This is a genomic window from Streptomyces sp. WAC05292, assembly GCF_003949955.1.
GTDB classification, from domain to species: domain Bacteria; phylum Actinomycetota; class Actinomycetes; order Streptomycetales; family Streptomycetaceae; genus Streptomyces; species Streptomyces globosus.
The window spans coordinates 1-46936 of record NZ_RPSE01000013.1; the positions used below are offsets into that span (position 1 = coordinate 1).

Genomic DNA, 46936 nt, shown 5'->3' on the forward strand with positions numbered 1-46936 from the left:
TCATCGCCCTGGTGGCGCTCGCCCATGCCCTGCCGCCGCCCCGCCTGCTGCCCGGCACCTTCCACCACAGCAGCCAGGCGCCGACGCTGATGACCAGCATGTTGACGCCGACGTGCCAGGGCAGCGTGCCGAACCCGGTCTGCCGCCAGCCGAGGACCAGCCGCAGTGCGTGGAACAGCGCGACGTCCGCCGCGAAGAGGACCGGCAGGACCACGGCCGGGCGCAGGCGGGGCCGCGGCAGGGCATGGGCGAGCGCCACCAGGGCGATGACGGCCAGCCCGGTGGGGCCCAGCCCGTGCGGGAGGGCCGCCAGGTGGTTCCACGGCAGCAGCGTGCCCGCCAGCAGGATCAGGGCGAAACACCCGGCGAAGCGGACGAGACGGGCCCGCGCCGCGGCGCCCGGGCCCCGTACGGCCGCCGTCGCGCCCGGCACCGGCGCCTGCACCGGCACCGGCGCCTGCACCGGCACGGGCGCCGCATCGCCGGGCCGTGGCACCGGTACGGCCGAGGGCACTGCCGCCCGGGCCGCCGGGCCGGGGCCCGCCCCCGAGGGGTCGCCGCCGCGGGCCGCGGCCTCCAGCGCCGCCAGCGCCTCCTCCGCGGTCGCCCGCCGCTCCGGGTCCTTCGTCAGCAGCGACACGAGCAATGGCGCCAGCGCGCCGGCGCGGGCCGGTGGACGCGGCTCCTGCGTCGCCACCGCGATGCAGAGCGCGCTGAACGTCTCGGCGGTGAAAGGCGCTTGGCCCTCGACGGCCGTGTACAGCGTCGCCCCGAGGGCCCACAGGTCGTTCGCCGGGTCGGCCGGCCGCCCGAGCAGCTGCTCGGGCGCCATGTAGGCGGGCGTCCCGAGCACGGCTCCGGTTCGGGTCAGCGCGGTGGTGGCGTCGGCCGTGTGCGCGATGCCGAAGTCGGTGATGACGACCCGGTCTTCCGTGAGCAGCACGTTGTCGGGCTTCAGGTCGCGGTGCACGATGCCGGTGTCGTGGGCGCGGCGCAGCGCCCGGAGGACCGCCTCGCCGATGGCGGCCGCCCGGGCGACCGGCAGCGGACCGTCCGCCTTCAGGACCGCTCCGAGTGAGCGGCCGCGCACGTACTCCATCACGATCACCGGCGCCCCCGCGTGTTCGACGACGTCGTGCACGGTGACGATGCCGGGGTGGTCGAGGCGGGCGCCGGCCCGGGCCTCGCGCAGGACGCGCCGCACGAGCAGCTCCCGCTCGGCCCCGTCCACGCCGGGAGGGAGCAGCAGCTCCTTCACCGCGACCTCGCGGCCCAGAGTCTCGTCCCGACCCCGCCACACGCGGCCCATGCCGCCCTGGCCGATCACGTCGAGGAGCCGGTACCGGCCCCCGATCAGCACCCCGCCCCCCACTGTCACGGGACCACCTTAGTGGAGCCGTTCGAACCGGCGGGGCCAGGCGAAGACGGGGCCGGGCTCGGCATCACCGGCTGTTGGCGAGCCTCACGACGGCGCTTCGACCCCGGTAGAACTCGTGGATCTGTACGCGCTCCCCGTATCCGCAGGCCCGTACCTCGTCCGGGTGGTTCTGCCTCTCCGGGGTGATGCGGACGACCGCGCACAGGGCGTCGCGCCGGGTGTCCTCCACCCATCCGTCGATGTAGAGGGCGGGCTGGCCTTCGACGTTGCGACAGGTCAGGGTCCAGTCGGCCTTCGCGCCGGGGATCTTCGGCGAGTCGCGGTGGGGGCAGGTGGCCGCGCCGGCGGGCGTCGCGGTGGCCATGACCGTACCGCCGACCAGGGCGGCGGTGGCCAGCAGGGTCCGGAGAGTGGAAACCGGTCGCACGGGATTCCTTTCGCTGAGCTTGTGGCGACCGTAGAAGACCCCGGAAGGAGAAGGATCACCCTTGCCACCCACGGATGACACGGTGCACCCGTGTGGGTTATCGATCCGGTCCTCCGGCCGGATGAACGCCGCCGATCCCCGCGGCGTGGACCCGCCCCGACTCCTCGGCCGGCGCGGGTTCCGGCATGAACGGCCGCCCTCGCGCAGGTGCCCAGCCCCACTGCCCCCGGCGTCAGTCCATGGGCAGCTGGTCGGCCCAGGCCGCGAACGCGGCCCGGGTACCGGATCCGGCTATGCCGTCGATTGCTCCCGAGTAGAACCCGTCGCTCTTCAGGTACTGCTGAAGAGCCTTGATCGTTCCGGTCCCCACGATGCCGTCGATGGCCCCGGTGTAGCCGTAGGAGCGCAGGACCCGCTGCATGCCCTTCCAGCTCTCCGTACCGAGGAGGCCGTCGATCGCGCCCGTGTAGACCCCGGCGTAGTAGCGGAGGTAGAACTGGACGCGCTTCGCCTGCGAGGAGCTCAGCCCGAGGTTGACGACCTCGGTGGCCGAGGCGGGCCCGGCGACCGCGCCCTGCGACCTCTCCGGCGTTGCGGCGAAGGCGGTGCCGGAAGCCGCCAGGCTCCCCGCGGTGACCGCAGCCAGTGCCGTGGCGGTGACGAGTCCCCTCACCAGCCTGTTCGATCGCATGTGGTGCCCCCTCCATGACAACCCGCATCGCGGATGACCCTCCTGGACGGGGACGACTCTGGCACGGGCTCCCGGCCCGCGGGCCCGGATCGGGAAGGATGGCCGGTAGTGCTCCACACCCGTACCGAGCCGGGGGAGACCAGGGGCGGCCGCCCGCCCGAGAACGCCCGGATGTCCAACCCGGCGCACCCGCGCGCCGGTCGGGCATGCCGCCGGGGAGCCGTGCACGGCGGAAGGCCCGCCCGGTGGGGTCGTCCGTCTTCGGCTGTGCGGGGCATGCGCCGGATTCTCCGCCGTCGGCGTGCGGGCAGCCGGCACGACGGACACGAGTCCGGCACGCTCTCCGGCAGGCCTTCACGCGCAGAGTGCGCCCGACCCGCCTCTCCCCGGGCGGCAACCGCTGCTCACCGGGGGCGGCGGCTGACACCTCCCGCCGCCGACCCGCCCGCCGGACCGCCCGCGCCGGGGCGGTACCGGCGGGTCCGAGCGGCGTGCCGAAGGCCGTGCGCGGGCGATCCGAGAGCCGATCGCGGAGCCGGAGGCGGCACCGGGCTCACGGGGTGTCCGGGGTCCTCACCACGCACAGGGCCCAGATGACGGCGCAGTACATGGCGATGGCCACGAGCGACCACAGCGGGTAGTACGGCAGGGAGAGGAAGTTGACGATGACCAGGATGCCCGCGAGGACGACCCCGCCGATCCGCGCCCACCGCGACGGCTTCATCAGGCCGAGGCCGATGGCGATCGCGAGGAGCCCGAAGATCAGGTGCAGCCATCCCCAGGCCGTCAGGTCGAACTTGAACATGTAGTTGGGCGTGCTGACGAAGACCTCGTTCCGGGCGATGGCCATCAGGCCGCGGAAGAAGTCGAGGATGCCGAAGACGATCAGCATCACGGACGCGAAGACGACCAGACCGCTCGCGAAGGGGTGGTAGCCCTCCCGGCCCGTCTGCGTGGTTGTCATGGCTTCGACTCCGATCGTGGACGTTCCCTGAGTCCCGGCACCCACCGGGGGTGCCGGATCCGACTGTGCGCCACGGACGGCCCGCGCGGATCACCCGCGGGAGGTGAGGCGGGCGTACCAGGCGGACGCAGCCGCCCACTGCCCGAGGGCCAGCCCGGCGACGGCCACCACGAATGCCGCGATGAGCCAGGTCAGCAGGGTGAAGACCGGGCCGAGCATGCCGAACTCCTCGTACCCGCGCTTCATGGCGACCGGCATCAGGAGCCCCGACGCGTACGCGAAGAGGACCATTCCCGTCCCGGTGAGCAGTGCGCCCGGCAGCAGCGGGAGCCAGCCGATCCGCGCGCACAGCATGAGGTGCTGCGTCCACCACCACAGCAGGACGGACACCGCCAGCGACAGCAGGAAGCCGGGCGCCGGCCCCAACCCGAAGCCGCGGCGCAGCGGCGCCTGCACGAACAGCACCACCAGCCACACCACAAGCCAGGCGACCCAGCGCCACGCCACGCTGCGGATGCTCGCCTTCGGCAGGCGCCAGCACCGTTCGCACACGGCCTGCAGGGCCCGGCTCACCGCGGTCGCCGACAGCACAGCCACGACGACCCCCACGGCTCCCGACGCGTCGCGCACCGCGCCGCTCGCGCCGTACGCGGTACGCACCTCCTGGAGGGTGTCGCCGGTGATGCCGAGGACCGCGCTCAGCGAGTCCGACATCAGCTCCTTCATCGGCGGCGGCGCGAACGCCGCCACCACCAGGAGGAGGGGGATCGCCGCCAGGAAGGTCTGGGCGGCCAGCCGGAACGCGCTGTCCAGCGGGTTCACCTCCATGAGGCGGCCGGTGAACCGCCGCAGCCGCGCCCGCGCCGCGGGCAGCCTCATCCCGGGCGCAGGCCGGACCCGTGCCCCGTCCCGCCCCCGCCCGTACCGCGGCGGGAGTCACCCGTGGCCGCGGCGAGGATGCCCAGGACGACGAGGAGGAGGACGACGATGCCGAACACGAGGGCCACCACGCCCGGCGTCGGGTAGTTCCACAACAGCAGCGCGAGCGCACCGCCGGCGATGACCAGCCCGGTCGTCCACGCCCGGTGCTCCTGCAGCCAGTGGCCTGTGGAGCCGGTGCGCATGCCCAGGCGTTCGAGGGCCCGGCCGGCCGCGCCGGTGGACCGGACCCCGGCCCGGCGGACGAGCCGGGCGCCCCGCCCGGGCCCGTAGAGGTAGGCGGCCAGCGCGGTGACCACGGACAGGACGAGCAGGGTGCGCGTGCTCAGCCGCAGGAAGCGTACGAACGTGTCGTACACGGCGGCCGCGGCATCCGGCGGGAGCGTCGCCGGGGGAACCGAGTCGAGGTAGATCCGCCGGGCCACGGCCAGGCCGACGAGCAGCAGGAGCATCATCACGAACAACCCGATGGCGGTGGCCATCAGCCACACCCGGTGCGCGGGAGCGGCCCACACGCCCAGGGAGGCCAGCACGAGCACGGCGATGGGCAGCCACACGCCGAGGGTGTTCAGCAGCCGCATCGCGTCCTGGGCCTCGTTGAGCTTGTCGACCTGGAGCAGCGGCACCTGCTTGTTCACCTCGGGGATGGCGGAGGCCTTCTCGAAGCCGGACTCGACGAGGCGCTGCTTGAGCTCGTCGGTCAGCGTGCCGATGTCCAGCACGATGGTGTCCCCGCTGGCCTGGACGGCACTCGACCCCTCACCGGTCAGCACCTTCTCCACCGCGGCCTGGGCCCGCCGGTTGGCCTCCGTCCACACCGTCTCGAACTGGTCGCTGGTGACGACCTTGGACACCACGGTGCGGACCGCCGAGGTCAGGGCGCTCTTCAGCGGAGCCTCCAGCGCCTCGGACTTCTCCACCACCAGCGGCGGGGCGTCCGCCTGCTGCAGCGCCCGCTGGAGGGCGTCGGTGACGGCCTTCACGTCGACGTTCGCGACGACCGCGTTCGTCAGCTTGTCGGTGACCGCGTTCTGCACGGCCGGCTCCTGCGCGAGCGGGGCGACCGTCTGCACGTACCGGTCCTGGTCGGAGATGGTGTTGTGCAGCCAGGCCGCGATGACGCCGACCGGCGACAGCAGCAGCGCCAGCAGGAGCAGGACCGTCGCGCCGGTGTAGCGCAGCCGCCGGTGGCGCACCGCTGCGGACTTCCGCAGCCGTTCGTACTCCGCGCGTTCCTGCGGGGTCAGCGGGCGTTCCGCGGCGGGGGTCCCGCGCTCTTCGGGGCCCGGTGCGGTGGGGTCCATGCTTCCTCCTCACTGCCGCCCGGCGCGCCGGCGTCCGCAGGCGGGGAGCCCCTACGGCGGCCCGGTCGGACCTCCACCGTGCCCACCGCGCACGGCCGCCTGCCTCACCTGGGACGGGTGAGGCAGGCGGCCGGGTGGGGTGCGGCGCGGGCGGGGCCGGGTCAGGGCGAGGCGGGCGCCTCCGCCGTGCTGCCGGGCCGCTCCGCGGGCAGCCGGCGGCTGAAGGGCAGGCAGGCCAGGGTGATGCCCCCGACGGCGAGGATCGCCGTCTTCAGGCCCTGGAGCTGGGCCTGCGCGTACTCGTCGACGAACGCGTCCGCCTCCGCAGGGGGCACTCCTGCGTCCTCCACCGCCGCGCGCACCTGGTCGGTCGACAGGAAGCTGATGCCCTGGTCGATCGCGACGCCGGTCTGCTCGCGCACCGCATCGGAGATGTTCGGGTTGTCGTCGATCTGCCGGACGAAGACGGCGGAGAGCGCGACGACGAGCACCGATCCGATGAGGGCGGTGCCGAGCGAGGACCCCAGGTTCTGCGCCGTGTACTGCAGCCCCCCGGCCTCGCTGCGCCGGTCCTCCGCGACGCTCGACTGCACGACGTTGCCCAGCTGCGAGGCCAGCAGGCCCATGCCGAGGCCCAGCACCGCCATCGCGCCGGCGAAGGAGGCGTCGTCCAGGTCCGGCCGGATCGCGGAGAGAAGCCAGAGGACGGCGGCGAGCAGGACGAGCATGGCGACCCTCACCACGGTCCGCGGGGAGGCCACCCGGCCCAGCAGCGGGCCGCTCATCGCGGAGAGGAACATCATGACGGACACCGGCAGCAGCCGCAGGCCCGTCTCGAAGGCGTTGAGCCCCTGCACGATCTGCAGGTACAGCGGGATGACGAAGAACAGCCCCAGCAGGATCAGGTTCTGACCCAGCAGCATCGTCAGCCCCGCCCGCAGCGGCGGGACGCCGAACAGGGAGAAGTCGACGAGGGCGTCCCGGCCGCCGGCCTCGCGCCGCCGCTCCCACACCCGGAACAGCCAGAGCAGGACGCCGCCGGCGGCGACGACGAAGAGGGTGGGGGAGAAGCCGAAGACGGTGAACGGCGCGTCGCGCGGCTCCAGCCACCCCCACGTCCCGCTCTGCAGGATGCCCAGCACCACCCCGCCCAGCCCGAGCGCGGACAGGACCGCGCCCACGCCGTCCAGGCGGGGCGGCCGGGCGGGCCGTGGCGGCTCCGCCACCCATCGCACCACGCACAGCATCGCGACCACGAGCACGACCTCGCCCGCGAAGACGACGCGCCACGTCAGGTACGTCGTCACCCAGCCGCCCAGCAGCGGCCCGATCGCGATGCCCGCCCCGGCCAGCCCGCCGATCACCCCGTACGCCACGGCCCGGTCGCGGCCCTGGTAGGCGCCCGCCACGAGGGCCGCCAGGGCGGGGAGGACCAGGGCGGCGCCCAGGCCCTCGATCACCGACCAGCCGATCGTGAGGACCCACAGCTCGGGCGAGACGGCCGTGATGGCCGAACCCACCGCGTAGATGCACAGCCCCACGGTGAAGGCGCGGCGGCGGCCCACCATGTCGCCGATCTTCCCACCCGTGATCATCCACGCGGCCATCACCAGCGTGTACAGGGTGATCACGGCCTGGATGGCCGTGACGTCGGTGTCGAAGTCCTCCACCAGCGCACTGATGGAGACGTTCATGACGGATGTGTCCAGCACCATCAGGAACTGCGCGGTGCCCAGCACCAGCAGAGCCCGCCATCGCCGCACTGCGCACCTCCTGGCCCGGGACCGCTCCCGGAGCGTGACGGTCACCGCCTGCCCACACGGTACGGACCCCCCGGGCGCGGGCCGCGCATTTGCCGACGCATGTCACCTGGCCGGGCCTCCCGCCGCCGGACGGGAGCACGCGGGCGAACGGTCCGCCGGGGCGGATCCCGCGTACGGGCCGCCGCGGGCCGGGCCGGGCGATACCGTAAGGGGGCCAGCCAGTTGAACTCCCAGGAGCTCCCGATGAGCGAACAGCCGGCCCCCGCCGCCCGGCAGCAGCTGGATCCCGCGGCCGCCGACGCGGTGCGCGCGTACGCCGCCCGCACCCGGGCCGGCGCCGACCGGTTCGCCGCCGCCCTGGAGGACATCGCCGCCAACGGGCTCCCCGCGCCGGAGGACTGCACGCCTTGGGAGGACCTCCGCGAGGCCCACCTGGCCCGCCTGGCCGCCCAGCGGCCGGCCGTCGCCTGACCCGGCGGCGCCGCTCACCGCTTCAGATAGGCCAGCACCGCCAGCACCCGGCGGTTGTCGTCCGCCGACGGCCCGATGCCCAGCTTCGCGAAGATCCCCGCGGTGTGCTTGGCGACCGCGCTCTCGCTGATGTGCAGTCCGCTCGCTATCGCCGCGTTCGACCTGCCCGCCGCCATCAGCTCCAGGACGTCCCGCTCACGCCCCGTCAGGCCGTCGGTCGTCCCGCGGGCCTCCCCGCGGGACAGCAGCCGCGAGATCACCTGCGGGTCCATCACCGTGCCGCCCGCGGCGACACGGCGCACCGCGTCGACGAACTGCGCGGTGTCGGTGACACGGTCCTTCAGCAGGTACCCGACGGCACCCTCGCCGCCGGCCAGCAGCTCGTGCGCGTACAACTGCTCCACGTACTGGGAGAGGACCAGGACGGGCAGGCCCGGCCGCCGGCGGCGCGCTTCGAGGGCCGCCTGGAGGCCCTCGTCGGTGAACGTCGGCGGCAGCCGCACGTCCACCACCGCCACGTCCGGGGCGGGGACCGTCTCGTCGAGCAGGACCTGCCGCAGGGCCGGGCCGTTGTCGACGGCGACGACCTCGCACCCGTGCTCCCGGAGGGTCCGGGTCAGCCCGTCCCTCAGGAGGAAGAGGTCTTCGGCGAGGACAACGCGCACGGTATCTCCAGCGTCACGGTGGTCGGTCCGCCCGGCGGGCTGTGCAGGGCGAGGGTTCCGTCGAAGGTATCCAACCGCCGCCGCAGCCCGGCCAGTCCGGTGCCCCGCGACGGGTCGGCGCCGCCGCGGCCGTCGTCGGCCACGGCGATCCGGAGCAGGCCCGCCCCGTATGCGAGGGACACGCGCACCTCGCGGGCGCGGGCGTGCTTCGCCGCGTTCGCCAGGGCCTCGCTCACCGCGAAATAGGCGGCGGACTCGACGGGGGCGGGGAGCCGTCCCGGCAGCCCGCCCTCGACGCGGACGTCGAGGAAGCTGTCCAGGGCGAGCGACCGGACGGCGTCGCCGAGGCCGCGGTCGGCGAGCACCGGCGGGTGGATGCCGTGCACCAGGTCCCGCAACTCCTGCAGGGCCCGCTCGGAGCTGCTCCGCACCTCCCGCAGCAGTGCGCGCGCCGCCGGCGGATCCGCCTCCAGCAGCCGGCCGGCCCGGTCCAGCGTCATGCCGAGCGCCACCAGCCGCGCCTGCGGTCCGTCGTGCAGATCGCGCTCGATGCGCCGCAGTTCGGCGGCGAGCGCGTCGTGGGCCCGGCCGCGGCTGTCGGTGAGCTGCTCGATCCGCCGGGTGAGCCGGGTGCTGCGCGGCGCCGCGAGCAGCCTGCGGCCCAGCCGGGCATGCAGGCGGAGGACGGGGGGCGCGGCGAGCAGCCCCGCCGCCGCGAACGCCAGCCCGAGCAGCAGGGCGGCGCCGGCGCCGGCGGTGCTGTGGACCGGTACGAACGCGTACCAGTTGCCCTCGCCCAGGCGCCGCCACACGAAGGGCTGGACCAGCGCGCCGAACGCCCCGTACTCCACGAGCGCGAGCGGTACGGCGACCAGGAGCCCGCCCGTCACCGGCTCCAGCCAGGCCCACGCCAGGTCGCGCCAGAACCCCTCGTCCGCGAGGACGGCCCGCGCCGCCCGCCCGGGCGCTCCCGGCCCGCGCGAGGCGGGCGGCGGGGCGGGCAGCGGGTCAGGCGGGACGATCGCGGTGCCGGTCCAGGCGGCGGCCCGGGCGCGGGAGCGGTCGGACAGCCTCCGCAGGAGCCGTGCGGCCGGCGGCAGCAGCCGGAAGCCGACACCCACCGGCAGCAGGAGCACGCCGAGCACGACCAGCGAGCCGGCCGCGGACGCGGCGATGGCGTGCAGGCTCGCCAACTGGCAGCGGCCGAGGGCGCGGCAGGCGCGGGCGAGGGCGGTGCGGGGTCGTCTATCGGACATCATGCGTGATCACGGGGAGCGTAGCGGCTCCGGGCCCGGAGCCGGCGGCCGGGGTGGCGGCCGGCGGCCCGCCCCGCCGGCCGGCGCAGCAGGCGGTCCACACGACCGCGGCGGCCAGGCAGGACGCCCCGAACAACGCCATGGGCAGGACCGCTCCGTCCTCCTCGTCCATGAGGAGCAGCATCCCCAGGTTGACGAGGGCGTGGAACCCGCCCGCGAGCAGCAGCCGCGGGGCGCCGCCGGATCCCTCGAGGGCCCACCCCATCACCGCGGACATGGCGACCGCCGCCAGCAGGAACGCCCCCGCGTACACGGGATGCCGGGCGAAGACCTGGACGTGCCAGACGCCCCAGACGGCGCCCACCAGCACCGACGCCGTGAGCGTGCCGAACCGGCCGCGCAGCAGCGGCTGGAGCAGGCACCGCCACCCGATCTCCTCACCGCACGCACCGACCAGTTGGGCGGCGGCGATCAGCGCGAACGCGGACCCGGGCCGTACGGGGCCCGCCTCCCCGCCGAGGACCGCGTACGCCCCGGCACTCGCAGCGACGACCAGCGGCGCGGTGCACAGCAGCAGCATCCCGTCCCGCCGGGCGCGTCCGCCGCCCGGCAGGCGGTCCCGGCTGCCGCCCGCGAGCAGCGACCGCACCCGCCGCGGCCACAGCAGTGCGGCGACCGCGACGCCCAGCGCCGGGCCGAACTGGGTCAGCTGCACCACCTCGGACGGCACCCCGGTCGCGGGCTGCACCGCGCCCAGCAGCCCGGCCGCACCGAAGGCGACAAGAAGAAAACATGCGCCGATCCCGGCGTCCACACGTGTCATTCGCATGCCGTCGACGATCCCGTGCCGGGAGCGCGACGGCACTGGTCCGGGATGCCGAACCGGGGTGTACCCAGATACATGCCGGGCCGGCCGGCGGGCGCCCGCCCGCCGGCGCTCAGCCGCCGTCCGAGGGCAGCCAGCAGCCGTGCAGGCCCAGCGGGACCCGTACGGGGATCCGGGCGCGGGCCACCGGCCCGGACTCGGGGTCCTCGGCCGCGAAGACGAGGAACCAGCTCGTGCCGTCGGTGCGGTCGGTGGCGAAGCACAGCCAGTACCCGCGCTCCTCGGATCCGCTGCCCGGTTCGGGCGCGAAGACCGGCTCGCCGACCGCGAGGTCGCCCGCCGCCCACACCCGCGAGGCGCCGGTGGCGGTGTCGTACCAGCGCACGGCGTCGTACTCGCCCGGCAGCAGGTCCGCCCGGCCCGTCCCGGTGGCGAACGCGGCGCGGCGGTGGGGCCGGCCGAGGAGCCGGTCGTCGATGCGCGGGAACTCCACCCGGCAGTCGTCCAGCAGCGTGCGGGACAGGGTGCCGGAGGCCGGGTCGATGCGGGCGCGGGCCGGCCCGCCGCTCACCTCCGCCGCGCCGTCGCCGCCGGCCCTGCCGTCGCCGCTGCCCAGCGTCAGCCGGCTCCACTCCACGTAGTCCAGGACGACCGCGGCGTCCGCCCCGTCGCCGTCGTCGTACGCGTTGACGGTGTGCCACAGCCAGAAGGCCTCGCCCTGAGCCCACCGCACCGGCCCGCCGTCCCGCGGCACCAGCGCCACGCGTGTGCCCCGCTCCGGCCGCCAGGCGAGGAAGGAGCCCCCGGCTGCGGCGGCCCGCAGGTCGAAGAACGCGGGCGCGAGGACCAGGACCACATACCGGCCGGTCAGCGCCATGTCATGGATCATCACCGGCTCGTCCGCTCCGTCGACGGGCGTCGGCCCGCGGGTGACGGCGCCGTCGCGGCCGATGACCGACCAGGTCAGGTACGGGGGCTCCAGGGCGTAGCAGAAGACGACCATCTCGCCCGTCACGGGATCGATCTTGGGGTGGGCGGTGATCCCCGCCGGCAGGGCGCCGCCGAAGTCCTCGCGGCCCAGTGTCGCCAGCTCCGCGTCTATCCGGTACGGGCACGCCGACTCGGCGAGGGCCAGCATCCGGCCCGCGTGCCGGACGACGTTGATGTCCGGCAGGTCCTTGAAGGTGCCGGAGAGCAGCGGCCCGACCTGGTCCGCGTCCGGCGTGACCATCGATTCGAGCCCGCCCCACAGGGCCCGCCCGGCCTTCTCCTCGGCCGCCATCGCCGGGGTGCGGACGAAGCGGTTGCGGTAGCGGGCTCGGCCGCCGGAGAGCCGGACGCCGTGCAGCATGCCGTCGCCGTCGATCGGATACAGGTACGAGCCGATCGGCGTGAAGCGCGGATTGGGCCCGTTGCGCAGGTACAGGCCGTCGAGGCCGTCCGGGATCCGGCCGGCCACCTCCAGCTCTTCGACGTCGACCTCCTCGCTGACCGGGGCGAAGGGGCCCAGCAGGTGCGGGACGCGGGTGGGGTCGAAGCGGGGCGGCGACTGCGTGTTCACGGGGTACCTCCGGCCTCGCCCACGGGACCGGCGCGGTCGGGGGAGGGAATCCCGCCGGCCCGCGGACGCGTCTGTCGCCTTCCAGTCAAACGCGGACCGCCCGGGCGTGCCAGGCGCACACGGCGGCGGGCCGCGGTACCGGCCGGCCCGATAACGGAGTGCGGAAGCACCGCCCCCTCGGTGATCATCAAGTCCGCGCGGCCGCCGACCGGCCGCGGCACCACCGTCCGCACACCGCGCGCTGACCGGCGCACCCAGGAGACCGCATGACCTTCCGCTCCGCCACCGAAGCCGACCTCGACCGCGTCGCCGCGGTGGCCGTCGGGGACCCCGTCGGCTCGATATCCGCGGACCGCTACCGCGACGAGCTCGCACAGCGCATGTACCGGCCCGAATGGTCCTGGATCGCCGAGGACGGCGACCGCATCGTCGGCCGGGCCCTGTGGTGGGGGCGGCCCGACAGCGAACACCCCGTCGCCCTGGACTGCCTGCACGTGGAATCCGGTGTACCGGACCGGGCGGCCCTCGCGACCGGACTGCTCAAGGCCGGCCTGGACGCCTTCGCGGCCCAGGGCGCACCGGCGCCCCCGCTGTACAACCTGGCGCTGCCCTCCGACTGGCGCGACCGGCCGGACGTCACCGCCGCCGTCTCCTGGCGGACCGCCGCCGCGCGCGCGGCCGGCCTCACCGACGAGGTGGAGCGGCTGCACCTGGAATGGACCCCGCGGAGCGGGACGCCGACGCCCGCGGGGCGCCTCGTCTTCCACGAGGGGTCGGACGAGGAGTTCCTGGACGCCTTCCGGCGCGTCGCGGAGGGCAGCCTGGACGACGAGACCCGCCGCAGCCTCGCCCGCGACGGAGCCGAGGCGACCGCACGCGACGACATGGAGTTCTACCTGTCCTGCCCGGGGGAGCGCTCGTGGTGGCGCCTGGCCCGCACCCCCGGTGGCGAGCTCGTCGGGCTCGCCCTGCCGTCCGCGACCCCCTACCACCGCAACGTCGGCTACCTCGGCGTGGTGCCCGAGATGCGCGGCCGGGGCCACGTCGACGAGATCCTCGCCTGGATCACCCGATTCCAGGCCGAGGCCGGCGCGGAGCGCATCACGGCCACCACGGACACGGGCAACGCGCCGATGGCGGCCGCCTTCGCCCGCGCCCGATACCGGACCGCGGAGATCCGCCTGATCCACTCGGCGCCGGGCCGCTGACGGCGGCGCCCGGGCACAGGCCCGCCCCTTGAGCTCCAATTGCCGCTCGGCCGCATCCACATCTGCATCCGCATCCCCGTCCCCGAAGGCTTCGAGGACGCGGACAGCGGGCCCGTCCGCCGTGCCCGGGACGCGCCCGGCGGCCACCGGCGCCGAAGCGGTGTTCGTTAGGGCGGGGGAGGGCCGGCCGGAGCCGTTCTCCACGAGGGCGAGGCCCCCGCCGGCCGCCGCCCCGGAGCGCCCCGCGCGCGGTGGAGACCTCCACCCCGCCCTTCACGGCGAGGTCCGGCGTCCGGGCCGGCTCAGCCGGCCCCGCCGCCGTCGGCGCCGCCGGCGATCTGCTCCCGGGTGATCACCTGGATCTCGCCGGTCGCGTCGTTCCGTATCCGGTACACGGCGTGCGGGCCCTCGTCCCGCACCTCCTGGATCCGCCCCCGCTGCGGCTCCTCGCGGCCGTCGCGGTAGACGACCCGGTCGTTCGGGGTGTACGGCATGGCTTCCTCCGTCAGTGCAGTGCGGGAGACCTCGGCCACCGCTGCGGCGTCTACCCGGCCGGCTCCGGGGCACGCGCCGCCAGGGCCGCCGCCCGGGCCGCCCCGTTTCGTCCGGAAGGAGCGGGCAAGACGCGGGAGGAGCCCGCCCGGGGCGCCGCCGCCCGGAGAGCGGCCCCCGCGCCCACGACCACGGGAGGAACCATGGACCATTCGCGTGCTCCGGTACTGGAGGCCCTGGAGGAGTTCAGGCGGCGCGGCGACGTCGTGTACGGACCGCCCGGCCACAAGCAGGGCCGGGGGACCGACCCGCGGGTCGCGGAGCTGCTCGGCCTCGGCCTGTTCCGCTCCGACGTCCTCCTGCTCAACGGACTCGACGACCGGCGCGAGTCCCGCGGCGTCCTCGACCGGGCGCAGGAGCTGATGGCCGACGCCGTCGGCGCCGAGCACGCCTTCTTCTCCACCTGCGGCAGCTCCCTGTCCGTGAAGACGGCCATGCTGGCCGCCGCCGGACCCGGCGAGAAGCTCCTCGTCTCCCGGAACGCCCACAAGTCGGTGATCTCGGCCGTCATCATCAACGGCGTCGAGCCCGTCTGGGTCCACCCGAAGTTCGACGCCGAACGCCACCTCGCCCACCCCCCGGAGGCGGACGACGTCCGCCGCCGCCTCAAGGAGCACCCCGACGCAAAGGGCATGCTCCTCATCACCCCCACCGACTGGGGCACCTGCGCCGACATCGACGCGGTCGCCCGCGCCTGCCACGACGCCGACGTCCCGCTCATCGTCGACGAGGCCTGGGGCGCCCACCTGCCCTTCCACCCCGACCTGCCGCCCTGGGGCATGCACCACGGAGCGGACCTGGTCGTCACCAGCGTCCACAAGATGGGCGGCGCCATCGAACAGAGCTCCGTCTTCCACCTCCAGTACGACCGGATCTCACCCGAGGTCCTCGCCCAGCGGGAGGACCTGCTGGCGACCACCAGCGCCTCCACCCTCGTCTACGCCACCCTGGACGGCTGGCGGCGCCAGATGGCCGAGCAGGGGCACGACCTGCTCGAAGCGGCCCTGCGCCGGGTGCGGCGGATCCGCGCCGCCGTCCGCGAGATCCCCGGGCTGCGGCTGATGGACCGCGAGGTCGTCGACGAGGGGCTCGCCGCCGGCTTCGACCCGCTCAAGCTCGTCATCGACGTCCGCGCCCTGGGCATCACCGGCATGCAGGCCGCCGAATGGGCGCGCACCCACCGGCACGTCGACCTGGGCGGCTCCGACACCTGCCGGATCAGCGCGTCCATCACCCACGCCGACGACGACGCCACCGAGGAGACGCTGCTCTCCGCACTCCGGGCGCTCTCCGACCGGGCGGACTCCCTGGACCGGCAGCCGCCCGTCCACCTGCCCGACCCCGCCGACCTGGAGCCGGAACAGGCCATGCTCCCGCGGGACGCGTTCTTCGCCCCGGCCGAGCACGTCCCCGCGGAACGGGCGGCGGGGCGGATCGCGGCCGAACTGCTCAGCCCCTACCCGCCGGGCGTCCCGGCCGTCGCCCCCGGCGAAGTGATCACCGAGGAGGTCGTCGACTACCTGCGCAGCGGCGTCGCCCACGGCGTGATCGTCCCCGACGCCGCCGACTCCTCCCTGCGCACGCTGCGTGTCGTCGCCCACACCCGGGCGGCCGGATAGAGCGCCCCGAAGAGGCCTCCTGCACCCCCGCAGGCGCGGACGTGGCGAGATCCGACCCCTTCCGCAAGGAAATCCGGAGCCGGACCGCTTAGGCGCGCGTATGCGGGGCAGTGGCGCGGAAAGCGTCCGCCGTCAGCAGAAAGGGCCTCACCATGCTTCGCTCCGCAGCAGTTGCCGAGTCCGTCCGCCCGGCCGACCTCGACGAGGCGGGACGGGGAGCGGACCCGGGAGCCGGTGGAGCCGCCGGCTCCCTGGACCTGCTGCCGCCCCACACCCCCGCCCGCGAGATGGCGCCGGCCGACGCGCGCGAACTGTCGAAGCTGTTCCTCGTCCGGCTCCGCTCGCTGGAGGAGGGCACCAGCGAGTACCAGTACGTGCGCGGCACCCTCATCGAGATGAACATCTCGCTGGTCCACTACGCCGCGCGCAGGTTCCGGGGCCGCACCGGCCAGGGCCGGGTGGAACTGGACGACATCGTGCAGGTCGGCACCATCGGGCTCATCAAGGCGATCGACCGGTTCGACCCCGACCGCGGGGTCGAGTTCACCACGCTCGCGCTGCCGTTCATCGTGGGCGAGATCAAGCGCTACTTCCGCGACGCCACCTGGGCCGTGCACGTGCCGCGGCGGCTCCAGGAGCTGCGCACCGAGATCGCCAAGAGCCAGGAAGCGCTCTCCGACCTCCTCGGCCGCTCCCCGACGGTCGCCGAGATCGCCGGCGACCTCGGCATCGGCGAGGAAGAGGTGATCGAGGGCATGGTCGCCGCCAACGGCTACAGCTCGGAGTCCCTCGACGCCGCCGCGGACTCCGAGGCGCAGCCCGGCTCCGCCCGCCCGGGCCGGCGCACCCTCGCCGACACGCTGGGCGAGACGGACCCCGCCATGGAGCTCTTCGAGGACTTCACCACCCTCGCCCCGCTCCTCGCCGACCTGGACGACCGGGACCGCCGCATCCTGGCCATGCGCTTCGGCAGCGAGATGACCCAGGCCGCGATCGGCGCCGAGCTCGGCATATCGCAGATGCAGGTCTCCCGCCTGCTCTCGCGGATCCTCACCCGCCTGCGGGAGGGCATGCTCGCCTCCTGAGGGCCCTGCGGTCACCTTCCGGCGCACCGGCGCGGTACACGGCGTACCGCGCCGGTGCGCCGGCCTGTGTCCGGACGGCGGCGCGGCGGGCCGGCCGGAGGAGTCTCCCGGCAGCCGAAGCCGGCAGCAAAGCCGACAACGAAGCCGGCAGCCGGCAGCCGACATGGAAAAGGGCCGACGGGCGGAGTGCGCCCACCGGCCCGCCGCTTCCGCGGCAGCGTGCTCGTACGGTCTGGCTGCCAGCCGCGCCGGCCGGCTGTCCTACACGGCTCAGCGGCGGCCGGGCACCAGCCGGGCGACGTCGAACTCCGCCCAGATCGCCTTGCCCATGCCGTGCCGTTCGGCGCCCCAGCGGTCGGAGGTCCGCTGGACTATGAACAGGCCGTGTCCGCCGGGCAGGGCCGGCTGGTGCGGGCGCCGCGGGGCCGGCAGCGTCGGATCGCCGTCGCTGACCTCGACCCGCAGCCTCGACGGCGTGGCGTGCAGGACGAGTTCCAGCGGCCCGCCGGCGTGCAGCATGGCGTTGGCGACGAGTTCGGCCACGACGAGGACGATGTCCTCCACGACTCCCTCGTCCACCCCGTACGAGGTGGCGGACCACGACCAGTCGTCGAGTGCCTGCGAGGTGAATCCGCGGGCGCGCGCCACCGGCTTGGGAAGTCCGGCCAGCGGCATGCGGCGCCGCTGGCCGCCCGGCGGGAGCATGCTCTCCTCGGGCCGGCCGTCGTCCAGGGTGCCCGGGCTGGTCGTCATGTGCGGGTACCCCTCCGAATCAGGCGTGCCGTGGTGGCCGTGTTTGCGGTTCGTCCGGTCGGATGCCCCGGCGCGCTCGGATTATGCCTGCGGGGTGCGCGTACGAATGGGCCGGTCATACCGCGAGGGCCGTGTCGACCGAGTCGTGGATGGAGAAGACGGCTCGCGCGCCGGTCAGTTCGAGGACGCGCATGACCGTCGGCGCGACCGCGGCGAGGCGGAAGTCGATGCCCGCCTCCAGCGCCGCCGAGCGCGTCCTGAGCAGCAGGTTCAGGCCGGACGAGTCGCAGAACCCGACCTCTTCGAGGTCGACCACGAGCACGGGCGGCCCCTGCCCCAGCAGCCGCGACAGCGACTCCTGTGCGGGTGCGAGCGTCTCGATGTCGAGGTCCCCCGCGACACGGCAGACCGCTTCGCGGCCCTGCGTGTGGCGGACCTGCACCGTCAGCGGTGCCTCCTGCGGGTGTCCGGTCGTCATACCGGCTCCCTGCTCGTTATCGGCTGGCATGGGTGTCGTTCCTCCCGAGAGTGCCCCTCGACTTTACGCAAGCCGCCCCCGCACGGCCAAGCCCCGGCCGCAGCAGGCGGACGGCAGGGGGCGTCACGAGGCGCGGCCATTCGGGTTCCTCCGGCGGGACGGTGGGCGGTCCGCCCCCGGATACCCCCGAACGGGCGAACGATGCGCGTCCGCGGCGGGAAATTCGGCGAAGCGGCGAACATCACGGGGCGTCCGGCCGTCCGCCGTCCTCCCGCTCCCGGACGAACACCCCGACGAGGCACGTGTCGTCGTCGGTGTCCGCACGGCTGTACCGCAGCAGGTGGTCCAGGTGCTCCTCCAGGTCGGTGGGGCCGCCTTCCCCGCCGACGGCCTTCTCCGACAGCGAGATCAGACTGGTCAGCGACGCCTGGAGCGACTGGTCGCGGCGCTCGATCAGCCCGTCCGTGTAGAGGACGAGCAGGTCGCCGGGGCGCAGGTGCACCTCGGTCTCCTCGTAGTCGGCCTGGTCCAGAACGCCCAGGAGGATCCCGCCGAGTTGGGGCAGCGTCTCCGCCCGGCCGCCGCGCAGCAGGACGGGCGGCAGATGGCCGGCGCGCGCCCACCGCAGCCGCCTCGTGGCCGGGTCGTACAGCCCGCACACCGCCGTGGCCGTGAGGTTCTCGGTCAACTGGTGGGTGATGCTGTTGAGCCACGTCAGCAGCTGCGCGGGGCCGGCCCCCGTGGCGGCGAGCCCGCGCAGCGCGTTGCGCAGGGCCACCATGCCCGTCGCTGCCTCGATGCCGTGCCCGGCGACGTCCCCCACGCACAGCAGGATCTCCCCTGACGGCAGGGTGAGGGTGTCGTACCAGTCGCCGCCGACGAGGTGGTCCTTCTCGGCGGGCCGGTAGCGGACGGCGACGTGCAGGTCGTCCAGGTGCACCGGGCCGCGGACCGGCGGCATGATGGCGTGCTGCAGCTGGAGGGCGAGGCGGCTGCGCTCGGCGGCCTCCTGCTCGGTCTGCGCGAGCTGGTCGCGGGTGGCCGCCAGGGCCACCTCGGTCCAGTGCTGGGCGGAGATGTCCTGGTAGGCGCCGCGGACGACGCTGAGCCGGCTGCCGGGGTCGTGGACGGGCTCGGCCACCACCCGGATGTGGCGGGCGACGCCGTCGGGGCGCTGGAGGCGGAACGCCGTCGAGGCCGGACGCCGGTGGTGCAGCAGGGTGCGCAGGAAGCGCCCGATGGTGTGCCGGTCGTCGGGGTGGGCGTGGTCGGGAAGCTGTTCCAGGGGGATGGGCAGCGCGGTGGGCGGCAGGCCGTGCAGCTCGTACACCGCCTCGTTCCAGGCGATCTGCCGGGTGTGCAGGTTCTCCTCGAAGCCGCCGATGCGGCCGAGCCGCTGGGCGTGCTGGAGCAGCCGGGCGACGCGCGGCGTGCCGTCGTCGAGGCGCCACACCACCAGGAGGTGGCTGCCGTGCCGGCTGATGCTGACCTTGGCGCGCGTGCTCAGCGGCACCCCGTCGACCATCGCGGAGAGCGTCATGCCCCCGGTGCGGAAGGGCTCCCCGGTGACGAAGACGTGCTCGGCGGCCTCCAGCAGCCCCCCGGCCTCCGCGGCGAGCGGATACGCCTCCAGCAGCCGCGAACCGACGATGGCGCTGGTGGGCCGCCCGGCGAAGTCCACGAACGCCGGATTGGCGTGCCGGATGGTGAACTGCAGCGGCACCTCCCCGCCTTCGGGCGACATCTGCAGGACCAGGCACGGGTCCAGCAGGCCGTCCGCGAGGGCCCGTACCCCGTCGAGCTGCGCGTCGTGGTGCTCGGGGCCCGTCGGCCGGCCGCTGTCCGCCCAGGTCTCCAGGGTCGCCGCGCACAGCTCGGCGAGCGCCTCGAACTGCCGCTGGAGGGGCTGGGACTGCTCGGGCAGCCGGTCGTTCCAGCACACCTCCAGCACGCCCGTGAGCCGCCCGCCGATGCCCGCCGGGACGGCGAGGCGGCCGCCGCCGATCGCGTGCTGGCCGATCGAGGGGAGCCCGGCGTCCGCGAGCGCCGGATACGCCACGGCGGCCCGCTGGTCCAGGGCGCGGCGGGCCGGGGTCGGCACCCCCGGAGGCACATGCCTCCAGCGGTGGGCCTCCTCGGCGCCGAACCCGGCGCTGCCGGCGAGCGAGAGCGACTGGTCGGGGTGGGCGGCCCACACGGCGACCGCGACCGCGCCCAGCGGCCGCAGGGCGTGCTCCAGCATCGAGCGGGCGACCGCCTCGGTGTCCCGCTCCGCGAGGGCGTGCGCCTCGGCGCTGCGCAGGCGGACGCCGACGGAGTCCGCCGCCGACGCCGTCGCCGAAGCCGCGACGAAGTCCCGGGCGATCGCCGAGATCCGGTCCGAGGCCGCCTGGTTGACCAGGTCCGCGGCGAGGACGAGCGGCGTGACCCCGGCCTTCTCGGCGAGGTCCGCCAGCTGCGCCGACGCCTCGGTGGGCCCGCAGTGCAGCCGCTCCACCAGCACGCCGACGGCCATCTCGACGAGGGCCCGCCCGGCGGCGTCCGCGTGCGCCTGCTCCAGCTCCCGCCGCAGCAGCTCGACGGTCGTCGCCAGGCGGCCGACGGCACCGCCGTCGGCGTGCTCCCCGGCCTCGACCTCTGCGGGGGCCGGGGCGGAGACGGCGGCCGCGCCGCTGTCGCGCTGCGCCCCGATCCGGAGCGGGCCGGGGCTGGGGGAGACCCCTGCGCGGCCGCTGCCGTCCAGCGGATCCTGGGGGTGGTGCACTGCTCGTCTCCTCGCGGTCCTTCGGTTGCTGTCGGCCGGCCCGGCGTCAGGAGGCCAGGTGCCGCTTGATCCGGCTGATCAGTTCGCCGGCGTCGACCGGCTTGGTGACGTAGTCGCTGGCGCCCGAGGCGAGGCTCTTCTCCCGGTCGCCGATCATGGCCTTGGCGGTCACGGCGATGATGGGCAGCCCGCTGTGCTCGGGCATGGCGCGGATCGCGGAGGTGGCGGCGTACCCGTCCATCTCCGGCATCATCACGTCCATCAGGATGACGTCGATGCCCGGGTGCGTGGCGAGCGCGTCGAGCGCCGCCCGGCCGTTCTCCGCCTGGAGCACCCGCATGCCGTGCAGTTCCAGGATCCCGGTGATCGCGAACAGGTTGCGGTCGTCGTCGTCGACGACGAGCGCGGTGCGGCCGGCCAGCGAGGGGTCGACCTCGGGGTCCCAGGGCGAGCCGGTGTCCGTGCGGTGGGCGAGCGGCAGGACGTCGCCGGGCCGGTCCGCGCCCATGTGCAGGGCGATGCGCTCGCGCAGCTCGTCCAGCCCCGTGATCAGCTCCAGCAGGCCGGAGCCGCCCCGCTCGCGCAGCAGCCGGGCGTCGTGCGCGGCGGTGCCCCGGCTGCTGTGGGCCAGCACCGGGACGCCCTGCAGCGCCGGATCCCGCTCCATCTCCTCCAGCAGGCCGACGGCCGCCCCGTCGGGCAGGTCCAGTTCGAGGACGACGCAGTGGCAGGGGCTGGTGGCGAGGGTGGCCGCGGCCTCCTGCGCGCCGACCGTGGTGATGATCTCCACCTCCCGGCGGCCCGCCGCGTCCGCGTGGTGCGGCAGGTCCCCGACGGCGTTCTCCGCGACCAGCGACAGCAGACCCTTGGGGCGCGCCTCGACCACGAGAAGGCGGCGCGGCTGCAGCGGCGCCGGCGCGGACGCCGGGTCGGCCGCGGCCCGGGCCGCCTCCAGGACGTCCTGCTCCGGGCCGCCCTCCAGCTCCCGCAGCGCACCCGCGTCCACCGCGGCGACCTCCGCGAACTCGGGCTGCGCGACCGGCAGGTAGAGGGTGAAGGTGCTGCCCTTGCCCAGGGTGCTCTCGGCGGTGATGGCCCCGCCGAGGAGGTAGGCGATCTCGCGGCTGATGGACAGCCCGAGGCCCGTCCCGCCGTACTTGCGGCTCGTGGTCCCGTCGGCCTGCTGGAAGGCGCCGAAGACGGACTCCAGGTGCTGCGGGGCGATCCCGATGCCGGTGTCCGTCACGTGGAACGCGAGGACGGGGCCGCCGCCGCGGCGCACGATCTCCGGGATGCGCGCCTCGTCCGCCGGCTCGATGTGCAGGCCCACGCTGCCCTGCTCGGTGAACTTCACCGCGTTCGACAGCAGGTTGCGCAGGATCTGGCGGAGCCGGTAGTCGTCGGTGACCAGCTCGGACGGCACCTCGGGGGAGGTGTGCACGGTGAAGGACAGGCTCTTCTGGCCGGTCATCGGCCGGAAGGTCGCCTCGACGTAGTCGAGCAGCCTGGCGAGGGAGACCGTCTCGGGGGTGAGGTCCATCTTCCCCGCCTCCACCTTGGACAGGTCGAGGATGTCGTTGATCAGCTGGAGCAGGTCGGAGCCCGCGGAGTGGATGATGCCGGCGTACTCCACCTGCTTGGCCGTCAGGTTCCGTGTCGGGTTCTGGGCCAGCAGCTGCGCCAGGATCAGCAGGCTGTTCAGCGGAGTGCGCAGCTCGTGGCTCATGTTCGCCAGGAACTCCGACTTGTACGTCGAGGCCAGCGACAGCTGGTGCGCCCGCTCCTCCAGCTCCTGGCGGGCCTGCTCGATCTCCAGGTTCTTCGTCTCGATGTCGCGGTTCTGCGCCGCGAGCAGCTCCGCCTTCTCCTCCAGCTCGGCGTTGGACGCCTGGAGTTCCTCCTGCCGGGCCTGGAGCTCCTGCGAGCGGGCCTGCAGTTCGGCGGTCAGCCGCTGGGACTCGCCGAGCAGCTCGTCCGTCCGGGCGTTCGCGATGATCGTGTTGACGTTCACCCCGATCGCCTCCATCAGCTGGTTCAGGAAGTCGCGGTGGACCTGCGTGAACGGCCGCACCGAGGCGAGCTCGATCACGCCGAGCACCTGCCCCTCGACCACGATCGGCAGCACGACCAGCGACAGGGCCTCCGTCTGGCCGAGCCCGGAGGACACGGCGAGGTAGCCGGCCGGGAGGGCGTCGACCGCGATGGGGCGCTTGCTGCGGGCGGCCTGGCCGACGAAGGACTCGCCGAGGCGGAACCGCGTCGGCCGGGAGCCGTCGGGGAAGGCGTACGAGCCGACGAGCTGCAGGATCGTGCCCTCGCGGCCCTCCTCCGCCAGGTAGAAGGCGCCGCACTGCGCCGACACGAGCGGCGTCAGCTCATCCATGATCGACTCGGCGACGAGCTTCAGGTCGCGCTGCCCCTGGAGGAGGGCGGAGATGCGGGCCAGGTTGGTCTTCAGCCAGTCCTGCTCCTCGTTGGCGCGGGTGGTCTCGCGCAGGGACTCCACCATGAAGTTGATGTTGTCCTTGAGGTCGGCGACCTCACCCGAGGCGTCGACGGTGATGGAGCGGGTCAGGTCGCCCGCCGCGACGGCGCTCGTGACCTCGGCGATGGCGCGGACCTGGCGGGTCAGGTTCCCTGCCAGCTCGTTCACGTTCTCGGTGAGCCGCTTCCACGTGCCGGAGACGCCCTCCACCTCGGCCTGGCCGCCGAGCCGCCCCTCGCTGCCGACCTCGCGCGCGACGCGCGTCACCTCGGCGGCGAACGAGCTGAGCTGGTCCACCATCGTGTTGATGGTGGTCTTGAGCTCCAGGATCTCCCCGCGCGCGTCGACGTCGATCTTGCGGGTGAGGTCGCCGTTCGCGACGGCCGTCGTGACCTGGGCGATGTTGCGCACCTGGCTGGTCAGGTTGTGCGCCATGAAGTTGACGTTGTCGGTGAGGTCCTTCCAGGTCCCCGCCACGTTCGGCACCCGGGCCTGGCCGCCGAGGATGCCCTCGGTGCCGACCTCGCGTGCGACGCGGGTCACCTCGTCGGCGAACGCGGACAGGGTGTCGACCATGGTGTTGATGACGCCCGCGAGGGCCGCCACCTCGCCCTTGGCCTCCACGGTGATCTTCTGGGACAGGTCGCCCTTGGCGACCGCGGTCGCCACCTGCGCGATCGAGCGGACCTGCCCGGTCAGGTTGGAGGCCATCACGTTGACGTTGTCCGTGAGGTCCTTCCACGTCCCCGACACCCCGCGGACGGTGGCCTGCCCGCCCAGGTTCCCGGCGGTGCCGACCTCGCGTGCGACGCGCGTCACCTCGTCGGCGAACGCCGACAGCTGGTCCACCATCGTGTTGATGGTGTCCTTCAGCTCCAGGATCTCGCCGCGCGCCGTCACCGTGATCTTCTGGGACAGGTCTCCCTCGGCGACGGCCGTCGCCACCTGGGCGATGGCCCGGACCTGGCTGGTCAGGTTGCCGGCCATGAAGTTCACCGAGTCGGTGAGGTCACGCCAGGTGCCCGAGACGCCCTGGACGTCGGCCTGGCCGCCGAGGATGCCCTCGGTGCCGACCTCGCGTGCGACGCGCGTCACCTCGCCGGCGAACGAACTGAGCTGGTCCACCATCGTGTTGACGGTGTCCTTCAGCTCCAGGATCTCGCCGCGCGCGTCCACGGTGATCTTCTGGGAGAGGTCGCCCTTCGCGACGGCGGTCGCGACCTGCGCGATGTCGCGGACCTGCGTGGTGAGGTTTCCGGCCATCGCATTGACGGAATCGGTGAGGTCCTCCCACGTGCCCGACACGCCCGGCACCTGCGCCTGGCCGCCGAGCCGCCCCTCGGTGCCGACCTCGCGTGCGACGCGCGTCACTTCGGAGGTGAAGAGGGAGAGTTGGTCCACCATGCCGTTGAAGACCGTGGAGATCTCGCCGAGGAGGCCGTCGGCCTCGGCGGGCAGGCGGATGCCGAAGTCGCCGTCGCGTACGGCGGTGAGCCCCGCGAGGAGCAGCCGCAGCTCGGGCTCGCCCACCTGAGCCGGCCCGGTGCCGGATCCCTGGGGCAGTTCCACACCCTCGTCGGGCGGTGTCGCGCCAGCCATCAGAACGTCGCCTCCGTAGAACGCCGGGCCGGTGGCCGGCTGTCGATCCTTCGCGTCCCGCCCGCGTGCCGGACACCGCCGGCCGGGCGCGGTCAGGGCGCGGGCCCGTACCGACCCGGAGGCTACCCCACCCTTCAGGGGATGGGAAAAGCCCCGGATCACGCCGTAATTCGCAGGTGCGGCCGTGCATGGATCCGCGGGATCGGGTGATACGCGCAACATCGGGCGGCCATCGCGGCTGCCCTCCACCGGAAGGAGCCGCCCCGTGGCCGAGATCGCATCCCTGCCCGTGTCCGGATCGTTCGAGCAGCGGCGCGACCGGCCGCTGGACGGGGCGTGCCGGGGCGCGGAGGGCGGCGTCTTCGCCCGGGCCGCCCATGAGCCGGCCGCGGTGGCACGAGCCCGCGAGGAGGCCGCGAAGGCCGTGTGCGGGGGCTGCCCCGTCCGCATCCCGTGCCGCCGCCACGCCCTCGCCGCGCGCATACCGTACGGGGTGCGGGGCGGGCTCACGGCGGACGAGCGGCACGTGCTGCTGGCAGCCGCCCCGCACGTGCCGGCCTGATCGGCGCGGGCGGGCGCCTGCGCGGGGCGGGCGGACGGGCCGGGGCTTCCGGCCCCGGTTGCAGGCCGCTCCCGGCGGCGTGACCATGAACGCGGCGGCCTCCGGCCGCAGAGCGGGGGAGCCCCTGTCCGACGCGGCCACCGCGCAAAAGGGGGAGTGCCGCATGCCCCGACGTTCGCCATTCCGCAGCCTGCTCGCCCTGTGCACCGCCGCCGCACTGTCCGCCGGGGGCTCACTCCCGGCGGCCGCGGCGGCTCCGCCGGCTTCCGCAGCGGCCAGGGCCGCCCCGGCCGCCCCGACACCGAGCGCGGACTGGGTCAGGACGGAGGACGCCCCGAGCCGCATCTCCGCGGAACTTCCCGGCCGCGCCAAGCCCCAGGAGACGTCCGTCCCCGTGGAGGAGGGCGAGGCCGTCGCGGCCCGGACGTACCGCGTGGACCTCCCCGGCGGCGGAGCCGGCTTCACCGTCCATGACGTCCCGGGCTGGCGGAGCACCCTCCGCGAGTTCCTCGACGGCTTCCTCGACTCGTACAACGCCCTCGCGGACGAGCCTCTGAACGGCAGGGACGTCAAGGAGACCACCGTGGAGGGCCGCCAGGTCCTCGATGCCCGCCTGGTCTCCGAGGTCCCCGGCCCGGACGGCGTCGCCGGCTTCATCCGCCTCGTGGCCGACGGCGACCACCTGGTCCAGATCGTCACCTTCGGCCCCGCCGCGGAAGCCAACCCCCTGGGCCAGACCCAGGCCCGCATCGTCGCGAGCCTGCGCTTCCCCGCCACCCCGCCGCCCGCCCCGGACTGACCGGACCCGACCCGCCGCCCGCGTCAGGAGACGAGGCTCTGCTCGTCCAGTTCCGTCAGCCTGACCGTGCACAGGCCGCCGCGTTCCGCCGTGACGGACGTCACCCTCAGCTGGGTCCCCGGGGCGAGGATGTACTCCTCCTCGCCGGTGAACGCCGAGAAGTTGCGGATGCCCACCGCCCGGGCCGGGGTCACCTCGAACAGCGTGCGCTTGCCGCGGCTGCCGAGGAACGCCCGCGCCACGCCCGGCTCCGACGTGCACGAGGACACGCCCCACCAGGTCACCGTCCGGCCCGGCGGGTACTGCCCGCGCAGGTCCAGCGGCACACCCCGCCACAGCGGCTCCGTACGGGCCGGCAGACCGGACACCGCCGAGAACAGCAGCCGCAGGTACGGCATGTACGGCGCCACCCTGGCGCGGTCGGGGGAGCGCAGCGCGGCGTTGATCTCGCGGTAGAAGGCCGACGGGCACGTGTACAGGTACAGGGCGGCTATCGCGTCGGCGCCCAGCCCGCCGGCCGCCTCGTCGACCCGCCGCTTGCCGAACTCGTACGACTCCTTCACGTGCCGGTCGAGGTTCGGCAGCAGGGAGGCGAGGGAGCCCACGGCGTCCTGGAACCCCATGAGCGGCGTGTCGAACACGCCCGTGACCGGCGGGAGGACGAGCCCCTCGTCCTTGACGCTCGCGAGCCGCTCCAGGTACAGCTGGTGCAGCTCCATCGTGGAGGCGATGAACGCCCCCATCCGCGCGGCGGTGCCGTCGTCCTTCCCGCCGCCCGGCACGCCCTCGTTCCACCCCTTGCTCGGCAGCCAGTCGACCGGCTCGGCGCCCAGCGACGCCAGCGCCTCGTTCACCACGGCGAAGTGGTCGCCCTCGCAGAAGACGTCGCCCTGTGCGGCCGGGTTGGGGTGGTCGATGTGCCGGACGTCGACCCCCGGGTACTTCTTCTCCAGCCTCGTGACGACCCGCTTCAGCGCCCGCGCATGGGCGCCCCACCACGCGAACACGACGCCGCGGTCCTCCTCGGCGGCGTCCTGCTTGGCCCTGAGGATCTCCTCGACGATCCGCTCGGCGACCGGACGCCAGAACGCGGTGTGCCGGTCGGTCGCGCTCGCCCCGTCGCTGCCGGCGGTCAACGACGCGTTCAGCAGCAGCACGCCCTGCGTCAGCATCGCCTGGAACCACTCCGGCGGCTGGACGGTGTCCTTCTCCTTCAGCAGCGCCCGCACGTCGGCGATCGGCGTCTTCTTCGGGATCCCGTACTTCCACATCGCCGCCGCCTTGATGATGCAGCGGATGCTGACGACCCTGCCGAACTGGCTGTCCTTCCAGTCGTGGAAGGTGTTGTCGAACATGGCGATGCCGGTGGCGCTCTCCGGCCGCGGGTACGGGTTCTGCCCGAAGACGACCACCTTCCACTTGTGCGGCGGATGCGGCTTGAGCGCCTGGAACGTCAGCTCCCGGACGGGCACGATCTCCTGGCTGCGGCCCTTCCCGATGTACGACGCGGCCTCGGGCTGTGCCTCGATGACGGGCTTCAGCAGCGGAAGCCACGGCTCACCGCCGCCCTCGAACAGCTCGGTGAGGCCCAGCGGGTCGTTCGGGTCGGCCGGGGCCGGGATGTTGGCTTCGCTCATGGGGGAGGGGCTCCCAGGGTTGGTACCGGACGGGGAAACGGCGGGGGTGGCGGTGTCAGTGGCGAAATCCAGGCCGCGCCGGCGGCACGATCCGCACCCGCGTGCCTGCGGGGGCGCTGTCGATGTCGGTGAGCTGCCCGACGACGGTGCTGCGGAGGTCGTCGTAGGAGTCGAAGCAGTGGTCGTTGAAGAGCGTGTAGCCGGTCCACATCAGGTTGGCGCACACCTGCGCCGGGACCCGGCCCGTCTGCGCGCCCATCCCGACGAGCGCCACCGACCGGATGCTGCCCGGAGCGACCCGGTTCTGCCGGTGGACCGCCTGGAACGCGGCCGCGCACGCGAGGGCGACGTTCAGCGTGTGGCCGACGTCCTGAGAGGACTGCTCCATCGTGGGCGTGGAGATCAGGAACCGCGGCTTCTGCGCCCCCGACGGCACGCAGACCGCGCTTCCGACGGGCAGGCCGCCCGCGAAGCCGTCACGGATGGCGCGCTGCACGCGCAGCTGGATCCCGGCGCCGAGGTGCCGCTTGATGACGGCGTCGACCCCGCCGTCCATCCTGCCCCGGGAGTTGGTCGGGGTGACCCATGCGTCGACGTCCTCGTCGAGGATCGAGCCGCGGCGGATCTCGATCTCCGGCGTGTCGGCGAACGCCGCCCGCCACGCCTGGACCACCTGCGCGTTGAGATCGGTCAGCACCACCCGCAGCCGGGGCTGCACACGGTTGTCGGTCATGATCGCTCCTTCGGGAGGACGGCCCTTCGAACTCCCTCGAAACTACCTTCGACCACTGACAACGGACCTTCGGCGCAGCCCCCCTGACCAGCCGTCACACCGCCGCGGCGGCGCTCCGTCCGCGCACCCGCGTGTGCATCCGCGCGCCGCGGGCACACGCGGGCCATGACCGTGCAGAAGACACCCGTACTCGCCCTGGACTGCGCCGAACCCGAGGGCCTGGCACGCTTCTACGCCGGCCTGCTGGGCGGCGAGGTCCGGCCCGGCCCCGGCCCCGACGAAGTGGAGGTGGCGGGCCCGGACGGCGTCACGGTGGCCTGCCGCCGCGACCTCGGCTTCGCCCCGCCGAGCTGGCCCCGGCCGGAGGGCTCGCTTCAGGCGCACCTGCGCATCCGCGTCGCGGCCGCCGACCTCGACGAGGCCGAGCGGGAAGCGGTCTCCCTGGGGGCCCGCCCGGTCGCCACCGGCACGGAGGACGGCTTCCGCCCGGTCCGCCTCTTCAGCGACCCGGCGGGCCACTCGTTCGCCCTCATGGCGGCGGACCCGCCGACCGGGGACCGCTAGGACCTGTCCCGCCGCGGCCGGATCAGCGCGGCGGCCGGATCAGCGCCCGGCCGGGGCCAGCACCACGAAGTCCGCCCCCGCCGGGTCGAGGCAGACGGCCAAACGGCCGACACCCTCGGCGTCCTCGGGCCCCATCTGCAGGCTGCCGCCGTTCGCGGTGACCGCCGCCACCGCCGCGTCGCAGTCCGCGACGGCGAACACCGGGTGCCAGTACGGCCGCCCGCCGGCGGTGGAGAGCTGCTCCGCGGGCAGCTCCATCATCCCGCCGTGCATCCGCTCGTCGGGCTGCCCCGCCGGGGTGACCAGCCAGTACGAGCCCCCGCCGCCCGGCATCTCCATCGCCCCGAACCGCCAGCCCAGCACCTCGCCGTAGAACTCCTTCGCGGCCTCGACGTCGCTGGTGTACAGCTCGGTCCACGACAGCGAGCCGGGCTCGTCCACCAGCTCCACACCCGCGTTGGTCCCCGGCTGCCAGACCGCGAACTCGCCGCCCAGCGGGTCGCTGAACTGCGCCATCCGCCCCCACTCGGCCAGATCGCGCGGCGGCACCCGTACGGTCCCCCCGGCCTGCCGGACGGCCTCGGCGGCGGCGTCCGCGTCGGCCACGCAGTAGTAGACCATCCAGGCCGACCGGGCGCCCTCCTCCGTCAGCCTGCCCAGGCCGGCCACGATCCGGCCGTCCTTGCGCAGCACCCCGCCCTCCATGTCCTCGCCCTCGCCCATGGACTCGTACTCCCACCCCAGCACGGCGCCGTAGAACGCCGCGGCGGCGCGGACGTCCGGGCTGCCCAGGTCGATCCAGCAGGGGGAGCCGGGGACGAAGTCGGTGGTGATCATGGCGTGCCCTTCCTCAGGTCGCTGACGAGCCCAGCCTGACACCCGCCGCCCGGCCCCGCCCCCCGACGGCATGGACCCGGACCCGCCCGGGTAGCCGCCGGAGGTGGGACGCGAACGGCTGGTGTTCGACGGATGGATCGCCGCCCTCGGGACGGCGTCCGGCACCCGCGTGGTCCTCGGCCACTGGCCCGCCTCCCCCTTCGGGCCGTTCAGCGACGTGATGCTGGAGGACGCCGGCGGCCGGCGGACCCTGCTCGCGCCCACCGCCCGCACCGCGGCCTGCATCGCGGGCGTCTACCGTTTCGACGAGGTCCGCACCGCCCCCGTCGCCGTGCACGTGGACGGCCCGCGCTGGGAGGTCGCCGCCGGCCCCCTGGCCCTGTGGTTCTCCGTCGGCCGGCGCGGCCCGCTCGGCCTGGCGCTGCGCGCCGTCCCCCGACCGCTCGCCCGCCGTCCCGCCTGGGCCGCGCTGACCGCAGCTCCGGCCCGCCTGCTGCCCGGCGTCCGCACCCGCGGCAGCGCGCGCCCCGGCCACCGCCAGTGGTACGCGGCCCGCGATCTGCGCCGCATCACCGGCGCCGGCGCGGCCCTCGACGGCGCGGACCTCGGGCCGCTGCGTCCCGTCCTGCCCCCCGTGCGCTTCGGCTTCGGCTCGGCTCCCGCCACACCGGCGCTCGTACGCGTCGTCACGACCATCGAAACGCCGGCGGACGGATAGGGCCCGTGCAGACATTCCTCCCGTACCCCGGATTCGCCGAGTCCGCCGCGGCCCTGGACCCCAGGCGCCTCGGCAAGCAGCGGGTGGAGGCCCTCCAGGTCCTCCGCGGCCTCACCCTGCCCGGCTACGGCTGGCGCCGGCATCCCGCGGTCCGCATGTGGGCCGGCTACGAGGAGGCCCTCGTCCGGTACGGGCTGGACGTGTGCGGGGTGTGGACCGCCGAGGGGCGCGCCGACACCTGCGCGGCCACGATGCTGGCCGACTTCCGGAACCTGCGCCCCGGCAGCCGGGTGCGCGAGCAGCGGCGGCTCGCGGCGGCCGGGGAGCTGCCGCCCTGGCTCGGCGACCCGGCGTTCCACCGCAGCCACCAGTCCGCGCTGGTGCGCAAGGCCCCCGAGTTCTACCGCGAGCGCTTCCCGGGGGTACCGGACGACCTGCCCTACGTATGGCCCGCGTCGGACCGCGCCGCCGACCCCGGCGACGGGCCCTGAGCGGCCCTGGACCCCGCCGTGAGGCGCGCCCTTCCGGCGCGCAGGGGTGAAGACGATCCCATCATGACAGGTCAGAGGCGGTTTTCGTAGGACGGAAGGCACAGTCGTTTGCCCTTGTTGGGGCCCCTGTGCGGCTTTCAGAATCACCGTCATGAATCACACGGCGAACACCAACCACGACGCAGTGCTGCGAGCCCGGGTGGCCCTCCTGGGGTCGGGGACCCTGCCGCTCCGTCAGCAGGTCGCGGCCTACCGGCTCCTCGCCGAGGTCACCCCGCTCGCGTACCTGCCCCGACTGTCGATCGCGCTGTACGACTACAGCCGCCAGGAGTTCGCGCACGACCCCCGCATCGCGCTCGCCCTGCGGGCCGAGTCCCTGGACGCGGCCCGGCGCATGCACGCGCTCGAACCGGAGCGCCTGGAACTGCTCGTGGCGGCCCTCGACGCGTACCGGGAACTCCTCGACAGCACCGGCGACACGGAGGCGGCCGAGGCCGCGACCGGGGAACTCGCGAGTCTGGGGCACCGCCCCGGCCTCCCGGACCAGCGCTTCCACCACCTCGCGTACCACTAGGGCCCGTCCGTCCGGCCCCGGGCTTCCCGCAGACGGGTGTTGAGGCGGGCGGCCCGGCGGGTCAGGTGGTCGCGCTCGGCCACGTTGGGGGCCCTGCGGGCCGCCTCCGCGTACAGGCGGGCCGCGCCCGCCAGGTCGCCGTCGCGCTCGTGCAGGTACGCCGCCACCGCCGTGTGGCGGGGGAGCGAGTCGTCCACCGCGGAGAGGGCGGCCAGGCCGGCGCGGGGCCCGTCCGCCTCCCCGACGGCGACCGCCCGGTTGAGCAGGACGACCGGGCTGCCGGTCAGCCGGGCCAGCTCGTCGTACCACTCCACGATCTGCACCCAGTCGGTCTCCGCGGCGGTGCGCGCGTCGGCGTGGAGCGCCGCGACGGCGGCCTGTGCCTGGTACTCGCCGAGCCGGTCCCGGGCGAGGGCCGCCTGGAGGATCCCGGTGCCCTCGGCGATCAGCACCGTGTCCCACAGGCCGCGGTCCTGCTCGGCGAGCGGAACCAGGCTGCCGTCGGAGGCGGTCCGGGCGGCGCGCCGGGCGTGGTGGAGCAGCATGAGGGCGAGCAGCCCGGCCGCCTCCGGGTGGTCGGTGCGGGCCGCGAGCTGCCGGGTGAGCCGGATGGCCTCGGCCGCGAGGTCGACGTCCCCGGAGTAGCCCTCGTTGAAGACGAGGTAGAGGACGCGCAGCACGGTGGCGACGTCTCCGGGCCGGTCGAAGCGCACCCCGGAGACGGTGCGCTTGGCCCGGCTGATGCGCTGCGCCATGGTCGCCTCGGGCACCAGGTAGGCGCGGGCGATCTGCCGGGTGGTCAGCCCGCCGACGGCCCGCAGCGTGAGCGCGACGGCCGACGACGGCGTCAGCGAGGGGTGCGCGCACAGGAAGTACAGCCGCAGCGTGTCGTCCGCGGCCGGCGCCGGGCCGGGCGCCGGCTCCTCGCCTGCGCGGTCCTCGCGCCGTCGCCGGGCGGCGTCCGAGCGGGCCGCGTCGAGGAACTTGCGCCAGGCCGCGGTGAGCAGCCAGCCCTTCGCGTCCCGCGGGGGGTCGGCGGGCCAGACGCGCAGCGCCTCGACGAGCGCGTCCTGTACGGCGTCCTCGGCCGCCGCGAAGTCGGCTCCGCGGCGGACGAGGGCCGTGAGCACGCCGGGGGTGAGGCTCCGCAGCAGGGCTTCGTCCATCGGAGGGGTCACTCCGTGGCGGTGGGCTTCGCGGTCAGGAACGGGCGGACCTCCAGCCACTCGTGGATCGGCCTGCCGCCCGCCCCGGGGGCGGCCGACAGCTCGCCGGCCAGTTCGACGGCGCGGTCGTAGCCGTCCACATCGATGATCATCCAGCCTGCGATGAGGTCCTTGGTCTCGGCGAACGGCCCGTCGGTGACGGGCGGGCGGCCCTCGCCGCCGTAGCGGACCCAGGCCCCCTCGGGGGCGAGGGCCTGGCCGTCGACGAACTCGCCGGTCTCCTCCAGCCGGGCCGCGAAGTCGTTCATGTACCGGATGTGCGCCGAGACCTCCTCGGGGGTCCACTGGTCCATCGGCACGTCGTTGACGGCGGCGGGTGCGCCTCGGTAGTGCTTCAGCAGCAGGTACTTGGCCATCGTGTTCTCCTGGGTGCTCGTGCGGCCCATTGTGGCCGCGTTCGTACCGGGGACGGAGCAGGACGCGGTTTCTCGACATCTCCGCCGGATCTTCTTTCCGGGTGCGCCGGCTGCCGCCGTCACGGGGGAGCGGCGGAGTCCCGGCGGAGCCGGTCCAGGCGGCGGATGACGGGCGTGGCGGCCGCGCCGTGCAGGAGGACGGACAGCAGCACGGTGAAGGCGACCACGGACCACAGCTGCGGAGCCAGCGCGTCGAAGCGCGTGGTCTGCCCCAGGGCGTAGGCGAGGTAGAACAGCGAGCCGATGCCGCGGATGCCGAAGAACGACGCCGTGAGGCGCTCCCGCGGCCCGGCCCCGTGCCCCCACAGGCTCGCCCAGCCGGCGAGGGGCCGGACGGCCAGGACGAGCAGCCCGGCGACGAGGGCACCCTGCCAGGTCAGGTCGGGCAGGCCCGAGGCCGCCAGGTAGCCGCCGAGGAGGAACAGCAGGAAGACGGTCAGCAGCCGCTCGACCTGCTCGGTGAACTCGTGCAGCACCTTGTGGTAGCCGTGGCTGCGCTCCGCGGCCCGGATCGTGCAGGCGGTGACGAAGACGGCGAGGAAGCCGTAGCCGTGGAGCAGCTCGGCCGCCCCGTACGCCACGAAGGTGGCCCCGAGCGCGACGAAGCCCTCCATGTGCTCGGAGAGCCGCAGCGCCGACGGCCGCGCCCGGAAGAACATCAACCCCAGCAGCCGCCCCGTCACCGCGCCGACCGCCGTGCCGACGGCGGTCATGGCGAGCACGTCGACGAGGACCCACCGCCCGATCCAGCCGGCGCCGCCGCCGGCGGAGGCGAGCGCCAGAGCGGCGAGGACGAAGGGGAAGGCGAGCCCGTCGTTCAGTCCGGCCTCCCCGGTCAGCGAGAACCGCACCTCGTCCTCGTCGTCCTCCTCGTCGGTCGGCTCCCCGACGCGCACCTCCGCGGCGAGCACCGGGTCGGTCGGCGCGAGGACCGCGGCCAGGAGCAGTGCCGCGGCGAGCGGCCACCCGAGCAGGGGGGCGGCGACCGCGCAGACCGCGGCGACGGTCAGCGGCAGGGCGATCCCGACGAGCCGCCACGGCCCCGCCCAGCGCCGCAGCCCGACCGGCCGGTTCAGGGCGAGGCCCGCACCCATGAGGGAGACGATGACGCACAGCTCGGTCGCGTGCTCCACCCACAGCCGGTCCCGGACGGGGTCCACCACGGGCACGGGCAGCGGCAGCAGTCCCACCAGCAGGCCCGCCGCCATGAACACCATCGGCATGGACAGCGGCCGCCGGAAGACGAGCCGCGGCACCACGGCCGCGCCGAGCGCGCCGACCCCCATGGCCAGGTACACGGCGTCGGAGATCGTCATCCCTGCGGACCCCCCACCGGATTGCACATATATTGCAACTGCGAGATACATGCAGAAAGGGGCCCGTGGTGGGCGGACCGGTGGTACTGGGGATCGAGTCGTCGTGCGACGAGACCGGCGCGGGCATCGTGCGCGACGGCGAGCTGCTGGCGCACGTCGTCGCGTCCAGCATGGACGAGCACGCGCGGTTCGGCGGCGTCGTACCCGAGATCGCCGCGCGCGCCCACCTCCAGGCCTTCAACCCCGTGGTGCGCGAGGCCCTCGACCGGGCCGGGCTGCGCCTCGGGCAGATCGACGCCGTGGCCGTCACCACCGGCCCCGGCCTGTCCGGCGCCCTCCAGGTGGGCCTCGCCGGAGCCAAGACCCTGGCGTACGCGGCCGGCGTCCCCCTCTACGGCGTCCACCACCTCGCCGGGCACGTCGCCGCCGACACCCTCGTCCACGGACCGCTGCCCCGCCCGTCCGTCGTACTGATCGTCTCGGGCGGCCACACCACGCTGCTCCTCGTGCGCGACCTCGTCCGCGAGCCGATCCTGCACCTCGGCGACACCCTCGACGACGCGGCCGGGGAGTGCTTCGACAAGGTCGCCCGCATCCTCGGCCTCCCCTACCCGGGCGGCCCCGCCGTCGACCGGGCCGCCCGGGACGGCGATCCGCGGGCCGTGGCCTTCCCGCGGCCGCTGACCCGCCCCGGCGACGACCCGTACGCCTTCTCGTTCTCCGGGCTGAAGACGGCCGCCGCCCGCTGGGTCGAGGACCACCGCGCCCGCGGCGTGCGGGTGCCCGTCGCCGACGGGGCGGCCGCCCTCCAGGAGGCCGTCGCCGACGTGCTCACCCGCAAGGCCCTGGCCGCCTGCGCGGCGCACGGCGTCCGCACGCTGGTCGTGGTCGGCGGCGTCGCCGCCAACTCCCGGGTGCGCGCCCTGGCCGAGCGGCGGTGCGCCTCGGCCGGCGTCGAACTGCGCGTCCCCCCGATGACGCTGTGCACCGACAACGGCGCGATGATCGCCGCCGTCGGCGGCCTGCTGGTGCGCTCCGGGGCCGAACCGGCCCCGCTCGACGTCTCGATCGACCCCTCCGCCCCCCTCGAGTACGCCGCCCTCACCCCGCTCGCCCGCACCCCCGCCCGGGCGGCCGGCTGACCCCGCCGCCCTCAGCCGTGGTGGCACTGGCCGCCCCGGACCATGTCGAGGTGCGCGGACACCACCGGGCGGGCCTCGCGCGCCGCGGCCTGCACGTCCGGGTCCTGGCCGCGCCGGATCTCCGCATCGATGACGAGGAGCGTCTTCTTGTGGGCGTTCTCCTGCGCCGCCAGCCAGGCCTTGTCATAGCCGCCGCCCGCCTTCGACTGCAGGCTCTTCAGCTCGGCCTCCTGCTCAGGCGTGACGCCGGCCGCCAGGGTGACGCCCTCCTTCTCCGCCAGGTCGGACAGCGCCGCGTCCAGCTTCTCGTGGTCGCGCACGAGCATCGCGCCGACCTCCTTCACGCAGGACGAGCCCCCGTGCCGCTGCGCGTCCGCGCCCGCCGCGATCTCCGCCATGTTGCCCTGGTGGGCGCTGTTCATGAACGTCACGTCCTGGCCGCTGACCGCCGCGGACGACGTGCCCGGGACCGCGCCGAGCCCGACCACGGCGATCGTGCAGGCGCATGCCGCGAAAATGCTTCTCCGCATGGCTCCTCCTCAGTCGCAACCGGCCTCCGCCGGGCGTGTCTCCCCCGCCTACCCGCAGGCAGGGCGGCAAACGGGCCCGGGCGGCGGCGTCTGCGCCGAGGGGGAGGAGGAGCTTTCGGGGCCGGAGCGCACCGGCCGGGAGTCACGGGCGGGGCTGCCACTCCTCGGGGCCGCCGCCGCGCCACTCCACGAACGCGGGGTCGGTGAGGTCGGCGTCGTCGGCGTTCTCCAGGCCGGCCGCGGCGAGGAAGACGCGGATGTCGGCCGGGCGGTGGGCCACCCCGATGGCGACGCCGTCGTACCGCACCCGGCGCCAGCCGTTCTCGTCGGGCGGGTAGACGACCAGTCTGGCGGGCATGGCCCCAGCCTGGTCCCGTCCGGGCCGGGCGGCACCCCGCAACACCCGAACGGGTGGCTCCGCCGCCGGGCGGCCGCTCACCCGCTCCCGGCGGGCGCCGGCCCTGCCCGCAGCGCCGCGGCCGCGTAGACGGCGGCGCCGGCGGCGAGGGCGTCCTCGTCGAACACGGCGAGGTTGGAGTGCAGGTCCGCGGCCTCCTCCGGCGGGACCCCGGGCGGGCGGGCCCCCAGGAACGCCATCGAACCGGGCACCTCCCGCAGGATGTAGCTGAAGTCCTCGGCGCCCATGAACGGCGCGGGCAGCCGCCCGACCCGGTCCTCGCCGAGCAGCGCGACCGCCGTGTCGTACAGGGCGGCCGTGCGCTCGGCGTCGTTCACGACGGGCGGGTAGCCCTCCTCCAGATCCACGTCGGCCTCGGCCCCGTGGGCGGCGGCCACATGCCGCGCGACCCTCCGGATGCCCTCGCGGACCCGCTGCCGGGCGGCGGGGGAGAGCGTCCGGAACGTGCCGCGGATCTCGGCCGTCTCGGGGATGACGTTCGACGTCGTGCCGGCGTGGATGGAGGCGACCGTGACCACCGCAGGATCGAAGACGTCGACGGTCCGGGTCACCATCGACTGGAGCGCCTGCACGATCTCGCAGGCGACCGGCACCGGATCGAGCGCCCGGTGGGGGGACGAGGCGTGCCCGCCGCGCCCGCGGACGGTCACGTGCAGCCGGTCGGAGGCGGCGAAGGTGGGGCCGGACCGCAGGTGCAGGGTGCCGCTGTCGAAGCGGGTCGTGACGTGCAGTGCGAACGCGGCCGCCACCCCCGCCCCGCCGGCGGTCTCCAGCACCCCCTCGTCGATCATGTGGCGGGCGCCGCCGCCGGACTCCTCGCCCGGCTGGAACATGAAGACGACCCGGCCGGCCAGCAGTCCGCGGCGGGCGGCGAGCAGCCGGGCGGCGCCGACGAGCATCGCGGTGTGCGTGTCGTGCCCGCAGGCGTGCATGGCGCCCGGCACCCGGGAGGCGAACTCCAGGCCGGTGCCCTCCTCCAGCGGCAGGGCGTCCATGTCGGCGCGCAGCAGCACCGCCGGGCCGGGCAGAGCGCCCTCCAGGGTGGCGGTGACGGAGCTCAGCCGGGTGCCGGTCGCCGCCTCCAGCCCGAGCCCTTCCAGCGCCTCCAGGACGGCCCGCTGCGTACGCGGCAGATGGGTGCCCAGCTCGGGGAAGCGGTGGATGCGCCTGCGCAGGGCGACGATGTCGGGCAGCGCGGCGTGCGCGTCGGCGAGGAGGCCCTCCAGGGCGGCCCCTCCGGACGCGGGCGCGGGGGCGGGGACGCTCAACGGAATCTCCTCACGGAACGTGCCGGGCACACGGATACGGGTCGCCTGCCATCCCTGCCCCGCATCCCGCCCCGCCACGCCGCCCGCGGGCGGCGCCTCACGCCCCGCCGGGCCGTCCGGCGCGGAGCCGTTCGGCGAAGGCCCGCGCCGCCGCCAGGTCGTCCGGGCCCGGCCGGTTCCGCCGGATGCCGCCCACCAGCCGGAACGGCCCCCAGGTGTCGAACGCCCGGCAGGAGAAGGCCCCCTCCACCTCGAAGCCCTTCCCTTCGAGGAGCCGCACCAGCGGACGGGTGAACGGGGCCGGCGGGAACCCGGGGAGCCCGCTGGTCGCGAACACGAACGCCCGGCCCCGGCAGGCGACGGGCAGCCGGCCCGCGAACCCGGTCAGACGGCGGTGCATCCTGCCGTGGAAGACGCCGGAGCCGAACCCGACGAGGTCGGCGGCGGCCAGTTCGGCCGGGTCTGCGTCCTCGGGGGACACGACCCGTGCGCCGAGCACCCCGGCGATGGTGTCGGCGACCCGGCGGGTGTTGCCGTGCGACACGGAGACGCACACGATCACGGTCTTCATCCGGCGATCCCTTCCTTTCCGCTCCTGCCGGTACGGACCGTGCAGCAGCGCGAAACGTGACACCGCAGGAGCGGCGGGATCAGGACAGGGGGCGCACGTACGCCAGGCCGGGGCGGTCGGCGAGGAGGATCTCCCCGGCGGGGACGAACCCCGTACGGGCCAGCACGGCCCGGGACGCCGCGTTGTCGAGGGTCGTGGCGGCCCGCAGGGCCGTCAGCCCGTACCTGCCGGCCGCCAGGCCGCACAGTTCGCGGACGGCGGCGGTGGCGAGCCCGTGGCCCGCGGCGCGCTCCGCGACCCGGTAGCCGAGCTCGGCCGTGCCGTCGGCCACGTCGACCAGGTTGAAACGGCCCAGCACCTCGCCTCCCGCGTCGACGAGGACGTGGAACAGGCAGGTCCCGGCGGCCTGTTCGGCGAGCAGGCCGCGGTGCCGCTCGTCGAACCGGGCGAAGTAGCCGTCACCCCGGTCCGGGACGCAGGCGGCGAAGTACGACCGGTTCTCCCGCTCGAAGGCCAGGAGCGCGGGGGCGTGGTCCGCGCGGAGCAGTTCCAGTTCGGGCACGGGCAGGACTGTACGCGGCCCCGCCCCGCGGGGGCACCGCACCCCCATGCCGTCACGTCAGGGGGGCGCGGCCCTTCGGCTGGGACGGCTCGACCGCGTCGGGTGCGGGCGGTACGGGGAGTTCCGCCGGGGTCTCCGGGTCCAGGACCGTGGTCGTGCCGTGGTGCAGCACCGGCAGCGGCGCCCCCTCCAGCAGCGTGTACCGTGCCGCGTCGCGGCGGATCTCGACGCGCAGCCGCCGGTCCCTGACGCGGACGTTGAAGGCGAGCCGGGTCAGCGTCGACGGCAGGCGCGGCGCGAACCGCACGGGCGCCTCCGCCTCCGCCGCGTCACCGGGCCCGCCCCCGCCCCGCGGCGGGACGGCGGGGGCGGCGCCGTAGCGCCGCCGCAGTCCGCCCAGGCCCTGCACAAGAGCGATCCACGTCCCGGCCAGCGACGCCATGTGGAGGCCGTCGCGGGTGTTGTGCTCCAGGTCGTTCAGGTCCATCAGCGCCGCCTCCCGGGTGTACGCCCAGGCCAGGTCCAGGTGGCCGGTCTCGGCGGCGAGGGCTGCCTGGCAGCAGGCGGACAGCGAGGAGTCCCGGACGGTCAGCGCCTCGTAGTAGGCGAAGTTGCGCGCCTTCTCCCCGTCGGTGAACTCGTCCGGGCAGGCCAGCATCGCCAGCACCAGGTCGGCCTGCTTGACGACCTGCTTGCGGTACAGGTCGAAGTAGGGGAAGTGCAGCAGCAGCGGGTACTGCTCCTGCGCGGTGCCCTCGAAGTCCCACGGCTGCTGGTCGGTGAAACCGGCGGCCTGCTCGTGCACTCCCAGGCGGCTGTTGTACGGGATCGCGATCCGGGCGGCGGTGTCCCGCCAGTCCGCGGCCTCGGCGGCGCCGACGGCCAGCTCGGCGGCGCGGTCCGGGTGCAGGGCGACCGCGTCCGCCGCGGCCAGCAGGTTCCGCCGGGCCATCACGTTCGTGTAGAGGTTGTCGCGGGCCACGGCGCTGTACTCGTCCGGGCCGGTGACGCCGTCGATGTGGAAGGCGCCGTCGGCGTCGCAGTGGCCCAGGGAGCGCCACAGCCGCGCCGTGTGCACCAGGAGGTCGAGGCCGGGGCCGCGGTGGAAGCCGTGGTCGCCCGTGGCGAACACGTACCGTTCGGCGGCCGCCGCGATGGCGGCGTTCACGTGGAAGGCGACCGTGCCGGCGGGCCAGTACGCGGAGCACTCGGCGCCGTTGATGGTCCGCCAGGGGAACGCAGCCCCTGCAAGGCCCAGTTGGCGGGCCCGCTGAAGCGCACTCGGCAGCGTGGTGTGCCGCCACCGCAGGACGGGCGCCACGGTGTCCGGAGCGGTGTGCGTGAGCACCGGCAGCACGAACGACTCGGTGTCCCAGAAGGCGTGCCCGTCGTAGCCCGTCCCGGTGAGCCCCTTCGCCGGAATGGCCCGCTCCTCGGCACGGGCGGCGGCCTGGAAGAGGTGGAACAGGGCGAACCGCACCGCCTGCTGGACCTGCGCGTCCCCCTCCACCTCGACGTCTCCGTCGGCCCAGAACTCGTCCAGGCAGGCCCGCTGCCCTTCCAGCAGGCCCTGCCAGCCGGTGCTGCGGGCCGCCGCGAGGCCGCCCTCCACCTGGTCGCGCAGCGCGGGCAGCGACCGCTGCGCGGACCACCCGTACGAGACGAACTTGACCAGCGACAGCCGCTCGCCCGGCGCCAGGTTCGCGGTGACGGTCAGCCGGGCCACGTCCGGTTCGCTCTCCGCCGCCCAACTCGTCCCCGCGGGACCCTCCACCAGGTGGTCGGCGGCGACCGCCACCCGCTGGCGGCTGCTGCCGGTGCAGTGCACCAGGCGCAGCCGCGTGCCGTGCGCGTGGTGCTCCTCGGGAACGAGCGGCGAGTCGATGACCGCCGCCACCCGCGGGTCCCCCGAGGCGGCGGGCAGCTGCTCGTTGGCGACGAGCTCGGACTGCACGGCGATGCCGGCCGGCCCGTCGACGGCCTCGACGGTGTAGGAGATCGCGGCGACGGCGCGCTGCGCCAGGGAGACCAGCCGGTGGGAGGTCAGGCGCACGGTCCGGCCCGAGGGCGTGGTCCATTCCGCGGTGCGGCTGAGCACCCCCGTGCGGAAGTCCAGGACCCGCTCGTGGAAGGCGAGTCGGCCGTACCGCAGGTCGAAGGGGTGGTCGTCGACGAGGAGCCGGATGACCTTGCCGTCGGTGACGTTGATGGCGGTCTGCCCGGACTCCGGATAGCCGTAGCCCGCCTCCGCGTAGGGGAGGGGGTGCGTCTCGTGCACGCCGTTCAGGTAGGAGCCCGGCAGGCCGTGCGGTTCGCCTTCGTCGAGGTTTCCGCGCCAGCCGAGGTGGCCGTTGGACAGGGCGAAGACGGACTCGCTCTGCGCGAGGACGTTCAGGTCGAGGGCGGTCTCCCGGAGCAGCCAGGGCTCCGTGGCGAAGCACGTGTGCGTGATCATCCGCGGTCCAGGAGTTCGGAGAGGTCGCCCACCACGACATCGGCGCCGTGGTCGCGCAGCGCGCCCGCCTGCCCGGCGCGGTCCACGCCCACGACGAACCCGAAGCCGCCCGCCCTGCCCGCCGCCACGCCCGCCAGCGCGTCCTCGAAGACGGCCGCCTCCTCGGGTGCCACCCCGAACAGGCGGGCCGCGGCCAGGTAGCTGTCGGCGGCCGGCTTTCCGCGCAGGTGCTGCTCGGCGATGGTCAGCCCGTCCACGCGCTCCTCGAACAGGTCCGCGATGCCCGCCGCGGCCAGGACGTCGCGGCAGTTGGCGCTGGAGGAGACGACGGCCCGGTGCAGCCCGGCGTCCTTGGCGGCGCGCACGTACGCGACCGAGCCCTCGTACGCCTCCACCCCCTGCTCGCGGATCATCCGCAGCACCAGCTCGTTCTTGCGGGTGCCCAGCCCGTGGACGGTCTCCCGGTCGGGGCCGTCGTCCGCGGCGCCCTCGGGGAGGGTGACGCCGCGGGAGGCGAGGAAGGTGCGCACGCCGTCCTCGCGGGGGCGGCCGTCCACGTACTCGTCGTAGTCCCGCACGGCGTCGAACGCGACGAACGACGAGCCCGCGTGCCCGGCCCGCCGGCGCAGGTAGTCGTCGAACATCTGCTTCCAGGCTGCGGCGTGGACCTTGGCGGTCCGGGTGAGCACGCCGTCCAGGTCGAACAGGCACGTGCGGACGTGGTCGGGAAGTCCCAGCATGCCGTCGAGGCTAGGCCGTCTCCACCGGATCCGGGCTGACCCACGCCGTCCGGCACCGCGCCTCGCCGCGTCCTCGGGGCGCCGCGCCGCGCGTCACGCGCCGCGGGTCTCCGCCTGCGCCCACGCCAGGTACGCCTCCGCGGCCTCCGACACGGGCAGCACGATCCACTGCGGCACCTCGTACGGGTGCCGCCCGTGCACCCACGCCTCCAGCGCCCCCACCCGGTCCTGCACCGTCTTGAACGTCAGCCGGTACTCGCGCTCGTGCCGCACCTTCCCCTGCCACCAGTAGAAGGACGTCATCCGCGCCTCCACGTCCACCCCGGCCGCCAGCCGCGCCTCGACCGCGGCCCGCCCCAGCTCGTACGCGGTGCTCTCGTCGTCCACCGTGGTCTGCGCGAGCACGACCGGGTTGCCCGGCTCCGCCATCTCCAACCTCCTCGATCGGGTTCCCCCGACCCTAACCGGCCCGCAGCCCCTCCCCGTTGCCGCCTGCCGCCGGCCCGGCATGACCCCATGGGGTGAACCTGTCGGCCGTGCGGGTGGCCGGGCCGCCCGCAGCGGGGCAGCGGGCGGAGCGGGACCGCTACAACCGGGGCCGTGAACTCCCGCTGCCGGCGCTCCGCGCCCGCCCTCGCCCTGGGCCTCGCCGCCCTCCTCCTCCCGCATCAGGCGTCCGCCGCGCCCACCGACGCTCCCGATCCGGTCGTCTTCGTCCACGGCTGGAACAGCAGCGGCTCGACATGGGACACCATGGCGGGCCGGTTCCGGGCCGCGGGCTGGCCGGCCGACCGGCTCCACCAGTGGACGTACCCGTCCGGCCAGTCCAACGCCGCGACCGCCGCCGCCCTCGCCGACGAGGTCGACCGGGTCCTCGCCGCGACGGGAGCCGCCCGCGTCGACCTGGTCGCCCACTCCATGGGGTCCCTCTCCTCCCGGCACTACCTGAGGAACCTCGGCGGCACCGCCAAGGTGGACGCCTGGGTCTCCCTCGCCGGCCCCAACCACGGCACCGACGCCGCCCGCCTGTGCGCAGGCCCCGCCTGCACCGAGATGCGCCCCGGCTCCGCGTTCCTCCAGGCGCTCAACACCGGGGACGAGACGCCCGGCGCGACCCGCTACGCGACATGGGCCTCGCCGTGCGACGTCTTCGTCCTGCCCGCCTCCACCGTCGCCCTGGACGGGGCGGAGAACCGGACGACGGCCTGCCTCGGCCACACCGACCTGCACCGCGACGCCGCGGTCCACGCGGAGGTCGCCGCGCACGTCCGCTGAGGACCGGCGCACTCCGAAGGAGGGCCGCCGACGGCCGGCCGGCCGCGGGCGACCGGCCGCCCGTCCCCGACACCGTCCGGCCGCGCAGGCACCGCACGGCGCCTCCGCGCGGCACCCCGCGCCCGGCCGGGCGGCCGCGGCCGTGTATCAGCCGCGTATCGGACACCGCTCGGTCGTCCATCCGCCGGCCCGCGGGTCCCGCCGACGGCCGGTCCGGCGCGGGACCTGCCGTATCGTTCCCGGCGGGGCACGGGCCGGGGACCCGGCCGGGGCCCGCGAGCCCGCCGTCCGCGTGCTGCTGGTGGAGGACGACGAGCTGATGCGCCGCTCCTTCGCCCTCGCCCTGGAACGCTACGGCTACCGGGTGCAGGCCGCCGCCGACGGCCTCGCCGGGCTCGAACTCTTCCGCGCCGACCCCTTCGACGTGCTCGTCCTGGACGTGATGCTGCCCGGCCTGGACGGCATCGGCCTGTGCCGCCGCATCCGCGAGACCAGCCTCGTGCCCGTCCTGATGATGTCGGCGCGCGGCGACGGGCTCGACGTCGTGGCCGGCCTGGAGGCCGGCGCCGACGACTACGTCGTCAAGCCCGTCGAGACGTACGTTCTCGTCGCCCGCATCCGCTCCCTCCTGCGGCGCGCGACCTACCCGCCCGTCCCGGCGGGCACGCCCGCCTCCGCGGACCCGGCCCCCGGATCGGTGCCGGCCGCGCAGGACGTCCTGGCCTTCGGCGACCTCGCCATCGACACCGCCGGCATGGAGGTCACCCTCGCGGGCGCCCCCGTCGCCCTCACCCCGACCGAGCTGAGACTGCTCCTGGAGTTCGCCGCCCACCCCGGCGTCGTCCTGGAGCGGCACACCCTGCTGCGCGACGTCTGGGACTACGGCTGGGACGGCGACAGCCGCGTCGTGGACCTCTGCGTGCAGCGGCTGCGCCGCAAGCTCGGCAAGGACCGCATCGAGACGGTCCGCGGCTTCGGCTACAAGCTCAGGCGCTGAGCGCGGTGTCCGCGAACCGCCGGCCCGGGCCGGGCAGGACCTCCCTGCGGTGGAAGATCGCCGCGCTCGCCGCCGCCACGGCCGCGCTGGTCGCCGCCGCGGTCGGGGTCCTCGTCCACGTGTGGACCGCGCACGACATCCACGACCGCGCCCGCGCCCGGGCGTTCAACGCCGTGTACGCCGCCGCCGACGTCCACCGGCGCACGGGAGCCCTCACGGAAGACGCCCGGGTCGCCCCGCCCGACCTGCCCGCCTCCCTCCGCGACCCCGCCGACGGGGCGCGGCACACCGCCTACGACCCGCGCACCGACGGCAACGTCGGCCCGAGCATGTGGGCCGCCCAGCGCACCGGCGGCCCCGGCAGCCCCGTCCTCGCCGTCCAGGTCAACATGAGCGGCGAACTCCACACCCTGCGACGGCTCGACGCGACGATGACGGCGGCCTCCCTCGCCGCGCTCGCCGCCGCCACGCCCCTCGCCTTCTACGGGGCGGGGCTCGTGGCCCGCCGGCTGCGGCGGGTCTCCGCGACGGCGGCCCGCATCTCCGCCGGCGACCTCGACGCACGGACCGGGCCCGCCAAGGGGCGGGACGAGGTCGCCGAGATCGCCGCCACCGTCGACCTCATGGCCGACAGCCTCGCCCGGCGCCTGCGCACCGAGCGGCAGTTCACCGCCGACGTCGCCCACGAGCTGCGCACCCCCGTCGGGGGACTGCTGGCGGCCGCCGACCTGCTGCCGCCGGGCGAGACGGAGGACCTGCTGCGCGCCCGGGTGCGGGACCTGCGCGGCCTCGTCGAGGACCTCCTGGAGATCTCCCGCCTCGACGCGGGCGCCGAACGCCCCGTCTGCGTCCGGGTACCGCTCGCCGCCGTCGTCGCCGAGGCCGTCGCCCGGACGGGGCTCGACACCGAGGTCACGCCTTGCGGGCCCGGGCCCGGGCGGGACGCCGGAGCCGACACCGCGGTACCGGAGCCCGCCGTGGAGACCGATCCGCGCCGCCTGGAGCGGATCGTCGCCAACCTCGTCGCCAACGCCCACCGCCACGGCGCCGCCCCGGTCCGGGTCACCGTCACGGACCGCACCGTCGTCGTACGCGACCACGGACCCGGCTTCCCGGCCGACCTGCTGCTCCACGGCCCCCGCCGGTTCCACACCGGCTCCGCGGAGCGCGGCGGCGGCCACGGCCTCGGCCTGACCATCGCCGCGGGCCAGGCCCGCCTCCTCGGCGCCGAACTCCGCTTCGGCAACGCCCCGGACGGCGGCGCGGTCGCCACCCTCCGCCTGCCCGCCTGAGCCTCCGCCCGCCGGCGCTGCTGCACGACCGCGACGAAGCGGAGCGCGCACCGATACACCGCCGACCAGGAGCCGATACGCGGCCGCGGAACCCTTCGGAGAGCAACGCAAGCACCCGAGGAGGAGCCCCCCGTGACCGCCGACCCCTTCGCCCCGCACACCGCGGCCGCCACCCGCGACGCCGCCGCCTCCGCCTCCGGCCTGACGAAGGTCCACGGCACCGGCGACGCCCGCGTCACCGCCCTCGACGACGTGAGCATCACCTTCCGGCAGGGCGAGTTCACGGCCGTCATGGGCCCCTCCGGCTGCGGCAAGTCCACCCTCCTGCACTGCGCCGCCGGCCTCGACACCCCCACCTCCGGATCCGTCCGCATCGGCACCACCGAACTCGGCACCCTGGACGACCGGGAGCTGACCCGGCTGCGCCGAGACCGCATCGGCTTCGTCTTCCAGGCCTTCAACCTGCTGCCGACGCTGACCGCCCTGGAGAACATCACCCTGCCCTCGGCGATCGCCGGCAGCCGCCCCGACCGCGAGTGGCTGGACCGGGTGGTGTCCATGGTCGGCCTCTCCGGGCGCCTCGGCCACCGGCCCGCCCAGCTTTCGGGCGGGCAGCAGCAGCGCGTCGCCGTGGCCCGCGCGCTCGCCTCCCGCCCCGCGATCGTCTTCGCCGACGAGCCCACCGGCAACCTCGACTCCCGGTCCGGGGCCGCGGTCCTCGGCTTCCTGCGCGACTCGGTGCGCGACCTGGGCCAGACCGTCGTCATGGTCACGCACGACCCGGGTGCCGCCGGCCACGCCGACCGCGTGGTGTTCCTCTGCGACGGCCGCCTCGTCGACGAGATGAGGCGCCCCACCCCGGAGCGGGTCCTCGACCGGATGAAGGCGTTCGACACCGGCTCGCGCACCAGCTGACCGGCCGGCCCTCCGGGCGCCGCCCCCGCCGGCGGCCGGGGGGCCGGCCGGTCAGCTGGTGCGCGAGCCGGTGTCGAACGCCTTCATCCGGTCGAGGACCCGCTCCGGGG

The 46936-nt window shown here is 74.9% G+C and carries 45 protein-coding genes; 15 read left to right on the plus strand and 30 right to left on the minus strand.

The window, feature by feature from the left end; genetic code table 11:
- From EF903_RS02980 to EF903_RS03010, 7 genes are all read right to left on the minus strand, one after another.
- A partial coding sequence (locus tag EF903_RS02980; RefSeq protein ID WP_148142499.1) for a serine/threonine-protein kinase occupies positions 1-1378 on the minus strand: 1378 nt, incomplete at its 3' end.
- A 64-nt stretch (positions 1379-1442) separates the two neighbouring features.
- Positions 1443-1805, minus strand: a complete 363-nt coding sequence (locus EF903_RS02985) for a hypothetical protein (protein ID WP_125541016.1) — start codon at positions 1803-1805, stop codon at positions 1443-1445.
- Positions 1806-2037: 232 nt separating this feature from the next.
- Positions 2038-2496 carry a peptidoglycan-binding protein gene (locus EF903_RS02990; RefSeq protein ID WP_125541017.1) on the minus strand — a complete coding sequence of 153 codons (459 nt, stop codon included), beginning with the start codon at positions 2494-2496 and terminating at the stop codon, positions 2038-2040.
- 553 nt (positions 2497-3049) lie between these two features.
- The gene (locus tag EF903_RS02995) at positions 3050-3460 is read right to left on the minus strand and encodes a hypothetical protein (RefSeq protein ID WP_125541018.1); all 411 of its coding nucleotides are present in this window, start codon (positions 3458-3460) and stop codon (positions 3050-3052) included.
- A gap of 90 nt (positions 3461-3550) precedes the next feature.
- Entirely contained in the window at positions 3551-4339 is a 789-nt protein-coding gene (locus EF903_RS03000) for a ribonuclease BN (protein WP_125541019.1), read from the minus strand.
- Complete coding sequence (locus EF903_RS03005) at positions 4336-5703, minus strand: hypothetical protein (protein ID WP_185902503.1); 1368 nt, start codon at positions 5701-5703, stop codon at positions 4336-4338. Before EF903_RS03005 ends, EF903_RS03000 begins: the two co-directional genes overlap by 4 nt.
- A gap of 161 nt (positions 5704-5864) precedes the next feature.
- Positions 5865-7466 carry an MFS transporter gene (locus EF903_RS03010; protein WP_125541020.1) on the minus strand — a complete coding sequence of 534 codons (1602 nt, stop codon included), beginning with the start codon at positions 7464-7466 and terminating at the stop codon, positions 5865-5867.
- Positions 7467-7709: 243 nt separating this feature from the next.
- On the opposite strand from EF903_RS03010, the gene EF903_RS03015 reads away from it, so the two are divergent.
- The gene (locus EF903_RS03015; protein WP_114055748.1) at positions 7710-7937 is read left to right on the plus strand and encodes a hypothetical protein; all 228 of its coding nucleotides are present in this window, start codon (positions 7710-7712) and stop codon (positions 7935-7937) included.
- Between the two features lie 14 nt (positions 7938-7951).
- On the opposite strand, the gene EF903_RS03020 is transcribed toward EF903_RS03015, so the two are convergent.
- From EF903_RS03020 to EF903_RS03035, 4 genes are all read right to left on the minus strand, one after another.
- A complete protein-coding gene (locus tag EF903_RS03020; protein WP_125541021.1) occupies positions 7952-8602 on the minus strand; it encodes a response regulator transcription factor in 651 nt (216 codons plus the stop codon).
- Positions 8566-9858, minus strand: coding sequence for a sensor histidine kinase (locus EF903_RS03025; protein ID WP_125541022.1), 1293 nt, complete (start codon positions 9856-9858; stop codon positions 8566-8568). The genes EF903_RS03020 and EF903_RS03025 overlap by 37 nt, the downstream gene beginning before the upstream one ends.
- Positions 9848-10687, minus strand: coding sequence for a CPBP family intramembrane glutamic endopeptidase (locus tag EF903_RS03030; protein ID WP_260614749.1), 840 nt, complete (start codon positions 10685-10687; stop codon positions 9848-9850). Before EF903_RS03030 ends, EF903_RS03025 begins: the two co-directional genes overlap by 11 nt.
- A gap of 109 nt (positions 10688-10796) precedes the next feature.
- A complete protein-coding gene (locus tag EF903_RS03035) occupies positions 10797-12245 on the minus strand; it encodes a carotenoid oxygenase family protein (protein ID WP_125541023.1) in 1449 nt (482 codons plus the stop codon).
- A 266-nt stretch (positions 12246-12511) separates the two neighbouring features.
- On the opposite strand from EF903_RS03035, the gene EF903_RS03040 reads away from it, so the two are divergent.
- Positions 12512-13453, plus strand: coding sequence for a GNAT family N-acetyltransferase (locus EF903_RS03040; RefSeq protein ID WP_125541024.1), 942 nt, complete (start codon positions 12512-12514; stop codon positions 13451-13453).
- A gap of 302 nt (positions 13454-13755) precedes the next feature.
- Here EF903_RS03040 and EF903_RS03045 read toward each other — a convergent pair whose 3' ends face one another.
- Complete coding sequence (locus EF903_RS03045; RefSeq protein WP_125541025.1) at positions 13756-13947, minus strand: hypothetical protein; 192 nt, start codon at positions 13945-13947, stop codon at positions 13756-13758.
- Between the two features lie 201 nt (positions 13948-14148).
- Between EF903_RS03045 and EF903_RS03050 the strand changes: the two genes are divergently transcribed.
- Both EF903_RS03050 and EF903_RS03055 read left to right on the plus strand, forming a co-directional pair.
- Positions 14149-15624 (plus strand): aminotransferase class I/II-fold pyridoxal phosphate-dependent enzyme, encoded by a 1476-nt coding sequence (locus tag EF903_RS03050; RefSeq protein ID WP_125541026.1) that lies wholly within the window; start codon positions 14149-14151, stop codon positions 15622-15624.
- Between the two features lie 152 nt (positions 15625-15776).
- On the plus strand, positions 15777-16709 hold the full coding sequence (locus EF903_RS03055) for a SigB/SigF/SigG family RNA polymerase sigma factor (RefSeq protein ID WP_125541027.1): 933 nt from the start codon (positions 15777-15779) through the stop codon (positions 16707-16709).
- Between the two features lie 270 nt (positions 16710-16979).
- On the opposite strand, the gene EF903_RS03060 is transcribed toward EF903_RS03055, so the two are convergent.
- The 4 genes from EF903_RS03060 to EF903_RS03075 form a co-directional block, all read right to left on the minus strand.
- On the minus strand, positions 16980-17462 hold the full coding sequence (locus EF903_RS03060) for an ATP-binding protein (protein ID WP_125541028.1): 483 nt from the start codon (positions 17460-17462) through the stop codon (positions 16980-16982).
- A gap of 115 nt (positions 17463-17577) precedes the next feature.
- Positions 17578-17940, minus strand: a complete 363-nt coding sequence (locus EF903_RS03065) for an STAS domain-containing protein (RefSeq protein WP_125541029.1) — start codon at positions 17938-17940, stop codon at positions 17578-17580.
- 241 nt (positions 17941-18181) lie between these two features.
- The gene (locus EF903_RS03070; protein ID WP_260614751.1) at positions 18182-20704 is read right to left on the minus strand and encodes a SpoIIE family protein phosphatase; all 2523 of its coding nucleotides are present in this window, start codon (positions 20702-20704) and stop codon (positions 18182-18184) included.
- Between the two features lie 46 nt (positions 20705-20750).
- Positions 20751-24788, minus strand: a complete 4038-nt coding sequence (locus tag EF903_RS03075; RefSeq protein WP_125541030.1) for a HAMP domain-containing protein — start codon at positions 24786-24788, stop codon at positions 20751-20753.
- 265 nt (positions 24789-25053) lie between these two features.
- Here EF903_RS03075 and EF903_RS03080 point away from each other — a divergent pair, with 265 nt between their 5' ends.
- Positions 25054-25350: a WhiB family transcriptional regulator gene (locus EF903_RS03080; protein ID WP_260614752.1), complete on the plus strand. Its 297-nt coding sequence runs from the start codon at positions 25054-25056 to the stop codon at positions 25348-25350.
- Positions 25351-25513: 163 nt separating this feature from the next.
- Complete coding sequence (locus tag EF903_RS03085) at positions 25514-26149, plus strand: hypothetical protein (RefSeq protein ID WP_125541031.1); 636 nt, start codon at positions 25514-25516, stop codon at positions 26147-26149.
- A 23-nt stretch (positions 26150-26172) separates the two neighbouring features.
- Here EF903_RS03085 and EF903_RS03090 read toward each other — a convergent pair whose 3' ends face one another.
- Positions 26173-27786: an ADP-ribosyltransferase domain-containing protein gene (locus tag EF903_RS03090; RefSeq protein WP_125541032.1), complete on the minus strand. Its 1614-nt coding sequence runs from the start codon at positions 27784-27786 to the stop codon at positions 26173-26175.
- Between the two features lie 55 nt (positions 27787-27841).
- Complete coding sequence (locus tag EF903_RS03095) at positions 27842-28519, minus strand: macro domain-containing protein (RefSeq protein ID WP_125541033.1); 678 nt, start codon at positions 28517-28519, stop codon at positions 27842-27844.
- 165 nt (positions 28520-28684) lie between these two features.
- Here EF903_RS03095 and EF903_RS03100 point away from each other — a divergent pair, with 165 nt between their 5' ends.
- The gene (locus EF903_RS03100; protein WP_125541034.1) at positions 28685-29083 is read left to right on the plus strand and encodes a VOC family protein; all 399 of its coding nucleotides are present in this window, start codon (positions 28685-28687) and stop codon (positions 29081-29083) included.
- Positions 29084-29122: 39 nt separating this feature from the next.
- On the opposite strand, the gene EF903_RS03105 is transcribed toward EF903_RS03100, so the two are convergent.
- On the minus strand, positions 29123-29920 hold the full coding sequence (locus tag EF903_RS03105; RefSeq protein WP_125541035.1) for a VOC family protein: 798 nt from the start codon (positions 29918-29920) through the stop codon (positions 29123-29125).
- Positions 29921-30023: 103 nt separating this feature from the next.
- Between EF903_RS03105 and EF903_RS03110 the strand changes: the two genes are divergently transcribed.
- The 3 genes from EF903_RS03110 to EF903_RS03120 all read left to right on the plus strand — a co-directional run bounded on the left by EF903_RS03110 (position 30024) and on the right by EF903_RS03120 (position 31703).
- Positions 30024-30638, plus strand: a complete 615-nt coding sequence (locus tag EF903_RS03110; protein WP_125541036.1) for a hypothetical protein — start codon at positions 30024-30026, stop codon at positions 30636-30638.
- Between the two features lie 5 nt (positions 30639-30643).
- The gene (locus tag EF903_RS03115; protein ID WP_125541037.1) at positions 30644-31129 is read left to right on the plus strand and encodes an MSMEG_6728 family protein; all 486 of its coding nucleotides are present in this window, start codon (positions 30644-30646) and stop codon (positions 31127-31129) included.
- A gap of 151 nt (positions 31130-31280) precedes the next feature.
- Positions 31281-31703: a hypothetical protein gene (locus EF903_RS03120; protein WP_125541038.1), complete on the plus strand. Its 423-nt coding sequence runs from the start codon at positions 31281-31283 to the stop codon at positions 31701-31703.
- Here EF903_RS03120 and EF903_RS03125 read toward each other — a convergent pair.
- The 3 genes from EF903_RS03125 to EF903_RS03135 form a co-directional block, all read right to left on the minus strand.
- A complete protein-coding gene (locus tag EF903_RS03125) occupies positions 31700-32869 on the minus strand; it encodes an RNA polymerase sigma factor (RefSeq protein ID WP_125541039.1) in 1170 nt (389 codons plus the stop codon). The two genes, EF903_RS03120 and EF903_RS03125, sit on opposite strands and share 4 nt — an antisense overlap.
- A gap of 8 nt (positions 32870-32877) precedes the next feature.
- Positions 32878-33285, minus strand: a complete 408-nt coding sequence (locus tag EF903_RS03130; protein WP_125541055.1) for a YciI family protein — start codon at positions 33283-33285, stop codon at positions 32878-32880.
- 119 nt (positions 33286-33404) lie between these two features.
- A complete protein-coding gene (locus EF903_RS03135; RefSeq protein WP_125541040.1) occupies positions 33405-34661 on the minus strand; it encodes a cation:proton antiporter in 1257 nt (418 codons plus the stop codon).
- 80 nt (positions 34662-34741) lie between these two features.
- Between EF903_RS03135 and tsaD the strand changes: the two genes are divergently transcribed.
- Positions 34742-35803 carry a tRNA (adenosine(37)-N6)-threonylcarbamoyltransferase complex transferase subunit TsaD gene (gene tsaD / locus EF903_RS03140; RefSeq protein ID WP_125541056.1) on the plus strand — a complete coding sequence of 354 codons (1062 nt, stop codon included), beginning with the start codon at positions 34742-34744 and terminating at the stop codon, positions 35801-35803.
- Between the two features lie 11 nt (positions 35804-35814).
- Here tsaD and EF903_RS03145 read toward each other — a convergent pair whose 3' ends face one another.
- From EF903_RS03145 to cutA, 8 genes are all read right to left on the minus strand, one after another.
- Positions 35815-36333, minus strand: a complete 519-nt coding sequence (locus EF903_RS03145; RefSeq protein WP_125541041.1) for a DUF4142 domain-containing protein — start codon at positions 36331-36333, stop codon at positions 35815-35817.
- Between the two features lie 142 nt (positions 36334-36475).
- Positions 36476-36691: a hypothetical protein gene (locus tag EF903_RS03150; protein WP_125541042.1), complete on the minus strand. Its 216-nt coding sequence runs from the start codon at positions 36689-36691 to the stop codon at positions 36476-36478.
- A 77-nt stretch (positions 36692-36768) separates the two neighbouring features.
- Positions 36769-38019 (minus strand): M20 family metallopeptidase, encoded by a 1251-nt coding sequence (locus tag EF903_RS03155; RefSeq protein ID WP_260614754.1) that lies wholly within the window; start codon positions 38017-38019, stop codon positions 36769-36771.
- 97 nt (positions 38020-38116) lie between these two features.
- Positions 38117-38590 (minus strand): flavodoxin family protein, encoded by a 474-nt coding sequence (locus tag EF903_RS03160; protein ID WP_125541043.1) that lies wholly within the window; start codon positions 38588-38590, stop codon positions 38117-38119.
- A 79-nt stretch (positions 38591-38669) separates the two neighbouring features.
- Complete coding sequence (locus EF903_RS03165; RefSeq protein WP_125541044.1) at positions 38670-39152, minus strand: GNAT family N-acetyltransferase; 483 nt, start codon at positions 39150-39152, stop codon at positions 38670-38672.
- A 52-nt stretch (positions 39153-39204) separates the two neighbouring features.
- Positions 39205-41607, minus strand: coding sequence for a glycoside hydrolase family 65 protein (locus tag EF903_RS03170; RefSeq protein ID WP_125541045.1), 2403 nt, complete (start codon positions 41605-41607; stop codon positions 39205-39207).
- Positions 41604-42347: a beta-phosphoglucomutase family hydrolase gene (locus EF903_RS03175; RefSeq protein ID WP_125541046.1), complete on the minus strand. Its 744-nt coding sequence runs from the start codon at positions 42345-42347 to the stop codon at positions 41604-41606. Before EF903_RS03175 ends, EF903_RS03170 begins: the two co-directional genes overlap by 4 nt.
- 93 nt (positions 42348-42440) lie before the next feature.
- Entirely contained in the window at positions 42441-42776 is a 336-nt protein-coding gene (cutA, locus tag EF903_RS03180; RefSeq protein WP_125541047.1) for a divalent-cation tolerance protein CutA, read from the minus strand.
- Between the two features lie 171 nt (positions 42777-42947).
- On the opposite strand from cutA, the gene EF903_RS03185 reads away from it, so the two are divergent.
- The 4 genes from EF903_RS03185 (at position 42948) to EF903_RS03200 (ending at position 46826) form a co-directional block, all read left to right on the plus strand.
- Entirely contained in the window at positions 42948-43622 is a 675-nt protein-coding gene (locus EF903_RS03185; protein WP_125541048.1) for a triacylglycerol lipase, read from the plus strand.
- A 319-nt stretch (positions 43623-43941) separates the two neighbouring features.
- Positions 43942-44619: a two-component system response regulator CseB gene (gene cseB / locus EF903_RS03190; protein WP_399420025.1), complete on the plus strand. Its 678-nt coding sequence runs from the start codon at positions 43942-43944 to the stop codon at positions 44617-44619.
- 5 nt (positions 44620-44624) lie between these two features.
- On the plus strand, positions 44625-45911 hold the full coding sequence (locus EF903_RS03195) for a HAMP domain-containing sensor histidine kinase (protein ID WP_125541050.1): 1287 nt from the start codon (positions 44625-44627) through the stop codon (positions 45909-45911).
- A gap of 132 nt (positions 45912-46043) precedes the next feature.
- Complete coding sequence (locus EF903_RS03200; protein WP_125541051.1) at positions 46044-46826, plus strand: ABC transporter ATP-binding protein; 783 nt, start codon at positions 46044-46046, stop codon at positions 46824-46826.
- The last annotated feature ends 110 nt before the right edge of the window (positions 46827-46936 follow it).

What these genes read in the sequence shown, in the direction of transcription:
- EF903_RS02990 (WP_125541017.1), bottom strand. Translation starts at nt 2,496, where the DNA reads ATGCGATCGAACAGGCTGGTGAGGGGACTCGTCACCGCCACGGCACTG.
- EF903_RS02995 (WP_125541018.1), bottom strand. Translation starts at nt 3,460, where the DNA reads ATGACAACCACGCAGACGGGCCGGGAGGGCTACCACCCCTTCGCGAGC.
- EF903_RS03000 (WP_125541019.1), bottom strand. Translation starts at nt 4,339, where the DNA reads ATGAGGCTGCCCGCGGCGCGGGCGCGGCTGCGGCGGTTCACCGGCCGC.
- EF903_RS03005 (WP_185902503.1), bottom strand. Translation starts at nt 5,703, where the DNA reads ATGGACCCCACCGCACCGGGCCCCGAAGAGCGCGGGACCCCCGCCGCG.
- EF903_RS03015 (WP_114055748.1), top strand. Translation starts at nt 7,710, where the DNA reads ATGAGCGAACAGCCGGCCCCCGCCGCCCGGCAGCAGCTGGATCCCGCG.
- EF903_RS03025 (WP_125541022.1), bottom strand. Translation starts at nt 9,858, where the DNA reads ATGTCCGATAGACGACCCCGCACCGCCCTCGCCCGCGCCTGCCGCGCC.
- EF903_RS03030 (WP_260614749.1), bottom strand. Translation starts at nt 10,687, where the DNA reads ATGCGAATGACACGTGTGGACGCCGGGATCGGCGCATGTTTTCTTCTT.
- EF903_RS03040 (WP_125541024.1), top strand. Translation starts at nt 12,512, where the DNA reads ATGACCTTCCGCTCCGCCACCGAAGCCGACCTCGACCGCGTCGCCGCG.
- EF903_RS03045 (WP_125541025.1), bottom strand. Translation starts at nt 13,947, where the DNA reads ATGCCGTACACCCCGAACGACCGGGTCGTCTACCGCGACGGCCGCGAG.
- EF903_RS03050 (WP_125541026.1), top strand. Translation starts at nt 14,149, where the DNA reads ATGGACCATTCGCGTGCTCCGGTACTGGAGGCCCTGGAGGAGTTCAGG.
- EF903_RS03055 (WP_125541027.1), top strand. Translation starts at nt 15,777, where the DNA reads ATGCTTCGCTCCGCAGCAGTTGCCGAGTCCGTCCGCCCGGCCGACCTC.
- EF903_RS03060 (WP_125541028.1), bottom strand. Translation starts at nt 17,462, where the DNA reads ATGACGACCAGCCCGGGCACCCTGGACGACGGCCGGCCCGAGGAGAGC.
- EF903_RS03065 (WP_125541029.1), bottom strand. Translation starts at nt 17,940, where the DNA reads ATGACGACCGGACACCCGCAGGAGGCACCGCTGACGGTGCAGGTCCGC.
- EF903_RS03075 (WP_125541030.1), bottom strand. Translation starts at nt 24,788, where the DNA reads ATGGCTGGCGCGACACCGCCCGACGAGGGTGTGGAACTGCCCCAGGGA.
- EF903_RS03085 (WP_125541031.1), top strand. Translation starts at nt 25,514, where the DNA reads ATGCCCCGACGTTCGCCATTCCGCAGCCTGCTCGCCCTGTGCACCGCC.
- EF903_RS03090 (WP_125541032.1), bottom strand. Translation starts at nt 27,786, where the DNA reads ATGAGCGAAGCCAACATCCCGGCCCCGGCCGACCCGAACGACCCGCTG.
- EF903_RS03095 (WP_125541033.1), bottom strand. Translation starts at nt 28,519, where the DNA reads ATGACCGACAACCGTGTGCAGCCCCGGCTGCGGGTGGTGCTGACCGAT.
- EF903_RS03100 (WP_125541034.1), top strand. Translation starts at nt 28,685, where the DNA reads ATGACCGTGCAGAAGACACCCGTACTCGCCCTGGACTGCGCCGAACCC.
- EF903_RS03105 (WP_125541035.1), bottom strand. Translation starts at nt 29,920, where the DNA reads ATGATCACCACCGACTTCGTCCCCGGCTCCCCCTGCTGGATCGACCTG.
- EF903_RS03120 (WP_125541038.1), top strand. Translation starts at nt 31,281, where the DNA reads ATGAATCACACGGCGAACACCAACCACGACGCAGTGCTGCGAGCCCGG.
- EF903_RS03125 (WP_125541039.1), bottom strand. Translation starts at nt 32,869, where the DNA reads ATGGACGAAGCCCTGCTGCGGAGCCTCACCCCCGGCGTGCTCACGGCC.
- EF903_RS03130 (WP_125541055.1), bottom strand. Translation starts at nt 33,285, where the DNA reads ATGGCCAAGTACCTGCTGCTGAAGCACTACCGAGGCGCACCCGCCGCC.
- EF903_RS03135 (WP_125541040.1), bottom strand. Translation starts at nt 34,661, where the DNA reads ATGACGATCTCCGACGCCGTGTACCTGGCCATGGGGGTCGGCGCGCTC.
- EF903_RS03145 (WP_125541041.1), bottom strand. Translation starts at nt 36,333, where the DNA reads ATGCGGAGAAGCATTTTCGCGGCATGCGCCTGCACGATCGCCGTGGTC.
- EF903_RS03150 (WP_125541042.1), bottom strand. Translation starts at nt 36,691, where the DNA reads ATGCCCGCCAGACTGGTCGTCTACCCGCCCGACGAGAACGGCTGGCGC.
- EF903_RS03160 (WP_125541043.1), bottom strand. Translation starts at nt 38,590, where the DNA reads ATGAAGACCGTGATCGTGTGCGTCTCCGTGTCGCACGGCAACACCCGC.
- EF903_RS03170 (WP_125541045.1), bottom strand. Translation starts at nt 41,607, where the DNA reads ATGATCACGCACACGTGCTTCGCCACGGAGCCCTGGCTGCTCCGGGAG.
- EF903_RS03175 (WP_125541046.1), bottom strand. Translation starts at nt 42,347, where the DNA reads ATGCTGGGACTTCCCGACCACGTCCGCACGTGCCTGTTCGACCTGGAC.
- cutA (WP_125541047.1), bottom strand. Translation starts at nt 42,776, where the DNA reads ATGGCGGAGCCGGGCAACCCGGTCGTGCTCGCGCAGACCACGGTGGAC.
- cseB (WP_399420025.1), top strand. Translation starts at nt 43,942, where the DNA reads ATGCGCCGCTCCTTCGCCCTCGCCCTGGAACGCTACGGCTACCGGGTG.